This is a genomic window from Streptomyces tatrensis (genome assembly GCF_049310065.1).
In the GTDB taxonomy this organism is placed as follows: Bacteria; Actinomycetota; Actinomycetes; order Streptomycetales; family Streptomycetaceae; genus Streptomyces.
The window spans coordinates 2,696,288-2,752,642 of the sequence record NZ_JBMDLB010000011.1 but is presented as its reverse complement, the minus strand read 5'-3'; the positions used below and the strand labels follow the sequence as shown (position 1 = coordinate 2,752,642).

At 72.3% G+C, this 56,355-nt stretch carries 49 protein-coding genes and 1 riboswitch (1 of these 50 running past the window's edge); of the genes, 34 read left to right on the top strand and 15 right to left on the bottom strand.

Annotated elements, in window-relative coordinates:
- The first annotated feature begins 303 nt into the window (after nucleotides 1–303).
- Both ACODT5_RS28175 and ACODT5_RS28170 read left to right on the top strand, forming a co-directional pair.
- Nucleotides 304–624, top strand: a complete 321-nt coding sequence (locus ACODT5_RS28175) for a putative quinol monooxygenase (protein ID WP_327252332.1) — start codon at nucleotides 304–306, stop codon at nucleotides 622–624.
- Nucleotides 621–1,859, top strand: coding sequence for a helix-turn-helix domain-containing protein (locus tag ACODT5_RS28170; RefSeq protein WP_422521990.1), 1,239 nt, complete (start codon nucleotides 621–623; stop codon nucleotides 1,857–1,859). Before ACODT5_RS28175 ends, ACODT5_RS28170 begins: the two co-directional genes overlap by 4 nt.
- A 327-nt stretch (nucleotides 1,860–2,186) precedes the next feature.
- Here ACODT5_RS28170 and ACODT5_RS28165 read toward each other — a convergent pair whose 3' ends face one another.
- From ACODT5_RS28165 to thiO, 3 genes are all read right to left on the bottom strand, one after another.
- A complete protein-coding gene (locus ACODT5_RS28165) occupies nucleotides 2,187–2,999 on the bottom strand; it encodes a thiazole synthase (protein ID WP_422521989.1) in 813 nt (270 codons plus the stop codon).
- Nucleotides 3,000–3,003: 4 nt separating this feature from the next.
- A complete protein-coding gene (gene thiS / locus ACODT5_RS28160; protein WP_422521988.1) occupies nucleotides 3,004–3,204 on the bottom strand; it encodes a sulfur carrier protein ThiS in 201 nt (66 codons plus the stop codon).
- Entirely contained in the window at nucleotides 3,201–4,400 is a 1,200-nt protein-coding gene (gene thiO, locus ACODT5_RS28155; RefSeq protein WP_422521987.1) for a glycine oxidase ThiO, read from the bottom strand. Before thiO ends, thiS begins: the two co-directional genes overlap by 4 nt.
- Nucleotides 4,398–4,510: riboswitch (TPP riboswitch) on the bottom strand. It overlaps the preceding gene by 3 nt.
- Nucleotides 4,511–4,624: 114 nt before the next feature.
- Here thiO and ACODT5_RS28150 point away from each other — a divergent pair.
- The 5 genes from ACODT5_RS28150 to ACODT5_RS28130 all read left to right on the top strand — a co-directional run bounded on the left by ACODT5_RS28150 (nucleotide 4,625) and on the right by ACODT5_RS28130 (nucleotide 9,388).
- A complete protein-coding gene (locus tag ACODT5_RS28150) occupies nucleotides 4,625–5,872 on the top strand; it encodes an NAD(P)/FAD-dependent oxidoreductase (protein ID WP_422521986.1) in 1,248 nt (415 codons plus the stop codon).
- Between the two features lie 439 nt (nucleotides 5,873–6,311).
- Nucleotides 6,312–6,677, top strand: coding sequence for an Rv2175c family DNA-binding protein (locus ACODT5_RS28145; RefSeq protein WP_422521985.1), 366 nt, complete (start codon nucleotides 6,312–6,314; stop codon nucleotides 6,675–6,677).
- 88 nt (nucleotides 6,678–6,765) lie between these two features.
- Nucleotides 6,766–7,416, top strand: coding sequence for a thiamine phosphate synthase (thiE, locus tag ACODT5_RS28140; protein WP_422521984.1), 651 nt, complete (start codon nucleotides 6,766–6,768; stop codon nucleotides 7,414–7,416).
- Between the two features lie 113 nt (nucleotides 7,417–7,529).
- A complete protein-coding gene (gene metF / locus ACODT5_RS28135) occupies nucleotides 7,530–8,444 on the top strand; it encodes a methylenetetrahydrofolate reductase [NAD(P)H] (protein WP_422521983.1) in 915 nt (304 codons plus the stop codon).
- A 50-nt stretch (nucleotides 8,445–8,494) separates the two neighbouring features.
- On the top strand, nucleotides 8,495–9,388 hold the full coding sequence (locus ACODT5_RS28130; protein ID WP_422521982.1) for a hypothetical protein: 894 nt from the start codon (nucleotides 8,495–8,497) through the stop codon (nucleotides 9,386–9,388).
- Nucleotides 9,389–9,418: 30 nt separating this feature from the next.
- On the opposite strand, the gene ACODT5_RS28125 is transcribed toward ACODT5_RS28130, so the two are convergent.
- The 5 genes from ACODT5_RS28125 to ACODT5_RS28105 all read right to left on the bottom strand — a co-directional run bounded on the left by ACODT5_RS28125 (nucleotide 9,419) and on the right by ACODT5_RS28105 (nucleotide 13,651).
- Nucleotides 9,419–10,822, bottom strand: coding sequence for a phytoene desaturase family protein (locus tag ACODT5_RS28125; RefSeq protein ID WP_422521981.1), 1,404 nt, complete (start codon nucleotides 10,820–10,822; stop codon nucleotides 9,419–9,421).
- Between the two features lie 10 nt (nucleotides 10,823–10,832).
- Nucleotides 10,833–11,447: a DUF4126 domain-containing protein gene (locus tag ACODT5_RS28120; RefSeq protein WP_422521980.1), complete on the bottom strand. Its 615-nt coding sequence runs from the start codon at nucleotides 11,445–11,447 to the stop codon at nucleotides 10,833–10,835.
- Between the two features lie 162 nt (nucleotides 11,448–11,609).
- Nucleotides 11,610–12,011: a DUF3040 domain-containing protein gene (locus ACODT5_RS28115; protein ID WP_266877102.1), complete on the bottom strand. Its 402-nt coding sequence runs from the start codon at nucleotides 12,009–12,011 to the stop codon at nucleotides 11,610–11,612.
- Between the two features lie 284 nt (nucleotides 12,012–12,295).
- Nucleotides 12,296–13,054: a class I SAM-dependent methyltransferase gene (locus tag ACODT5_RS28110; protein ID WP_422521979.1), complete on the bottom strand. Its 759-nt coding sequence runs from the start codon at nucleotides 13,052–13,054 to the stop codon at nucleotides 12,296–12,298.
- A gap of 69 nt (nucleotides 13,055–13,123) precedes the next feature.
- Complete coding sequence (locus ACODT5_RS28105; RefSeq protein WP_422521978.1) at nucleotides 13,124–13,651, bottom strand: SAV_6107 family HEPN domain-containing protein; 528 nt, start codon at nucleotides 13,649–13,651, stop codon at nucleotides 13,124–13,126.
- A 236-nt stretch (nucleotides 13,652–13,887) separates the two neighbouring features.
- Between ACODT5_RS28105 and ACODT5_RS28100 the strand changes: the two genes are divergently transcribed.
- From ACODT5_RS28100 to ACODT5_RS28090, 3 genes are read left to right on the top strand one after another with little or no spacing between them, the layout of a single operon-like run.
- Complete coding sequence (locus ACODT5_RS28100; RefSeq protein ID WP_422521977.1) at nucleotides 13,888–14,913, top strand: ATP-binding cassette domain-containing protein; 1,026 nt, start codon at nucleotides 13,888–13,890, stop codon at nucleotides 14,911–14,913.
- Nucleotides 14,885–16,969, top strand: coding sequence for a YhgE/Pip family protein (locus tag ACODT5_RS28095; RefSeq protein WP_422521976.1), 2,085 nt, complete (start codon nucleotides 14,885–14,887; stop codon nucleotides 16,967–16,969). The genes ACODT5_RS28100 and ACODT5_RS28095 overlap by 29 nt, the downstream gene beginning before the upstream one ends.
- A gap of 36 nt (nucleotides 16,970–17,005) precedes the next feature.
- Nucleotides 17,006–17,638 (top strand): TetR family transcriptional regulator, encoded by a 633-nt coding sequence (locus ACODT5_RS28090; protein WP_279345230.1) that lies wholly within the window; start codon nucleotides 17,006–17,008, stop codon nucleotides 17,636–17,638.
- Nucleotides 17,639–18,398: 760 nt separating this feature from the next.
- Here the strand turns inward: ACODT5_RS28090 and ACODT5_RS28085 are convergent.
- The 4 genes from ACODT5_RS28085 to ACODT5_RS28070 all read right to left on the bottom strand — a co-directional run bounded on the left by ACODT5_RS28085 (nucleotide 18,399) and on the right by ACODT5_RS28070 (nucleotide 23,968).
- Nucleotides 18,399–20,825, bottom strand: a complete 2,427-nt coding sequence (locus ACODT5_RS28085) for a transglutaminase TgpA family protein (RefSeq protein WP_422521975.1) — start codon at nucleotides 20,823–20,825, stop codon at nucleotides 18,399–18,401.
- The gene (locus tag ACODT5_RS28080; protein ID WP_422521974.1) at nucleotides 20,822–22,240 is read right to left on the bottom strand and encodes a DUF58 domain-containing protein; all 1,419 of its coding nucleotides are present in this window, start codon (nucleotides 22,238–22,240) and stop codon (nucleotides 20,822–20,824) included. Before ACODT5_RS28080 ends, ACODT5_RS28085 begins: the two co-directional genes overlap by 4 nt.
- Nucleotides 22,240–23,250 (bottom strand): AAA family ATPase, encoded by a 1,011-nt coding sequence (locus ACODT5_RS28075; protein ID WP_385384856.1) that lies wholly within the window; start codon nucleotides 23,248–23,250, stop codon nucleotides 22,240–22,242. The genes ACODT5_RS28080 and ACODT5_RS28075 overlap by 1 nt, the downstream gene beginning before the upstream one ends.
- A gap of 166 nt (nucleotides 23,251–23,416) precedes the next feature.
- The gene (locus ACODT5_RS28070) at nucleotides 23,417–23,968 is read right to left on the bottom strand and encodes a beta-class carbonic anhydrase (RefSeq protein WP_422521973.1); all 552 of its coding nucleotides are present in this window, start codon (nucleotides 23,966–23,968) and stop codon (nucleotides 23,417–23,419) included.
- A gap of 341 nt (nucleotides 23,969–24,309) precedes the next feature.
- Between ACODT5_RS28070 and rsmH the strand changes: the two genes are divergently transcribed.
- The 16 genes from rsmH (at nucleotide 24,310) to ACODT5_RS27990 (ending at nucleotide 42,964) form a co-directional block, all read left to right on the top strand.
- The gene (gene rsmH, locus ACODT5_RS28065; RefSeq protein WP_422525060.1) at nucleotides 24,310–25,239 is read left to right on the top strand and encodes a 16S rRNA (cytosine(1402)-N(4))-methyltransferase RsmH; all 930 of its coding nucleotides are present in this window, start codon (nucleotides 24,310–24,312) and stop codon (nucleotides 25,237–25,239) included.
- Nucleotides 25,236–25,751: a cell division protein FtsL gene (gene ftsL / locus ACODT5_RS28060; protein ID WP_422521972.1), complete on the top strand. Its 516-nt coding sequence runs from the start codon at nucleotides 25,236–25,238 to the stop codon at nucleotides 25,749–25,751. Before rsmH ends, ftsL begins: the two co-directional genes overlap by 4 nt.
- Nucleotides 25,752–26,067: 316 nt before the next feature.
- Nucleotides 26,068–28,077, top strand: a complete 2,010-nt coding sequence (locus ACODT5_RS28055) for a peptidoglycan D,D-transpeptidase FtsI family protein (protein ID WP_422521971.1) — start codon at nucleotides 26,068–26,070, stop codon at nucleotides 28,075–28,077.
- A gap of 345 nt (nucleotides 28,078–28,422) precedes the next feature.
- A complete protein-coding gene (locus ACODT5_RS28050; protein WP_422521970.1) occupies nucleotides 28,423–30,123 on the top strand; it encodes a UDP-N-acetylmuramoyl-L-alanyl-D-glutamate--2,6-diaminopimelate ligase in 1,701 nt (566 codons plus the stop codon).
- Entirely contained in the window at nucleotides 30,120–31,538 is a 1,419-nt protein-coding gene (locus ACODT5_RS28045) for a UDP-N-acetylmuramoyl-tripeptide--D-alanyl-D-alanine ligase (protein ID WP_422521969.1), read from the top strand. The genes ACODT5_RS28050 and ACODT5_RS28045 overlap by 4 nt, the downstream gene beginning before the upstream one ends.
- Complete coding sequence (gene mraY, locus ACODT5_RS28040) at nucleotides 31,535–32,605, top strand: phospho-N-acetylmuramoyl-pentapeptide-transferase (RefSeq protein WP_385383900.1); 1,071 nt, start codon at nucleotides 31,535–31,537, stop codon at nucleotides 32,603–32,605. Before ACODT5_RS28045 ends, mraY begins: the two co-directional genes overlap by 4 nt.
- A complete protein-coding gene (gene murD / locus ACODT5_RS28035) occupies nucleotides 32,587–34,056 on the top strand; it encodes a UDP-N-acetylmuramoyl-L-alanine--D-glutamate ligase (protein ID WP_422521968.1) in 1,470 nt (489 codons plus the stop codon). The genes mraY and murD overlap by 19 nt, the downstream gene beginning before the upstream one ends.
- 91 nt (nucleotides 34,057–34,147) lie before the next feature.
- Nucleotides 34,148–35,569, top strand: a complete 1,422-nt coding sequence (gene ftsW / locus ACODT5_RS28030) for a putative lipid II flippase FtsW (RefSeq protein WP_422521967.1) — start codon at nucleotides 34,148–34,150, stop codon at nucleotides 35,567–35,569.
- A 6-nt stretch (nucleotides 35,570–35,575) separates the two neighbouring features.
- Complete coding sequence (gene murG, locus ACODT5_RS28025; RefSeq protein ID WP_250743753.1) at nucleotides 35,576–36,670, top strand: undecaprenyldiphospho-muramoylpentapeptide beta-N-acetylglucosaminyltransferase; 1,095 nt, start codon at nucleotides 35,576–35,578, stop codon at nucleotides 36,668–36,670.
- A 31-nt stretch (nucleotides 36,671–36,701) separates the two neighbouring features.
- Complete coding sequence (locus ACODT5_RS28020; RefSeq protein ID WP_422521966.1) at nucleotides 36,702–37,577, top strand: cell division protein FtsQ/DivIB; 876 nt, start codon at nucleotides 36,702–36,704, stop codon at nucleotides 37,575–37,577.
- A 280-nt stretch (nucleotides 37,578–37,857) separates the two neighbouring features.
- On the top strand, nucleotides 37,858–39,057 hold the full coding sequence (gene ftsZ / locus ACODT5_RS28015) for a cell division protein FtsZ (RefSeq protein WP_385383890.1): 1,200 nt from the start codon (nucleotides 37,858–37,860) through the stop codon (nucleotides 39,055–39,057).
- On the top strand, nucleotides 39,054–39,800 hold the full coding sequence (gene pgeF, locus ACODT5_RS28010; protein WP_422521965.1) for a peptidoglycan editing factor PgeF: 747 nt from the start codon (nucleotides 39,054–39,056) through the stop codon (nucleotides 39,798–39,800). The genes ftsZ and pgeF overlap by 4 nt, the downstream gene beginning before the upstream one ends.
- Before the next feature lie 3 nt (nucleotides 39,801–39,803).
- The gene (locus ACODT5_RS28005; RefSeq protein WP_422521964.1) at nucleotides 39,804–40,523 is read left to right on the top strand and encodes a YggS family pyridoxal phosphate-dependent enzyme; all 720 of its coding nucleotides are present in this window, start codon (nucleotides 39,804–39,806) and stop codon (nucleotides 40,521–40,523) included.
- A 151-nt stretch (nucleotides 40,524–40,674) separates the two neighbouring features.
- Nucleotides 40,675–41,286: a cell division protein SepF gene (locus ACODT5_RS28000; protein WP_422521963.1), complete on the top strand. Its 612-nt coding sequence runs from the start codon at nucleotides 40,675–40,677 to the stop codon at nucleotides 41,284–41,286.
- Nucleotides 41,287–41,346: 60 nt separating this feature from the next.
- Nucleotides 41,347–41,643 carry a YggT family protein gene (locus ACODT5_RS27995; RefSeq protein WP_112450285.1) on the top strand — a complete coding sequence of 99 codons (297 nt, stop codon included), beginning with the start codon at nucleotides 41,347–41,349 and terminating at the stop codon, nucleotides 41,641–41,643.
- An 82-nt stretch (nucleotides 41,644–41,725) separates the two neighbouring features.
- A complete protein-coding gene (locus ACODT5_RS27990) occupies nucleotides 41,726–42,964 on the top strand; it encodes a DivIVA domain-containing protein (protein ID WP_422521962.1) in 1,239 nt (412 codons plus the stop codon).
- 331 nt (nucleotides 42,965–43,295) lie between these two features.
- Here the strand turns inward: ACODT5_RS27990 and ileS are convergent, their stop codons facing one another.
- Complete coding sequence (gene ileS / locus ACODT5_RS27985) at nucleotides 43,296–46,442, bottom strand: isoleucine--tRNA ligase (RefSeq protein WP_422521961.1); 3,147 nt, start codon at nucleotides 46,440–46,442, stop codon at nucleotides 43,296–43,298.
- 629 nt (nucleotides 46,443–47,071) lie between these two features.
- Here ileS and ACODT5_RS27980 point away from each other — a divergent pair.
- The 6 genes from ACODT5_RS27980 (at nucleotide 47,072) to ACODT5_RS27955 (ending at nucleotide 52,852) form a co-directional block, all read left to right on the top strand.
- A complete protein-coding gene (locus ACODT5_RS27980) occupies nucleotides 47,072–47,899 on the top strand; it encodes a TraR/DksA family transcriptional regulator (RefSeq protein ID WP_422521960.1) in 828 nt (275 codons plus the stop codon).
- 238 nt (nucleotides 47,900–48,137) lie between these two features.
- Nucleotides 48,138–48,701, top strand: coding sequence for a signal peptidase II (lspA, locus tag ACODT5_RS27975; RefSeq protein ID WP_422521959.1), 564 nt, complete (start codon nucleotides 48,138–48,140; stop codon nucleotides 48,699–48,701).
- 66 nt (nucleotides 48,702–48,767) lie between these two features.
- The gene (locus ACODT5_RS27970; RefSeq protein ID WP_385371027.1) at nucleotides 48,768–49,709 is read left to right on the top strand and encodes an RluA family pseudouridine synthase; all 942 of its coding nucleotides are present in this window, start codon (nucleotides 48,768–48,770) and stop codon (nucleotides 49,707–49,709) included.
- Nucleotides 49,706–50,197 carry a GNAT family N-acetyltransferase gene (locus ACODT5_RS27965; RefSeq protein ID WP_422521958.1) on the top strand — a complete coding sequence of 164 codons (492 nt, stop codon included), beginning with the start codon at nucleotides 49,706–49,708 and terminating at the stop codon, nucleotides 50,195–50,197. The genes ACODT5_RS27970 and ACODT5_RS27965 overlap by 4 nt, the downstream gene beginning before the upstream one ends.
- Nucleotides 50,198–50,401: 204 nt before the next feature.
- On the top strand, nucleotides 50,402–51,994 hold the full coding sequence (locus ACODT5_RS27960; protein WP_422521957.1) for a Na+/H+ antiporter: 1,593 nt from the start codon (nucleotides 50,402–50,404) through the stop codon (nucleotides 51,992–51,994).
- Between the two features lie 159 nt (nucleotides 51,995–52,153).
- Nucleotides 52,154–52,852 (top strand): DUF4328 domain-containing protein, encoded by a 699-nt coding sequence (locus tag ACODT5_RS27955; RefSeq protein ID WP_422521956.1) that lies wholly within the window; start codon nucleotides 52,154–52,156, stop codon nucleotides 52,850–52,852.
- 37 nt (nucleotides 52,853–52,889) lie between these two features.
- Here ACODT5_RS27955 and ACODT5_RS27950 read toward each other — a convergent pair whose 3' ends face one another.
- A complete protein-coding gene (locus ACODT5_RS27950; protein WP_422521955.1) occupies nucleotides 52,890–53,945 on the bottom strand; it encodes an SDR family NAD(P)-dependent oxidoreductase in 1,056 nt (351 codons plus the stop codon).
- The gene (locus tag ACODT5_RS27945) at nucleotides 53,942–55,156 is read right to left on the bottom strand and encodes a UDP-N-acetylglucosamine--N-acetylmuramyl-(pentapeptide) pyrophosphoryl-undecaprenol N-acetylglucosamine transferase (protein ID WP_422521954.1); all 1,215 of its coding nucleotides are present in this window, start codon (nucleotides 55,154–55,156) and stop codon (nucleotides 53,942–53,944) included. Before ACODT5_RS27945 ends, ACODT5_RS27950 begins: the two co-directional genes overlap by 4 nt.
- A gap of 73 nt (nucleotides 55,157–55,229) precedes the next feature.
- Here ACODT5_RS27945 and ACODT5_RS27940 point away from each other — a divergent pair, with 73 nt between their 5' ends.
- Nucleotides 55,230–55,916: a response regulator transcription factor gene (locus ACODT5_RS27940; RefSeq protein ID WP_422521953.1), complete on the top strand. Its 687-nt coding sequence runs from the start codon at nucleotides 55,230–55,232 to the stop codon at nucleotides 55,914–55,916.
- A protein-coding gene (locus ACODT5_RS27935; protein ID WP_422521952.1) for a sensor histidine kinase crosses the window boundary here: on the top strand, nucleotides 55,913–56,355 show its 5' portion. Its footprint extends 982 nt past the window's final position; the window shows 443 of its 1,425 coding nt (coding positions 1–443); it begins with the start codon at nucleotides 55,913–55,915; the stop codon falls past the right edge of the window. The genes ACODT5_RS27940 and ACODT5_RS27935 overlap by 4 nt, the downstream gene beginning before the upstream one ends.

Sequence of the window (56,355 nt, the reverse complement as noted above, 5' to 3'; positions counted from 1 at the left end):
GGTGCTGAGGAAGCGCTCCCAGCCGACCAGCGCACGATCGAGTAGGTCCGTACTGGGCTCGACAGCTGCGACCACCGCGGCCGGGGGTGCGTCTGAGGTGCTCACTGTCTCGGAGGCCGAGGTGTCTATGGGGAGCTGACGCATGTGCGCGTTTCCTTTGCGTAGCAGGGGAGCGCCCCCGATCGCGCTGGGTAGCAGCTCGACTACGAAGCTACTCGCAGTAATGCTGTGAGTCAAGAAACTCTGCTACTCGCAGAAATTCTGTGCACCTGCGAGACTGGCCGCGACTCGAAGGGAGCACGTATGAGCGAGGGATTCGGCCTGGTCGTGCGCTTCTCGCTGCGCGACCAGGAAGCCGCGACGGCATTCGATGAGCTGTGTGCAACCACCCTGGAGGGCATCAAGAGCGCAGAGCCGGGCACGCTGGTCTATGTGGTGCACGTACCGGAGGGCGATCCTCTAGCGCGAGTGTTCTACGAGCTGTATGCGGATCGCGCCGCGTTCGACGTCCACGAGGCGCAGTCGCACACGAAGTACTTCCTCGCCGAACGGGAGCAGTACCTTGCCGGTGTCGAGGTCACCTTCCTCGACGTGACCGGCGGGAAGGTGACAGCGCAGCAGTGAGTTCCGAGGAGCGGCGTGCCTTTGGCGCGCGAGTGGCCGATCTGCGAAAGCAGCGGAGTATGACGCAGGGGGAACTCGCCACGGCCATCGGCCGTACGGCGAGCTGGCTGTCCCAGGTCGAGCGGGGCATCCAGCCGGTGAACCGTTTGGACGTGCTGAGGCTCCTCGCTGACGGCCTTGGCGTGCCGCTCCAGGTGCTGCAGCCCGATGCCCCAGCCCCGGCAGAGGCAGAGACTGCATCCGAACCAGACGCGAACGATCTCGATCAGGCTCGTCTGGTGCTCTCCGGGCACTCTGCGCTCGATGTCCTCCTGAACCCGCGGCAGGACTTCAGATCGGATTCCCTTACCGAACTTCGAGCATCGGTTGACAGGATCTGGGAGCTCACGCACGGCGGTCAGTTCGCCGAACTGAGTGCGGCCATAAGCTCGTCGGTTCCGGTGCTGGAGCGGGCCGTGCGAACGGCGCCGGATGAGTACCTACCCGAATTGCACGATCTGCTGGCCAGAATTTACCAAGCCCTGTCTGCGGCTTTCGTTCGCCAGAACGAGGCGGATGCTGCATGGGTTGCGGCGGATCGGGCGATCCGCGAGGCGGAGCTTTCCGGCAGTACCCTCGGCGTCTTCGCTGGGATCTACCGCCTCTGCCACGCCTTCGTTCGTCTGAAGCGCCTCGACCAGGCCGAGCACACTGCCGCCACGGCGGTCAGCGCCCTCCTGCATCATGTCGAGAGCAACGAGCCCACACCTCAACACCTCTCCGTGCTGGGATCGCTGCACCTGATGCTGGCACTCGTGCACGCCCGCTCGGGCGAGAGGGCGTCGACACGGCGGCAGATCGACGCCGCCCGAAGCGTCGCCAGTCTGCTGGGCGAGAACCGTAACGACTTCAATCTTGAATTCGGTCCCACGAATGTGGAGATCCAGGCTGTCTCGACCGCAGTCGAGCTCGGCGATGCCGGCGAGGCGCTCGACATTGCGAATGGACTCCGCATGGACGGTCTGTCCTCCGAGCGGCAGGCGCGTCTGCTGATGGACCTCGGCCGAGCCCACGCGCAACGTCGCCAGTATGCCGACTCGCTCGACTGCCTGCTGCGCGCCGAGGAGCTGGCACCCGAGGTGATCCACACTCATGCGGCGGCCCGGGCAGTTGTGCGTGACCTCGTACTCGTCGCGGGCCGGACCGCGCCAGACGGCCTCCGTGCACTGGCGGAGCGTACGGACAGCCTTGCATGAGTGCCACGACGCGGCGGAAGTCAACCTCCTCACCATGCGGTGAGGGCGTGGTTCCAGACGTCAGCCCCGGACGGGCCGGAGTCTGCCCCTACCCGCAACCCCAAACCCTTTCCGGTTCCGGCCGGCGTGGATCCCGCTTCTCCGCGGTTCCGCCGCGCTGGGCGGTCCGGTCCCGCCCCGGCCCCGAGGGGGGCGGGTGGGCAGCCACCGGGCCGGGGTGGAACGCGAGGGGGCGAGGGCCCCGCACACGCGGGAACCCCACCGCCCCGGAACCCGTACCGCCCGACGTCACGGACCCCGTACCGCGCGGGAACCCGTACCGCTCCCTCAGAACGCCGGGCGTTCCGGGTCGAGGGCGGCGCGGCCCTCCACCGGGGAGGAGGCTTCCGCGAAGCGGCGCTGGGGGATGCGGCCCGCGCGGTGGGCCAGGCGGCCCGCCGACACCGCGTCCCGCATGGCCGCGGCCATCAGGACGGGGAGCTGCGCCCGGGTCACCGCCGAGGCGAGCATGACCGCCGCGCAGCCCAGTTCCATGGCCAGGGCCACGTCCGAGGCCGTTCCGGCCCCCGCGTCCAGGATGACCGGGACCCCGGCCCGCTCGGTGATCAGCTCGAAGTTGTGCGGGTTGCGGATGCCCATGCCGGAGCCGATGGGGGAGCCGAGCGGCATGATCGCCGCGCAGCCCACGTCCTCCAGTTTGCGGGCGAGGACCGGGTCGTCGTTCGTGTACGGGAGGACCGTGAAGCCCTCGTCGACCAGGACCTCCGCGGCGTCGAGCAGCTCGACCCCGTCCGGGAGGAGGGTGCGTTCGTCCGCGACGACCTCCAGCTTGATCCAGTCCGTGCCCAGGGCCTCCCGGGCCAGCCGGGCCGTCAGCACGGCCTCGCCGGCCGTGAAGCAGCCCGCGGTGTTCGGCAGGACCGAGATGCCGAGGCGGGTCAGGACGGACAGGACCGAGCCCTGGACCGTCGGGTCGAGGCGCCGCATCGCGACCGTGGTGAGTTCGGTGCCGGACGCGACCAGCGCCCGTTCCAGGATGTCCAGGCTCGGCGCCCCGCCGGTGCCCATGATCAGGCGCGAGGAGAAGGTCCGGCCGGCGAGGGTGAAGGCGTCGTTGGAGATGTCGCACGTGTCCGCCATCTGTTCAGCCTCCCTGGACCGCGGTGAGGACCTCGACGCGGTCGCCGTCGGTCACGGAGGTGTAGGGCCACTGGCCGCGCGGCACCACGGTCTCGTTGAGGGCGGCCGCGACCCCCTTGGTGGCTGCGGTCAGGGTGGCGACCACCGTGGCCAGCATGGTCCCGTCCGCGATCTCGCGCGGCTCGCCGTTGACGGAAATGGTCATGCGAACGACTCCTGTCGCGTGAGGGTGGACGCGAGGGCGAAACGGCGCGGGGTGAAGGGGCGGGCGATCTCCGGCAGTTCGCCGGTGGTCAGCAGGTCCGCCATCACGTCCCCGGTCAGCGGGGTCAGCAGGACCCCGTTGCGGTAGTGCCCGGTGGCCAGGTGCAGCCCGGGGAGTTCGGTCGGGCCGAGCAGGGGGGCGTTGTCCGGCGATCCGGGCCGCAGTCCGGCCCGGGTTTCCACCAGGGGGAGTTCGGTGATCCCGGGCACCAGCTCGTGGGCGTCGCGCAGGAGTTCGTAGACCCCGCCCGCGGTGACGGTGGTGTCCCAGCCGAGTTCCTCGCTGGTGGCGCCGAGGACGAGCTCGCCGTTCTCGCGCGGCACCAGGTAGACGTGGCTGCCGCGCACGACGGCCCGTACGGTCCGCGACAGGAACGGGGCGTAGGACTGTGGCACCGCGAGGCGCAGCACCTGCCCCTTCACCGGCCGTACGGGGGCCACGGCCTCGGGCGGTACGCCGTCCAGCCGGCCGCTGAGCGAGCCCGCGGCCAGCACCACCTGGTCGGCGCGCAGCTCCGTGGCGTGCGTGTCGTCGAGGACCGCGCCGCAGGCCCGGTCGGCGGTGGTGAGCAGTCGCGCCGCCCCGGCGCGGTGCAGGTCGACCCCGGCCCGTTCGCAGGCGGCCAGCAGGGCGGCTGCGAGGCGGCGGGGATCGACCTGGTGGTCGCCGTCCACGCGCAGGCCGCCGCGGACGCCCGGAGCCAGCATCGGTTCCAGGCGGCGGCACTCGCGGCCGGTCAGCCACTCGGACTCCAGGCCGCAGCGGCGCTGGAGGGCGTGCAGCTCGCGCAGGTGCAGCCGGTCGTCGGCGTCGAGGGCGACGGCCAGGGTGCCGCAGGCGCGGTAGCCGATGTCCATGCCGCCGCTGGCTTCGGCGAGCTCGGCGGCGAACTCGGGGTAGCGGGCGGCGGAGGCGAGGTTGAGCCCGAGCAGGGTCTCCTCGCCGTAGTGCAGCTCGGTGACGGCGGCGAGCATGCCGGCCGCGACCTGGGCGGCGCCGCCGCCGGGGGCCGGATCGGCCAGCGCGGTGCGCAGCCCGCGCCGGGCCGCCCGCCAGGCGGTGACCAGGCCGATGATGCCGCCCCCGATGACGAGCACGTCGTAGCCGGGACTCCGGCCGTTTCGAAATGAATGCATGGGCGTCCAGCCCCTCCCTTCGCCGGCATGACCCGGATCAGGTTCGTACGGTCGGAGGCCGGCCAGCCTCCCTCTCAGCCCGGTGCGCCCGGACTCCCGCGATAGGTTCGGTGCCAGAGTAACGCCGAGGCCGACGGCCGGTAAGGCTGCCTCCCCGGTGCCGGTTCCCGGCGGGTTTGAGACGCCTGTTCCTGACGGACCGTCAGTTGATTAGGCTGGGCCGCGTGAGCGAGCAGACGCAACAGCAGACGCGGCAGGCGGAAGACACCCGGCACGGCGTGGTGATCGTCGGCGCCGGCATGGCCGGGGTCCAGACCGCGGTCGCCCTCCGGGAACAGGGCTGGGCCGGCCCCGTCACCCTCCTGGGAGCCGAACCCCACCAGCCCTACGACCGGCCCCCGCTGTCCAAGGCGGTGCTCCTCGGCAAGGCCGAGGACTCGGCCTTCGACGTCGACTTCGAGGAGCTCGGCATCGAGCTCCGGCTGGGGGTCGAGGTCACCGGGCTGCGGGCCACCGACCGGGAGGTGGACACCGAGGCGGGCCCGGTCCCGTACGAGTTCCTCGTGCTGGCCACCGGGGCCCTCCCGCTGACCCTGCCCGGCGCGGCGGGCGTCCCGGGGGTGCACCTGCTGCGCACCCTGGACGACGCGGCCCGGCTGCGGCCCGTACTGGCGGCCTCCTCGGCGGTGGTCGTGGTCGGGGCCGGATGGATCGGCGCGGAGTTCGCCACCGCCGCCCGCGAGGCGGGCTGCGCGGTGACCGTGGTCGAGGCGGCGGACCGGGTCCTGGCGGGCGCGTTGCCGGCGGAGGTCGCCGAGCCGATGGGGCGCTGGTACGCCCAGGCGGGCGCCGAGCTGCTGACCGGCGCGCGGGTGGCTTCCGTGGAGCCGGGCCGGGTCCTGCTGGCCGACGGGCGGGAGCTGCCCGCGGAGGCGGTGGTGGTGGGCATCGGCGCGCGGCCGGCCACCGGATGGCTGGCCGGATCCGGCGTGGAGCTCGGGCCGGACGGAGCGGTCACCGCCGACGCGTGGCTGCGCACCTCCGTGCCCGGGGTGTACGCCGTGGGGGACTGCGCCTCCTTCCCGTCGGCGCGCTACGGGTCCCGGCTGCTGGTGCACCACTGGGACAACGCGCTCCAGGGCCCGCGGGTGGTGGCGGCGGACATCCTGGCCGGGGGGTCGGGGGAGCAGGTCTACGACCCGGTCCCGTACTTCTGGTCGGAGCAGTTCGGCCGCTTCGTGCAGTACGCGGGCCACCACGGCGACGCGGAGCCCCCGCTGTGGCGCGGTGACCCGGAGGCCGACACCTGGTCGGTGTGCTGGCTGCGGGAGGGCCGGCTGGTCGCGGTCCTCGCGGTGGGGCGCCCGCGCGACCTGGCCCAGGGGCGCCGCCTCATCGAGTCGGGCGCCCTCGTGGACCCGGCGAAGGTCGCCGACCCGGCGGTCGCCCTGAAGTCGACGCTACTCGGCTGACCCGACGCCGTCCCGGCCGGGGCGCGAGCCGGGGACCGGGGGCTGGGGGCCGGCGGCCCCGGTGGCCCCGCCAGGTCCGGCCGGGCCCGGCTCCCGGCCCGGCTCCCGCGGGGGAAGTCCCCTACCCGCCCTTCGCCCGTTCCCCGGGCTGCGCCCGGACCCGCCCCGGGGGCTGTGCCCCGGACCTCGTGCGGGCTGCGCCCGGACCCTCCCCGGACTCCGCTCAGGGTTCCCCGGGCTGCGCCCGGACCCGTTCCCGGCTCGTCCTCGGGCGGGCATCCGGTCGGGTTCCGGGATCGATCAGGCCCGTACCCGTCCGGTTCCCGGCCCGCCCGGGCCCGCGCCCGGCCCTGTCTCCGGCCCCGGATACGGGGCCCCCGCGCCCCGGACGGGGCCGCTCGGGTACCGGCAGTCAGTCCGAGATGGCAGGCTTGTGCTCGTGACCGAGATTGACGCAAAGATCGATGCCCTTGTTCCCGCCTGGCTGTACCTCCCCGACATCGCGGAGATGCTCGACATCGAAGTGACCAAGGTTCGCCAGCTGGTCAAGGAAGGTCAGCTGCTCGCGGTGCGCCGCGGCGAGAACCGCTCCCTCCAGGTCCCCGCGGCCTTCATCGACGGAGACAAGATCGTCAAGGGGTTGGTCGGCCTGCTGACCGTGCTCCGCGACGACCGCTTCACCGACGTGGAGATCCTGGAGTGGCTCTTCACCGCCGACGAGACCCTGCCCGGCACCCCCGTGCAGGCGCTGAGCGAGAATCGCGGCACGGAGGTGAAGCGCCGCGCTCAGGCGCTCGCCCTCTGACCTGATTCCGCCTCAAGCGCGGTGTGCGGGCCCCGGCCGGGGCCCGCACACCGCGTACGTACGTACGACACACCACCCGGGGGTACCCATGTCCGCCATCGCCGCCCAGCTGTCCGATGCCCGGCTCTACCTGTGCACGGACGCCCGCAAGCGGCAGGGCGACCTCCCTCAGTTCCTGGACGCCGTCCTCGCCGGCGGGGTGGACATCGTCCAGCTCCGCGACAAGGGCATGGAGGCGGGCGAGGAGCTGGAGCACCTCCAGGTCTTCGCCGAAGCGGCCCGCCGCCACGGCAAGCTGCTCGCCGTCAACGACCGGGCCGACGTCGCGCACGCCATCGGCTCGGACGTGCTGCACCTCGGCCAGGGCGACATCCCGGTGCCCGCCGCCCGCGCCATCCTGGGCCGGGAGGTCCTCATCGGACGCTCCTGCCACTCGGAGGCGGAGGTGGACGCGGCCGTCGCCGAGCCCGGCGTGGACTACTTCTGCACCGGCCCCTGCTGGCCCACCCCCACCAAGCCCGGCCGGTTCGCCCCCGGACTCGGCCTCGTCCGGCACGCGGCCTCCCTCGCCCAGGACCGGCCGTGGTTCGCCATCGGCGGGATCGACGCGGGGAATCTGGACGAAGTACTGGACGCCGGAGCCTCCCGCGTCGTGGTCGTACGGGCCCTCACCGAGGCCTCCGACCCCGGCGCCGCCGCCGCTGACCTCGCCAAGCGGGTCCGCGCCCGGCTCGGCTAGCGGGTCCCGGGCGGCCCCGGCCGCCCGCACCGCTCCACCCCCGGCGTCTCATTTCCGCGTCCAATCCGTGGACAACGCTTCGATGGACACCGGACCGCGTCTAACCTCCCCGTATGGCCCTTGGTACCTCTTCCACCTGGTCGGACCGTGCACACACGGTCCGCGACCTCATCGCGTCCGGGCGCTCGTACTCCTTCGAGTTCTGGGCCCCCAAGACGGAGAAGGGCGAGCGCAACCTCTGGAACGCGCTGCGCCGGGTCGAGGCAGTGGCCCCGAGCTTCGTCTCCGTCACGTACGGGGCCGGCGGTTCCACCCGTGGCGGCACCGTCCGCGCCACCGAGCAGATCGCCGCGGACACCACCCTGACCCCGGTCGCCCACCTCACCGCCGTCGACCACTCGATCGCCGAGCTGCGCAACGTCATCGGGCAGTTCGCCGACGCGGGCATCCGCAACATGCTGGTCGTGCGCGGAGACCCGCCCGGCAACCCCATGGGCGAGTGGGTGGCGCACCCCGAGGGCGTGCACTACGCGGCCGACCTGGTCCGGCTGGTCAAGGAGTCCGGCGACTTCTGCGTCGGCGTCGCGGCCTTCCCCGAGATGCACCCGCGCTCCTCGGACTGGGACACGGACATCCGGCACTTCGTGGACAAGTGCCGCGCGGGCGCCGACTATGCGATCACACAGATGTTCTTCCATCCGGAGCACTACCTCCGGATGCGCGACAGCGTCGAGAAGGCGGGCTGCGAGACCCCGATCATCCCCGAGGTCATGCCTGTTGTGAACATCAAGCAGTTCGACCGGCTCCCGCAACTCACCAACGCAATCTTCCCTGCGGCCGTGAAAGAGCGCATGCTCGCGGTCAAGGACGACGCGGCCGCTGTACGCTCCATTGGCATCGAGTTCGCCACGGAGTTCTGCGCGCGGCTGCTGTCCGAGGGTGTCCCGGGGCTGCACTTCATCACGCTGAACAATTCCACGGCGACGCTCGAGATCTACGAGAACTTGGGCCTGCACCAGCGGGCCTGACCGGCCGGCCCCGTTCCCCGCGCGGGCGGCCGTACCGAGAGGGGCCCCGCATGGGAATGACGGTCCTCTACATCGCGTTCGGTTTCGTCGCGCTGTGGCTGCTTGCCGAGGTCCTGATGCAGTACAAGGCCCGGCTGCGCTGGCGCCTGCTCGCCTTCGCCGGGTTCGTCGGCGTGGTCGCCGGCGTCGTGCTGCCTTCGGTCCTCGTCATCGGGGCCGGAGCCGTCGCCTTCGCGGTGGGCCAGACGCTGGTGACCCTCTCCTTCCGCAAGGGCTTCGTGTCCGGCTGGGCGCTGCGCCGCGGCAAGGCCCCCGAGCCCGAGGTCCCGCAGGGCCGGCGCCGCCGGGCCGGCGGCGCACCGCGCCCGGAGCCGGCCCTGGAGGTGACGGCCCTGGAGTATGGGCCCGACCAGGTCGAGGACGAGGACTCCGGCGAGGAGTCCGGCGCGTTCACCGCGGGGCCGGTGCGCGAGCAGGTCCAGGAGTACTACGCCGAGCAGCCGGCCGCCTCGTACGGGATGCCCGGCGAGACGAGCGCCTTCGTCTCCCCGTTCGTCCCGGAGCAGGACGCCCACCAGTACGCGGCGTACTACGACCCGCAGACCCAGGGCGGCTACGACTACACCACCGGCTATCCGGCCCCCGGCGAGCAGCAGGTCTACGCCGCCTACTCGGACCCGTACATCGGCACCGGCGGAGCCGTCGCCCCGCAGCAGCCGTACGGCTACGCGCCCCCCTACGGCGGCTACGCCCCGGACCCCTACGCCCCGGACCCGTACGCGACCGGGCAGCAGGAGCAGTACTCCATGGACACCCCGCCCGGCGGCGTCTGGGTCCCGCAGCAGCGCGACGCGAACCAGCCCTACCCGGCGGAGGAGCCGCAGCAGCAGCCGTACCCGTATCCGTACCAGGGCACGGGCGAGTACGAGCAGTACCGCTACTGAGGACCTGATCCGCCGGCGGACCGATCCGGTCTACCGCGAGCCGCGGAAGTCCGCGCCCTCCACGATCAGCCCGGCCACCAGGGCCCCCGTCATTCCGGCGTGCGCGAGCCCGCCGCCCGGGTGCGCCCAGCCGCCGGCCAGGTACAGCCCGGGCACGGCGGTGGCGTTCGCGGGGTGCAGCAGCCGGCCCCCGGCCCCGGCCAGCGCGGGCGCGGGCACCCGGCCGTCCACCGAACCCGTGGCCGCCTCGACGTCGGCCGGGGTGCGCAGCTCGTGCCACAGCAGCCGCTCCCGCAGCCCCGGGACGGCCCGCGCGGCGGCCGTCAGCAGCTCCTCGGCGGACGGAGCGGGCGCCGACGCCCCGGTCAGCACGGCGTGCACGGTGACCGCCTCGTGCTCCGCGTCCGGCCGGGTCGCCGGGTCGTCGGGGCGCAGTACGGTCACCGGGCCCAGCAGCGTGCGGTGCGCGGCGCCGGCCTCCCGGGACCCGCGCAGCGCGGCGAAAAGGGTGTACCAGCGGGCGGGTTCCGCCGTACGGGCGGACGCGGAGTCCGGTGCGAGCGGGATCCTCAGCCGTCCGGGGTCGACCGCGCAGACCACGTGGTCGGCCGTGACCTCGGTGCCGTCGGCCGTCACCAGCCCGGCCGCCCGGCCGTCGCGCACGAGGACCTCCCGCACGTCGGCGCCGAACTCGAAGGCGACCTTCCGCTCCAGGCACCGCTCGTACACGGCGGTGGCCAGCTCCCGCGTCCCGCCGCGCACGTACCAGCTGCCGAAGGTCTGCTCCATGTAGGGCAGCACCGCCGCCGAGGCGGGCGCGGTCGCCGGATCGACCCCGTACGCCCGTACGCGCGAGGTGAGCAGCTCGTCGAAGCCGTCGCCGCCGAGCTCGCGGGCGGCGACCTCGGCCAGGGTCGGCGGCCGGCGGCGCAGCAGTCCGCTCCCGCGCAGCGCGGGGTACGGGTCGCGGCCCAGCGTGGAGCGGTCCGCGTGCAGCGGCTCCTCCAGGAGCGGCCGGCGGGTGGCGTCCCAGGCGTCCCGGGCGCGGCCCAGGACCGCGCTCCAGCGGTCCCCGGAGCCGGGCCCGAAGGCCGCGTCGACGGCGGCGGCGGCGCCGCCGTGCGAGCCGCCGGGGAAGGTGAGCGTACGGCCGTCCGGGAGGAGGTAGCGGACGGCGGGGTCGATCTGGACCAGCTCCGCGCACTCCTCCAGCGGTCGCTTGCCGGTCTTGACGAACAGATCGCGGTAGACGGCGGGCAGGTGCACCAGCCCGGGGCCGGTGTCGAAGACGAAGCCGTCGCGGGCGTAGCGGCCGACGGCTCCGCCGTAGGTCGTCCCGCGCTCGTACACCGTCACCTGATGTCCGGCCACGGCCAGCCGTGCCGCCGTCGCCATCGCGCCCATCCCGGCGCCGATCACCGCAATTCGTGCCATGCCGCTGAGCCTATCGAGCGACCCGGGCGACCTCGTCGGCGAGTCTCTTCTCCTCGCGGCGCTGGGCGCGGCGGCGCAGGAAGCGGCGGATCCTGGCCCAGAGGTAGATCAGCAGGGCGAGTCCGATGATCAGCAGGACGGCGCAGATGATCGCGGCGGCCTCCGGATTGAACATCGCGAAGGTGACGATCCCGCCCACCCCGAGGTCCTCGGCGGTGCTCATCGCGACGTTGCTGAAGGGTTCGGGCGAGGTGTTGATCGCCATGCGCGTGCCGGCTTTGACGAAATGGCTGGCCAGGGCGGTGGAACCGCCGACCGCGCCGGCGGTGATGTCGGAGAGCGAGCCGCTCTGCCCGGCCAGCAGCGCGCCGACCACCGCTCCGGACACCGGGCGGATCACGGTGTGGACGGTGTCCCACAGGGAGTCCACGTACGGGATCTTGTCGGCGACCGCCTCGCAGAGGAAGAGGGCTCCCGCCACGATCAGCACGTCGGTGCGCTGCAGGGACGCGGGGACCTCGTCGGTCAGGCCGGTCCTGCCGAAGATGCCGAGCAGCAGGACCACGGCGTATGCGTTGATCCCACTGGCCCAGCCACTGGTGAAGACCAGGGGGAGCACACTCATCTGATCATCATGTCCCAGAAGCCGTGATCCGGCGCGGAATCGGCGAGTCGGCACAGAGCCGAGTCGGCACAGAGCCGAGTCGGGACAGCGCCGAGTCGGGACAGCAGTGAAGGGACGGCCGCCTTCCGGCGGCCGTCCCTTCACCCGAGTCTGTCGGTGGGGCTATTGCCCCTGTTCGTCACGGCGGCGCTGCCACCGTTCCTCGATACGGCCCATCATCGACCGACGCTGCCGGTTCTGCCCTTGGGGCGAACCGCCTGCACTACCGGAGGCGGGCTGCTCACCAGGCTTGGGTGCCTTGCGCCAACCGGTGACCACGAGCACCGTACATCCCAGCATGACGAGGAATCCCACCACGCTGATCCACAGTACGTTCGGCACGATCACACCGGTCATGAGGAGCGCGATACCCACCACAATGCCTGCGACTGCCTGGTAGACCCGTCGCCGGGTGTACGTGCGCAGTCCGCTTCCCTCAAGCGCTGTAGCGAATTTGGGATCTTCGGCGTACAGCGCTCGCTCCATCTGCTCGAGCATTCGCTGCTCGTGCTCCGAGAGCGGCACGGGAGTCCTCCTCATCCGTCGGTCGCGGGGGGGAGCGACCAGGGGTCCCCTTCAGGATAGGCGGGGAATCGCCCCCGTGATACCCGCCCTCTACGCCACGTTCTAAAAAACACTGCCCGTAAAAAGTACCGCTTGGGGAATGCTCAGCGCCGTCTTGAACGGCCCACTGAGGGCGTTATTCCCCAGAGGTCCGCTCGGCATGCCGGGCGCTGACCCCGATCATACGGGTCACGACGCCGGTTCGGAGGGTGAGTGGCGCACCGCGTTCCCCTCTGCTCCGCAGATCAGGCGGGCTTCTCGCCGAGAACGTGCAGCTGCGTGGCGACCGCGTGGAACGCGGGAAGCTCGGCGGCGGCCTCTTCCAGGCGCAGCAGGGCCTCGACGGCGCCGGGCTCGGTGTCGACCAGAACGCCCGGAACGAGGTCGGCGAAGATCCGGACCCCGTGCACCGCGCCCACGGCCAGACCCGCCTCGGAGACCAGGGCGGAAAGCTGCTCGGCGGTGAAGCGGCGCGGTACCGGATCGCCCGAGCCCCAGCGGCCGGCCGGGTCGGTCAGGGCCGTACGGGCCTCCGTGAAGTGCCCGGCCAGGGCGCGGGCCAGCACGGCCCCGCCGAGTCCGGCGCCGAGCAGGCTGAGGATGCCGCCGGGGCGCAGGGCGGCCACCGCGTTGGCCACGCCCTCGGCCGGGTCGTCCACGTACTCCAGCACGCCGTGGCAGATCACCACGTCGTAGGAATCGCGCTCGACGACATCGAGCAGGCCCTGCGCGTCGCCCTGCACCCCGCGGACCAGATCGGCCACGCCGGCTTCGGCGACCCGGCGCTCCAGTCCGAACAGCGCGTTGGGGCTCGGGTCGACCACGGTGACCCGGTGGCCGAGGTGGGCCACCGGGACGGCGAACTTGCCGGTACCGCCACCCGTGTCGAGCACGTCCAGCACGTCCCGCCCGGTCGCCTTCACCCGGCGGTCGAGCGCCTCCTTGAGGACCTCCCACACCACGGCGGTGCGGAGGGAGGCGCGGGGGCGGGAAGTGTCCGACACGGCTGATGGCTCCTCGGCACGTTGGTGAGCGGTCGTTGCCCACCCTATTGCCTCCGACTGCCGGGCAGGTCATCCCGCGTCCGGACGCTCCGTCCGCGGCAGTGGCAGGCCCTGGGCCGGGCCGGCCGCCGCCGGCGGGCGGAGCACGAGCATCCGCTCCACCAGGCGCAGGAACATCGCGACGGCACGCACCAGATCGTCCGCGTCCCGGCCGGTGGCCGCGCTCGCTATGCCGGCCTCCGCCCGCGCCCGGCGGGCCGCCCCGGAGGCGAAGAGCGCGCTCCACTCGGTCAGTTCGGGCGCTATCTCCGGGAGCACCTCCCACGCGCTGCGGATCCGCGGCCTGCGCCGCGGGTGCACCGGCTCCGGCCGCCCGCGCGCGGCGAGCACGGCCGCGGCGGCGCGCAGCGCGGCGAGATGGGCGGTGGCGTACCGCTCGTGGGGCCGGGTCAGCCGGGCGGCTTCGGCCAGGCCCTCGTGGGCCTTGGCGAGCAGGTCGAGGGCGGCAGTGGGGTCTCCCCGCGGCGGAGCCGTAGGGGACGGTGCCGCCGACTTCCGGGGGACGGGGTGGACAGGGGACGGGGACGGTGTGGCCATGACGAACCTCCTGTCGTTGCGTGCGCTTCGCGCTGCCTGGTGTAGCTCCTACGGGTTGAGCCGTTCTTGAGTGACCTGTCCCCATCGTGACGGCCCCCACTGACAATCGCGCTGACCTGCGGTTTCGTCCCCCGGTCCGGGCTCGCGGCCGGGCAACTGCCGCCCCCTGCGCAGCGGGTGCGGCCGGGGATGCTAGTTTTTGAACTGACTGGTCAGTTCAAAAGAAGGGGGAGGGCGTGGACAGCCCGCACGGCGCGGCCGTCAGAGCCGAGGACTTCGGAGTCAAGGGCCCGCGCGGCTGGGTGTTCCGGGGCGTCGGGATCGACGCGGCACCCGGCTCGCTCATCGCGGTCGAAGGCCCCTCCGGCAGCGGGCGGACCTGCCTGCTCCTCGCCCTCACCGGCCGCATGAAGCCCACCGAGGGCCACGCCGAGATCGGCCGCCACCGGCTGCCGAAGAAGATGGCCGCGGTCCGCCGCATCGCCGCCCTCGGCCCGGTACCCGGGGTCAACGACCTCGACCAGGCCCTCACCGTCGCCGAGCAACTGCGCGAGGGAGCCCTCCTCCAGCGCCGCTACGACGGCCCCGTCCGCGCCCTGCTCCGCCCGCGCGAGGAGCGCCGCACCTCCACCGCGGCCCGGATCGACGCCGCGCTGGCCGCCGCCGGACTGGACGTCGCCGCCCTGCCGAAGGGGCCGCGCACCTCCGTACGTGACCTGGAACGGCTGGAATCCGTACGGCTGTCGGTGGCCATCGCGCTGCTCGGCTCGCCGCGCCTGCTGGCCGTGGACGACCTGGACCTCAAGCTCTCGGACGCCGAGCGCGCCGAGGCCTGGGACCTGTTGCGCTCCCTCGCCGCCGGCGGGACCACCGTCCTCGCGGTGTGCAGCGAGGCCCCGTCCGACGTGACGGTCCTGCGCACCGGCCCGGCGGCGGAACCCGCCACGGGCCCGGCCGAGGACTCCACCGCCGGCCCGGCCGCGGCGCCGGCCGCGGGATCCGTCGTGGTGCCCCGGCCCACGGACTCCAAGGTCACCTGGGGCATCCAGGCCACCGGCCCGCAGGAGTCCGGCTCGGACTCCGGCTCGGACTCGGACTCGGACTCCGACTCCGGCTCCGGCTCCGACGCGGCCGAGGCCACCGCCGCCGAGGCCACCGCCGACGCCGCCCTCACGGACGCCGCCCACGACGCGGGCACCGCCCACGCCACGCCCGACACGAAGGGGGACGACGATGCGCTCGCCGAAGCTGGCCGCGCTTGAGCTGAAGCGGTTCGGGCGGGGGAAGCTGCCCCGGGCCGCCCTCGTCTCGCTGCTCCTGCTGCCGCTGCTCTACGGAGCCCTGTACCTCTGGTCCTTCTGGGACCCGTACAGCCGTCTCGACAAGGTGCCGGTCGCCCTCGTCAACTCCGACCGGGGCGCGACCGTCGACGGGAAGCAGATCGACGCCGGCGGCGAGATCACCCGCAAGCTGCACGACAGCAAGACCTTCGACTGGCGCGAGGTGAGCGCCGAGGAGGCGGCCGAGGGGCTGGAGAACGGCACCTACTACCTCTCCCTCACCATGCCCGCCGACTTCAGCGCGAAGATCGCCTCCAGCTCCGGCGAGGACCCCGCCACCGGAGCACTCCAGGTCCGCACCAACGACGCGAACAACTACATCGTCGGCTCGATCTCGCGCACGGTCTTCTCCGAGGTCCGCTCGGCGGCGTCCACGAACGCCTCCCGCGGCTTCCTCGACAAGATCTTCGTGAACTTCTCCGACCTGCACGGCAAGACCGCCGAGGCCGCCGACGGCGCCGACAAGCTCACGGACGGGGCGGGCAGGGCGCAGAAGGGTGCCAAGGACCTCGCCGACGGCCTGGACACGGCGAAGGAGAAGAACGGCCAGCTCACCGGCGGACTGAAGAAGCTGAACGTGGCCGCCGGACAGCTGGAAACGGGTACGAAGGACGTCGCGGCCGGCACCCAGAAGCTCGCGGACAAGGTCGGCGGCGCCGCCGACAAGGCCCGCCCCTTCCTCAAGGACCCCAAGAGCCTCGCGGACAGCGCCGAACTCGTCGCCGACACCGCCCGGGTCGTCGACAACCACCTCGAAGCCTTCGCCAAGGCGGCCCCGGCCGCCGCGACCGTCACCCAGCGCGTCTCCACCGGCGCCGCCGACGTCTACGCGAAGACCTGCACGACCGGTGCGGTGCCGGTCCCCGACACCTGCCCGCAGCTGAAGAAGCTCAAGGACGACGCCGCCGAAGCCGCCGAACTCGCCGGTGACGTCGACACCCTGCTGGGGAACTCGAAGGGCGACCTCGCCACCCTCCACAAGCAGCTCGCCGACCTGGAGCGCGAAGCCCGCCTCCTCGTCACGAGGGCCCCCGGCCTCTCCGCGGACCTCGAAGCGGCGGTCACCCAGGTGAACGCCCTCAACGACGGCGCCCACAAGGTCTCCGACGGCATGGCCAAACTCCACACCGGCATCGGCTCCGCCACCAGGGGCTCGGGCGAACTCGGCACGGGCGTCGGCAAGCTCGGCGCCGGCGCGCACGACCTCGACGGCGGCCTGGTCAAGCTCGTCGACGGCAACGGCGAACTCGCCGGCGGCCTGCACGACGGCGCGGGCAAGATCCCCGCCTACGACCAGCAGCAGCGCGAAGCCCGCACCGAGGTCATGGCCGACCCGGTACGGCTCGCCAACCAGTCCCTGCACAAGGCGCCCAACTACGGCACCGGCTTCGCCCCGTACTTCATCCCGCTCTCCCTCTGGGTCGGCGCGATGGTCGCCTACATGCTGATCGCCCCCCTGAACCGGCGGGCCCTCGCCGCCGGAGCCTCGCCCTGGCGGATCGCCTTCGCGGGCTGGCTGCCCGTGGCCGGGATCGGCGCCGCGCAGGTGGGCGCACTGATGTCCGTACTCCACTGGGGACTCGGCCTGCAGATGGCCCGGCCGGCGCTCACCATCGCCTTCCTGATGCTGGTCACCGCCTGCTTCGCCGCGATCGTCCAGTGGCTCAACGCCAAGTTCGGCGCGGCCGGCCGGATCCTGGTCCTGGCCGTCCTGATGCTCCAGCTGACCTCGGCGGGCGGCACCTACCCCGTCCAGACCAGCCCCGGCTTCTTCAACGCCATCCACCCCTACCTGCCGATGTCCTACGTGGTCGAGAGCCTGCGCCGGCTCATCACCGGCGGCGACCTCGCCCCGGTCTGGCAGGGCTTCGCGGTCCTCACCGCCTTCACGGCCGGCGCCCTCGCCCTCACCGCCCTCGCCGCCCGCGGCAAGCAGGTGTGGACGATGGACCGGCTGCGCCCCGAACTGAGCCTGTAGCCCGAAGGGACGGGTTGACCTGTGAGAATCAGCGCCATGGAAAGCAGCAGCACCGGTACGGCCGGGGGCGGCGGCCGCCGCCAGGCCACACGGCAGAAGCTCTACGAAGCGGCCGTCACCCTCATAGCGGAGCAGGGCTTCTCCGCGACGACGGTCGACGAGATCGCCGAGCGGGCGGGCGTGGCGAAGGGCACCGTCTACTACAACTTCGCCAGCAAGAACGACCTCTTCGAGGAGCTGCTGCGGCACGGCGTCGGACTCCTGACCGAGTCCCTGCGGACGGCGGCGGAATCGACCGAGGCCAGGGGCGGGACCCGGGTCGAGGCGCTCGACGAGATGATCCGGGCCGGACTGGTCTTCATCGACCGGTACCCCGCCTTCACCCAGCTCTACGTCGCCGAGCTGTGGCGCACCAACCGGACCTGGCAGTCCACGCTGATGGTCGTCCGGCGCGAGGCCGTCGCCGTCGTCGAGACGGTGCTCCGCGAAGGCGTGGAGCGGGGCGAGCTCAGTGCGGAGATCGACGTGCCGCTGACCGCCGCGGCGATGGTGGGGATGGTGCTGGTGGCGGCGCTGGACTGGCAGTCCTTCCAGAGCGAGCGGTCGCTGGACGACGTGCACTCGGCGCTGTCGCTGCTGCTGCGGGGCCGGGTGAGCGGGAACCGCTGACGGCGATTCCTGTTGGGCGGTGCCCCCCGATCGGCGGTGCCGCGGGGGCGGTGGGGCCGCGTAGAACTGGTGGGGCGGGTGAGTATCCGTACCTAGGCGCGGAAATGAGTATCTGCGCGGATGGGGTGCGGCTGCTCTGCACGCCAGACTGGGGGCTACGGACAGGGACCCGGTGTGCACCGCCGACACGGGGCGGCAGGTGCGGACCGGGTCTCTCTGGCCGACGGGGTGGGAACACGGCCGAGGCCGGGGCTCGGGGGGATCGAGCCCCGGCCCCGGCCCTTTCCACGTTCCGCGCACGAAGCCCGGCCCCGGCCCCGGCCGCGAGTGTGCCGCCGCGCGAGGCGAAGTCCCCGCAGCAACCCTTGCCGCCGCGCGGGGCGAAGTCCCCGCTGCGACCCTTACCGCTGCGCGAGGCAAAGTCCCCGCAGCGACCCTTGCTGCTGCGCGGGCTGAAGTCCCCGCAGTGACCCTCGCCGCTGCGCGGGGCGAGTCCCCTACCCGCCCTTCCACCGTTCCCCGGGCTGCGCCCGGACCCCCTGGGGCTCCGCCCCAGACCCCGCGCCTCAAACGCCGGCGGGGCTGGATTTGGCCGACGTCGCCCCCGAAGCGCGACCTTGCGCCCTGGCCGGGGCTGGATTGCCCGGAGGGCAATTCCAGCCCCGCCGGCGTTTGAGGCGCGGGTCCGGGCAGCGCCCGGGGAACGGGGGAAGGGCGGGTAGGGGACCCAGCCCCGCAGGGCCGACCACCCGCCCCGCCGTCAGCCGCGGCCGCGCAAGGGGAGCCGGGTGCGCAGGCGGGAGGTGGCCGAGGCTGCGCGGTCGGTCAACGCCGACCACCGGGCCGATGCGGCCCAGCGCACGCGGACCGCCGAGCGCGGCAAGAACAGCGCCCGCAGCCGGGCCGGACGGGAGACCCCGGCGAGGAGCCCCGCCCGGGCCAGACCCACGTCCCGCCCCAGCTCCCCGTAGGGGGGCTCCGCACCCGGCGGAGCGTAGAGCGCCCGCTCCACCGCCCCCGCGACCCGCCGCACGGCATCCGCCGCCTCCGCGTCCAGCCGGCCCAGGGACACCACCCGGTCCGCCGCCCCCCGGGGGGACAGCGCCTCGTCCGGGGTGATCCCGACGTCCCACGCCGCGTCGCCCAGCTCCCGCCAGGCGGCCAGGACCTGGCCCGAGCCGAGCCGCCGCGCCCGCAGCCGTCCGCGCCACAGGACCGGGAGGAGCGGCAGGGCGAGGAGCAGGACGCCGGCGGCCGTCCAGGCCAGGACGGTGCCCACCGAGGAGCCGCCGTCTCCCGCGCCCGTGTTCCGCTGCGCCGCGAGCGGACCGCACTCGCCCAGCTTCTTCTGGTCCGCGGGGCAGTCGTCCGCCGTCGAGGGCCCGGCCGAAGGCTGCGCCGCACTCGCGGACGGGGCCGCCGTCGGCGTGTTCGGCAGGGTGTCCTGCGTGGCGGGCCGGCTGTAGTCCGGCACCGTGATGCCCGACCGGGGCGTCGGCTCGAAGCGGGTCCAGCCCACGCCCTCGAAGTACAGCTCCGGCCAGGCGTGCGCGTCCCGCATCGAGACGTTGACGACGCCGTCGGACTGCTTCACCCCGGGCGTGAACCCGACCGCGACCCGCGCCGGGATCCCGAGCGTGCGCGCCATCGAGGCCATCGAGAAGGCGAAGTGGACGCAGAAGCCCTCCTTGTCCTCGAGGAACTTGGCGATGGCCTGCGAACCCGTACCCGAGGACACCTTCGTGTCGTAGCGGAACCCGCCGCTCACCGCGAAGTAGTCCTGGAGTTTGACCGCCGCCGAGTAGTCGTCCTTCGTGCCGCGCGTCACCTCGCGGGCCCTCTGGACGACGACCGCCGGCAGGTTGTCCGGCACCTTCGTGTACTCGGTCGCGATCTCGGCGTTCGCCGCGGGCGCGCTGCGCAGCTGCTCCGCCGTCGGGTTCAGCAGCAGGCTGCGCACCGAGTACTGCACGCCCTGGGCGTTCTGGAACTTGTCCTTGCCCAGCTGGTCCCCGACGAGCGTCCGCCCGGCGGGCTCGAACCGCCACTTCCCGGCGATGTCCACCCCCGTCGCCGGATACGGCATCGGCAGGTAGCGCTGTGCGTACGTCTGCGCCGAGGAGATGAAGGTCTGCACCTCGGTCGCGCCGTTCAGCACGCTCTCGCTCACCCCCGGCGGGTTCGGCATCCGCTTCGGGACGTCCGTCAGGGCCCGCCCCGAGGCCTCCCACTTGACGCCGTTGAACTCGTCCAGCGCCAGGATCCGCAGGTACTGCTCGCTGAGCTGCGGGCTGTCCGTGCGGTACCGCAGCACCACCCGGTTGTCCTGGGTGTTCAGGCTGCTCTGCAGGGAGACCAGCGGGTTGACCGCCTGGATCGACGGGCCGAGGCCGTTGCCCTCGCCCTCGCCCGCGCCGCCGCCCGGGCCCAGTACTCCGGTGCCCATCGAGGGCAGCACCACCGGCACCGCCAGCGCCAGGCCCAGCGCGACCGCGCCGATCCGCCGCCCGGTGCGCACCGGGGCGAGCGCCTGTCCGCCGCCGGAGTAGCCGGCCGCCACCTTTCCGCGAGGAGCCGCGCCGAAGACCCGGCCCCACTGCGCGAGCCGGTCGCGGCCCTCGGACAGCAGGAGGAGGAGGTAGCCGGCACCGGCCAGCAGGAAGGAGATCCAGGAGGCGCCGCCGGAGCCGCTGGCCGCGCCCGAAAGGCCCGCCGCCACCGAGTACAGCGCGAGCAGCGGCAGCCCGGCCGCGGCGGCCGTCCGTACGGTCACCGCCAGCAGGTCCACCAGCAGCCCGATCAGCAGCACGCCGGACACCAGCAGCAGCCGGATCCCGTCCGTCAGCGGCGCCGGCATCGAGAACTCGTTCACGTCCCGCACGCCCTGGCCGAACAGCGATCCGAAGTCCGTCACGAGGTAGTCCAGCAGCCCGTCGCCCGCGGCGGACTGCGCCTTCCCGCCGAACAGCAGCATCAGCGCCAGCAGGGACACCAGGACCTGCGCCGCCACGGTCAGCGTCCGGGCCAGCGGCACCCGCCGCGCCCCCGCGCCCACCGCGCTCTGCAGCGCCAGCAGCAGCGCCGCCTGCGGCAGCCAGCCGCCCGATTCCACCAGCGGGTTCAGCGACCAGGCGGTGAACAGCGTCGCCAGAGCCGCGAAGACCGTCAGTCTCGCCCGCCCGCTCATCCCCAGCCCCCCGCCGAACCCGAACCGCCCGCCGTGCCGATCGGCGCGTTGCCCGCCTGTCGCCACAGCTCACCGAAGGCCACCCCGGGCGGGGCGGCCAGCGCCGTCCAGCCCGCGTCGCGCAGCCCGGCCAGGCGCTCCGCCAGCGGAGGCAGGCCCTGCGCCATCACCGAAGCCGGCCCCTGGGGCCGCCCGGACCAGTCCGCGGAATCCAGTACGAAGGCCACGGCGCCTCCGCCGCGGCGGCACATCTTGGCCGCCAGTCCCGTCTGTACGTCGTCCAGGTCTCCGAAGAAGGCGATGAGGAGCCCGTCCCCGCCCGCTCCGCCCAGGCCGCTGCCGGCGCCGTTGCTCCGTACCGCGTCGCAGGCCCGCGAGAGGCCCGCGCCGTCGGAGTGGCCGACCACCGCGAGGGTGTCCATCATCAGCCCCGCCGCCTCCGCGGACTCCTGTCCGCCGGAGGTGAAGCCGCCGCCCTCGCGGGGCACGCAGTCCCCGGTGTCGGTCAGCAGCCGCACCGAGAAGCCCTGCTCCAGCAGGTGCGCCAGGACCGACGCGGCGGCGGAGACGGCCCACTCGAAGGCCGAGTCGGGGCCGGCGCCCTCGTAGGCGAGGCGCCGGGTGTCCAGTACGACGGTGGCCCGGCTGCGCTGCGGCTGCTCCTCGCGGCGCACCATCAGTTCGCCGTAGCGGGCGGTGGAGCGCCAGTGCACGCGGCGCAGGTCGTCGCCGCGCCGGTAGCCGCGCGGGATCACGTCGTCCTCGCCCGCCAGGGCCAGCGAGCGGCGGCTGCCGTCCCCGTAGCCGGAGGACTCGCCGGTGAAGCGGACCGGGGGCAGCGCCTCGGTGCGCGGGATGACGGTGAGGGTGTCGTAGGCGGAGAAGGAGCGGGTCAGCTCGACCAGCCCGAAGGGGTCGGTGAGGCGCAGCTGGAGCGGGCCCAGCGGGTAGCGGCCGCGCAGGTCGGAGCGGACCCGGTAGGACACCTCGCGGCGGCCGCCCGGCTCCACCCGGTCCAGGACGAAGCGCGGCCGGGGCCCCAGCACGTACGGCACCCGGTCCTGGAGCATCAGCAGCCCGGTCGGCATCCGGGAGGTGTTGTCGAGCCGCAGCTGCACCCGGGCCTCGGAGCCGGCGGGCACCCGCATCGGGGTCAGCCTGCGGGTGCCGGAGACCCGGTGGCGGGTGCGGTGCAGGGCCAGGACGCAGAGCAGCGGCAGTACGGCGAGCAGCAGTCCGACCCGGAGCAGCTCGGACTGCCCGAGGACGTACGCGCACAGCCCGGCGGCGATCCCGGCAGCCAGGAAGGACCGGCCGCGGGTGGTCAGCCCGGACAGCGACGCGCGCAGCCCGGCCGCGCTCCCGGCGGACTGCGGACCCCGGCCGCCCGCGCCGTGCGGGGCGCCGGCGCTCATCAGAAGCCCCGGATGCCCGCGCCGGGCGGGATCTCGCCGCGCGAGGGCGCGGCCGGTACGGGGGTGCGCTGGAGGATGTCGGCGACGACCTGCTCGGCGGTGCGCCGGCTCAGCTGGGCCTGCGCGGTGGGCAGCAGCCGGTGCGCGAGCACCGGTCCGGCCAGGGCCTGGACGTCGTCGGGCAGGACGTAGTCCCGCCCGGCCAGGGCGGCGGAGGCCTTCACGGCCCGCAGCAGGTGCAGGGTGGCGCGGGGCGAGGCGCCCAGGCGCAGGTCCGGGTGGCTGCGGGTGGCGGAGACCAGGTCGACGACGTAGCGCCGGACGGGCGCGGCCACGTACACCTCGCGGACGGCTTCGATGAGCTTGCCGATGTCGTGGGCGTGCGCGACGGCCGTCAGATCGTCGAGCGGGGAGAGCCCGCCGTGCACGTCGAGCATCCGGAGCTCGGCCTCGGGGCTGGGATAGCCCACCGAGACCCGGGCCATGAAGCGGTCGCGCTGGGCCTCGGGGAGGGGGTAGGTGCCCTCCATCTCCACCGGGTTCTGGGTGGCGACCACCATGAAGGGGCTCGGCAGCACGTAGGTGGTGCCGTCGATGGTGACCTGGCGCTCCTCCATCGACTCCAGCAGCGCGGACTGGGTCTTGGGGGAGGCGCGGTTGATCTCGTCGCCGATGACGATCTGCGCGAAGATCGCACCGGGCTTGAACTCGAACTCCCGGCGCTGCTGGTCGTAGATGCTGACGCCCGTGATGTCGGAGGGCAGCAGGTCCGGAGTGAACTGGATCCGCTGGACCGAGCAGTCGATGGACTTGGCGAGCGCCTTGGCCAGCATCGTCTTGCCGACGCCGGGAACGTCCTCGATCAGCAAGTGGCCTTCGGCGAGCAGGACGGTCAGCGCGAGGCGGACCACTTCCGGCTTGCCCTCGATCACGCTTTCGATCGACTCCCGCACCTGCTGCGCCGTGCTGGTCAGATCCGCGAGGCTCGCTCGGTCGTCATACGTGGTCACCTGGTTCTCCTCGACCCTTTCCCAGGGCCGGCGCCCCATGGCGCATGACCGGCCCACCCCGAAACACCTCAGAAACCGCGAGCAATCAACAACGCGGACACCGGCCCGGAAGTGTTTCCGGGTGACGTCTCCCCGCATTCTTGACGGCGCTTGGCCCTGGTGTCACTCAAGAGGTGGGATCGATCTCCCGCAGGAGCCCGGTGTGCACGTCGAAGACGAAGCCTCGCACATCGTCCTTGTGGGGCAGGAAGGGGTTCGTACGGACCCGCTGCATGGACTGGCGGACGTCCTGGTCCACGTCGCGGAAGGCCTCGACGGCCCAGGCGGGGCGCTGGCCGACCTCGTCCTCCAGCTCGTGCCGGAAGTCCTCGGTCAGGCTTTCGAGACCGCATCCGGTGTGGTGGATGAGTATCACCGTGCGGGTGCCGAGCGCCCGCTGGCTGATGGTGAGGGAGCGGATGGTGTCGTCGGTGACGACCCCGCCGGCGTTGCGGATCGTGTGACAGTCGCCCAGCTCCAGGCCGAGGGCGGCGTGCAGGTCGAGGCGGGCGTCCATACAGGCCACGACGGCGACCTGGAGGACCGGGCGGGCGTCCATGCCGGGGTCGGCGAACTTCGCGGCGTAGGCGCGGTTCGAGTCGACCAGGCGGTCGGTGACGGAGTGCTCCTCGGCAGCCTTGGGTGCGGAGGCGGCGGGCAGGGGTACGGAAGTCGTCATGGATACGACGTTAGTGGTCACAGGGCGTATGAGCATGGAGTGAGGGTGGACAAAGAAGGTCACCCGGTCCTGTTGTGAGCTAACCCACAGGGGTGAGGGGCACGCGGCCGTCCGGGTGATTCGCGGCATTTGCCGCTTCGGTCACAGCGGGGCGCACGGCGCGCGGGGCGGTTCGTTGACCGCGGCGACCGTTGCACTAAAGTGACGCGAACCGGCCGGAGCCCGGCCCTGACCGGCCGCCCGGCCCTTTGGTAAGACTCCGCGTGCGCGGCGCGGCGTATGCCTGCCGCGCCGTTATCTGAGAGGGCGCTTTGACTAGCGAGTCCCGACACGTCCCGGTGATGCTCCAGCGGTGCCTGGACCTGTTGGCCCCGGCACTGGAGAGGCCCGGGGCCGTCGTCGTCGACTGCACCCTCGGCCTCGGCGGCCACAGCGAGGCCCTGCTCACCCGGTTCCCCGAGGCCCACCTGATCGGCCTGGACCGCGACAAGGAAGCCCTGCGCCTCTCCGGGGAGCGCCTGGCGCCCTTCGGCGACCGGGTCACCCTCGTCCACGCCATCTACGCCGACCTGGCCGAGGTACTGGACGGTCTGCGCATCCCCGCCGTGCAGGGCATCCTCTTCGACCTCGGCGTCTCCTCCATGCAGCTGGACGAGGCCGACCGCGGCTTCGCCTACGCGCAGGACGCCCCGCTCGACATGCGGATGGACCAGACGACGGGCATCAGCGCGGCCGAGGTCCTCAACACCTACGCCCCCGGCGAGCTGGTCCGGATCCTGCGCCAGTACGGCGAGGAGAAGCAGGCCAAGCGGATCGTCTCCGCGGTGGTGCGCGAACGGGACAAGGATCCCTTCACCAACAGCGCCCGCCTCGTCGAGCTGATCCGCGACTCCCTGCCGCAGGCGGCGAAGCGGACCGGCGGCAACCCGGCCAAGCGCACCTTCCAGGCCCTGCGCATCGAGGTCAACGGGGAGCTGTCCGGGCTGGAGCAGGCCATCCCCGCGGCCGTGGACCGGATCGCCGTCGGCGGCCGGATCGTGGTGCTCTCGTACCAGTCGCTGGAGGACCGCCTCGTCAAGCAGGTCTTCGCCGCCGGTGCGACCTCGACGGCCCCGCCCGGGCTGCCGGTCGTACCGGAGAAGTACCAGCCGAAGCTGAAGCTCCTGACGCGCGGCGCCGAGCTGCCGACGGAGGAGGAGATCGCGGAGAACCGGCGTGCGGCGCCGGCCCGCTGCCGCGGGGTGGAGCGCATCCGGGAGGCGCGGCTGTGAAACGCCTGGGGCGGGTGCTGGGGGGACCGGTCGCCGGACAGGCGGCCCGGACCCCGTTCGTCCTGCTGGTCGTCGCGCTGCTCGGCGGCGGGCTGATCAGCCTGCTGCTGCTGAATTCGGCGCTGAACGAGGGCTCCTTCCAGCTGAGCAAGCTGAAGAAGGAGACCACCGCGCTCACGGACGAGGAACAGGCGCTGCAGCGGGACGTGGACGGCTACTCGGCGCCCGACGCGTTGCAGCGGCGGGCGCACGAGCTGGGTCTGGTGCCCGGTGGCAGCCCGGTCTTCATCGGGCCCGACGGCAAGGTCGCCGGGACCGCGTCGCCGGCCGCCGAGCCGCCGCCCCCGTCGCCGCCGGCCCCCGCCCCGCCCCTCTCGGCGCCCCCGGCCGCAGCCGTACCGAGCCCGGCTGGCTCCCCGGCTCCGGCCCCCTCGGGCGCGGCCGCCGGTCCGGCCGCCTCCACCGCGCCGTCGGGCGGCGCCCCCCAGCCCTCCCAGACCCCTGGACGGTGACGTCGTGACGCGTACCCCTGCGGGGCATGTCCCCTACCCGCCCTTCCACCATCCCCCGGACTCCGTCCGGGGGGGGCCCCCAGCCGGGCCTGCCCGGACCCGTGGCCGAGTGCGGCGCCGTTCCCGGGGACCAGCCCCCGGACCCCCGCTCCTCAAACGCCGGAGGGGCTGAAATTGCCCTACGGGCAATCCCGGTCCGCCAAGGGACTGCATCAGCCGAAATCCAGCCCCTCCGGCGTTTGAGGAGCGGGGTCTGGGGCGGAGCCCCAGGGGCCCCGGCGCAGGCCGGCTTCGCGCACGCCCACGGGATCGCCGCATGAGCCCGCAGGAGCCGCCGCGCCGGCGGGTGCCCGGGCCCGGGCGGCCCCGGCCCGGCGGGGACCGGGCGCGGGCTTCGGCGCGGCCGGCCGCCAGGCCCGCCACCCGCAGGCCCGCCCCGGCACGGAAACCGCACACGATCCGGCTCGGCGCCGCCAAGCCCCGTCTGCGGCTGGTCAGCGTCGGGCTGACGCTGGTGATGCTGGCGTTCGTCGTGCGGCTGCTCCAGGTGCAGGCCGTCGACGCGTCCGCGTACTCCGCCAAGGCCTCCGAGAACCGCTTCGCCAGCTACACCCTGGCCGCCGAGCGCGGGGAGATCACCGACCGCAAGGGCGTGGCGCTGGCCACCAGCGTGGACGCGTACGACATCACCGCCGACCCGCACATGTTCACCGTGCAGGAGAGCAAGGCCCCCGACGCCCCCGAGCAGGCGGCAGCCCTCCTCGCGCCGATCCTCGGCAAGGACGCCAAGGAGATCGCCCAGCGGCTGAAGACGAAGAACACCCGCTACGTGATCCTCGCGCGCCGCCAGACCCCCCAGGTCTGGAACCAGATCAAGGGCCTGAAGAAGGTCTTCGCCGAGAAGGCCTCCGCCGACAAGGACAACGACGGCCCCGGCGCCAACGTCCTGGCCGGCGTGTTCAACGAGAACAGCAGCAAGCGCGTGTACCCGAACGGCGACCTCGCCGCCGGGATACTGGGTTACGTCAACGCCGAGGGCAAGGGCGGCGGCGGCCTGGAGTCCTCCCTCGACAAGAAGCTGTCCGGCAAGGACGGCACGCTCACGTACGCCCAGTCGGGCGGCCGCCGCGTGCCGACCGCCGGGTCCAGCGAGAAGCCCGCCGTGCCCGGCGAGGACATCGAGCTGACCATCGACCGCGACATCCAGTGGGCCGCACAGAGCGCCATCACCGAGCAGGTCGCCAAGTCGGGGGCCGACCGCGGGTACGTCATCGTCCAGGACACCCGCACCGGCGAGGTCCTCGCCATGGCCAACGCCCCCGGCTTCGACCCCAACGACCTGTCCAAGGCCAGCTCCGCCGCCATGGGCAACGCCGCGCTCCAGGACGTGTACGAGCCCGGCTCCACCGCCAAGGTGATGTCCATGGCGGCCGTCCTGGAGGAGAAGAAGGCCAGGCCCGACACCCACGTCGAGGTCCCCAACCGGCTGCACCGCGGCGACCGGCTCTTCAAGGACGACATCGACCACCCGACCTGGTACCTGACCCTCAACGGGGTCCTGGCCAAGTCCTCCAACATCGGCACCATCCTGGCCACCGGCCAGCTCGGTCCGACGCAGCCCGAGGCGAACAAGGTCCTGTTCTCGTACCTGGACAAGTTCGGCATCGGCCGGCCCACCGGCCTGAACTACCCCGGTGAGTCCCGCGGCATCCTCGCCCCGGCGGAGAAGTGGTCCACTTCCCAGCAGTACACGATCCCCTTCGGCCAGGGCCTGTCCCTCAACGCCATGCAGGCGGCCTCCGTGTACTCGACGATCGCCAACGGCGGGGTCCGCATCGAGCCGACGCTCGTCCGCGGCACCAGGGGTCCCGACGGCCGCTTCACCCCGGCCCCGGCACCCGCGAAGAACCAGGTGGTCAGCAAGGAGACCGCCAAGACCCTCGCGGAAATGCTGGAGTCGGTGGTCGACGACCAGGAGGGCACCGGCACCAAGGCCCGGATCCCCGGCTACCGGGTCGGCGGCAAGACCGGCACCTCCAACCGGGTGGATCCGGCCACCGGCCGCTACAAGGGCTACACCGCCTCCTTCGCGGGCTTCGCACCTGCGGACAACCCCCGCATCACCGTGTACTGCGCCATCCAGAACCCCACCAAGGGCAGTTACTTCGGCGGCCAGATCTGCGGGCCCATCTACAAGAAGGTCATGGAGTTCGCCCTCAAAACCCTCCAGGTCGCTCCCACCGGAACCGCCCCCGCCGGACTCCCGGTCACCTACGAACCCGGCGCGCAGCCCGGGCAGCAGCCCAGCCCGCAGCCGAGCCAGTGACCGGCGGCCCGGTTCAGAAATGCGTGAGGCACCATCATTGAATCCTCCCCCCGCTGAAGCCGAGGGATTCCTGGCTCACGCTGCTCGGTCGCTCAGCGAGCGACCCAGTCTTCCGCGATCAACACCAGCCGGGTTGAAACCAGCCCGGGTTTATGAAGTTGTGGAGGCTGCCGTGCCGGCTTGGTTCTCGCTCGGCACGTTGTGCGCGCTTGGTTCTCGCAACGCACGACACGCACGCTACCCGGCAGTGATTCGTCTTCGGGGCGAAACGCTGATTCCCGCCCGACTCCGCAGAAGTCCGGCTCCCCCCTGGCTGGAAGGCCGGGACATCCTCGGAGGTTTCCGGTGACAACGATCACTCCCGAACCCGGGAACCAGACGGCCGCCAGCTTCCAGGCCGGGCCCTCGCTTCGCGAGCGGCCCGCCGGGCCCGGTACGCTCACCGCCGTGCCCCACGCTGATCAGCCCAGAACCGCCCAGAACGACGCACCGGCAGCGCCGCCGGGAGCGCCACGCCCCCTGTCCGTCCGCCCGACCCCCCTGGGCGAGCTGGCGGAGCTGCTGGGAGTGGACGTCCCCGGCGCGCAGACGCGGATCACCGGCATCACGCACGATTCCCGTGCCGTGCGCCCCGGAGACCTCTACGCGGCCCTGCCGGGAGCCAAGCTGCACGGCGCGGACTTCGCCGCGCAGGCGGCCGCCCTCGGCGCCGCCGCCGTGCTGACCGACCCGGCCGGCGCGGAGCGCGCCGCGGCCACCGGGCTCCCGGTCCTCGCCGTCGCCGACCCGCGCGGCCGGATGGGAGAACTGGCCGCCGCGGTCTACGGAAGGCCGGGCGGGGACCTCCTCCAGATCGGCATCACCGGTACCTCCGGCAAGACCACCACGGCGTACCTCGTCGAGGGCGGACTGCGCGGCGCCGGACGCAGGACGGGGCTCATCGGCACCGTCGAGATGCGCGTCGGCGACGAGCGCATCAAGTCCGAGCGCACCACCCCCGAGGCCACCGACCTGCAGGCGCTCTTCGCGGTCATGCGCGAACGCGGCGTCGAGGCGGTCGCCATGGAGGTCTCCAGCCACGCCCTGGTGCTCGGCCGGGTCGACGGCTGCGTCTTCGACGTGGCCGTCTTCAACAACCTGAGCCCGGAACACATGGAGTTCCACTCCGACATGGAGGACTACTTCCAGGCCAAGGCGCAGCTCTTCACCGAGCGCCGCGCCCGCCTCGGCGTGGTCAACATCGACGACGAGTACGGCCGCCGCCTCGCCAAGGAGTCGCCGATCCCGGTCGTGACCTTCTCCGCCGCGGGCGACCCGGCCGCCGACTGGCGGGCCGAGGACGTGGTCTCGCGCCACATGGACTCGACCCTGACCCTGGTGGGTCCGGCGGGTGAGCGGGTCCGGGCCACCGCCCCGCTGCCCGGCCCGTTCAACGTGGCCAACACCGTCGCCGCCGTCGTCACGCTCGCCGCCGCCGGCCTCGACCCGCAGACCGCCGCCGACGGCGTCGCCGCGGTCCCCGGCGTGCCCGGCAGGCTGGAGCGCGTCGACGCGGGACAGCCGTACCTGGCCGTCGTGGACTACGCGCACAAGACGGACGCCGTCGAATCGGTCCTGCGGGCCCTGCGCGAGGTCACCACCGGCAAGCTGCACGTGGTCCTCGGCTGCGGCGGCGACCGCGACACCACCAAGCGGGCCCCGATGGGCGCCGCGGCCGCCCGGTTCGCCGACACCGCCGTGCTGACCTCCGACAACCCGCGCTCCGAGGACCCCCTCGCGATCCTCGCCGCGATGTTCCGCGGCGCGGTGTCCGTGCCGCCCGCCGAGCGGGGCTCCGTCCTCGTCGACGCCGACCGGGCGGCGGCCATCGCCGCCGTCGTGGCGCGGGCCGAGGCGGGAGACACCGTGCTGGTGGCCGGCAAGGGCCACGAGCAGGGCCAGGACATCGCGGGCGTCGTACGCCCCTTCGACGACCGTGCGGTCCTGCGCGCGGCCATCGAGAACCAAGCGCGCCAGCGTCCCCGACAGGCCGAGGTGAACCAGTGATCGCCCTTTCCCTCGCCGAGATCGCAGAGATCACCGGCGGGCAGCCCCACGACATACCGGATCCGTCCGTCATGGTCACCGGTCCCGTGGTCTACGACTCCCGAGAGGTCGAGGCCGGCAGCCTGTTCGCCGCCTTCGTCGGGGAGCGGGTGGACGGCCACGACTACGCCGAACGCGCCCTGGCCGCCGGAGCGGTGGCCGTCCTCGCGACCCGGCCCGTGGGTGTCCCCGCCATCGTCGTCCCCGATGTGGTGGCCGCCCTCGGCGCGCTCGCCCGAGCCGTCGTCGAACGGCTCGGCACCGACGTCGTGGCCCTCACCGGCTCCGCCGGCAAGACGTCCACCAAGGACCTGATCGCCCAGGTCCTGCAGCACCACGCGCCGACCGTGTGGACCCCCGGGAACCTCAACAACGAGATCGGCCTGCCGATCACGACGCTGCGGGTCACCGAGGACACGCAGCACCTGGTCCTGGAGATGGGCGCCCGCGGCATCGGCCACATCGCCTACCTCGCCGGACTGACGCCCCCGCGCATCGGCGTGGTCCTCAACGTCGGCACCGCGCACATCGGGGAGTTCGGCGGCCGGGAGCAGATCGCGCAGGCCAAGGGCGAGCTCGTCGAGGCCCTGCCGTCCGAGGCCGAGGGCGGCATCGCCGTCCTCAACGCCGATGACCTGCTGGTACGTGCCATGGCCGGGCGCACGAAGGCCCGTACGGTGCTGTTCGGCGAGGCCGAGGACGCCGACATCAGGGCCACCGAAGTCCGGATGACGGACAGAGGACAGGCTTCCTTCACATTGCGAACACCGACCGGGTGCAGCGACGTGACCTTGCGGCTGTACGGTGAGCACCACGTGTCGAACGCGCTCGCCGCGGCCGCCGTCGCCCACGTACTGGGCATGTCCGCACAGGAGATCGCCACGGCGCTCTCCGGAGCGGGCAGCCTGTCCCGGTGGCGGATGGAGGTCACCGAGCGGGCGGACGGCGTGACGATCGTCAACGACGCCTACAACGCAAACCCCGAGTCCATGCGGGCCGCACTGCGCGCACTCGCCGCGATGGGCGGTGCCGGCAAGGCGAACGGGGGCCGCACGTGGGCGGTGCTCGGCCCGATGGCCGAGCTCGGAGACGACGCGCTCGCCGAGCACGACGCGGTCGGACGGCTTGTCGTCCGGCTCAACGTGAGCAAGCTGGTCGCGGTCGGGGGCAGGGAAGCCTCCTGGCTGCAACTGGGCGCATATAACGAGGGTTCGTGGGGTGAGGAGTCGGTGCTCGTGTCCGACGCGCAGGCGGCGGTCGACCTGTTGCGCAGTGAACTGCGCACGGGAGACGTCGTGCTGGTGAAGGCTTCCAGGTCAGCCGGTCTGGAGCGGGTGGCCGAGGCCCTGCTCGACGGCGAGGTCGCGGGTCGATGAGGCAGATCCTGTTCTCCGGAGTCATCGGACTCTTCCTCACCCTCATCGGCACCCCGCTGCTGATCAAGGGTCTGGCCCGCAAGGGATACGGCCAGTTCATCCGCGACGACGGGCCGCGCGGTCACGCCGGGAAGAAGGGCACGCCCACCATGGGCGGCATCTCCTTCATCCTGGCCACGCTGATCGCGTACGCCCTCACCAAGGTGATCACCGGAAGCCAGCCGACCTTCTCGGGCGTGCTCGTGCTCATGCTGATGGCGGGCATGGGCGTGGTCGGGTTCCTCGACGACTACATCAAGATCGTCAAGCAGCGTTCGCTCGGTCTGCGGGCCAAGGCCAAGATGGCCGGCCAGCTGATCGTCGGCATCGCCTTCGCGGTGCTCTCCCTGCAGTTCAAGGACGCGCGCGACCTCGCCCCGGCCTCCACCAAGCTGTCGTTCGTCACGGACTTCGGCTGGTCGATCGGCCCGGTGCTGTTCGTGGTCTGGGCGCTGTTCATGATCCTGGCGATGTCCAACGGCGTGAACCTGACCGACGGTCTCGACGGCCTGGCCACCGGCGCGGCCGTGATGGTCTTCGGCGCGTACACCTTCATCGGCGTCTGGCAGTACCAGGAGTCCTGCGCCAACGCGCAGACCCTGACCAACCCGGCGGCCTGTTTCGAGGTGCGAGATCCACTGGACCTCGCGGTCGTCGCCGCCGCACTGATGGGCGCCTGCTTCGGCTTCCTGTGGTGGAACACCTCGCCCGCCAAGATCTTCATGGGCGACACCGGTTCGCTGGCCCTCGGCGGCGCGCTCGCCGGCCTCGCGATCTGCTCCCGCACGGAGTTCCTGATGGCGCTCCTCGGCGGCCTCTTCGTCCTGATCACCATGTCGGTCGTCATCCAGGTCGGCTCCTTCAAGCTGACCGGCAAGCGCGTCTTCCGGATGGCGCCGCTGCAGCACCACTTCGAACTCAAGGGGTGGTCCGAAGTCCTGGTCGTCGTCCGGTTCTGGATCATCCAGGGCATGTGCGTGATCGTGGGCCTCGGAGTCTTCTACGCGGGATGGGCAGCCGACAAGTGACCGCCTGGCACGGCAAGAACATCACCGTCGCCGGCCTCGGCGTGAGCGGCATCAGCGCCGCCCGTGCCCTGGCCGGGCTCGGTGCGGTCGTCACCGTCGTGGACGGCGGCGACAGCGAGGGCCACCGCGCGCGGGCCGCGGAGCTGGAGGCGGCGGGCATCTCCGTACGCCTCGCGGACGCGCAGACCCTGCCCGAGGGGACCGGCCTGGTCGTCACCTCGCCCGGCTGGAAGCCCGACAGCCCGCTGTTCGCGGCAGCCGCCGCGGCCGGCGTCGACGTCGTGGGCGACGTCGAGATCGCCTGGCTGCTGCGCGAGGTCGCCGAGGACCGGCGCACCGCCCGGACCGGCGAGCCCCGCAGGGAACCGGCCCCCTGGCTGGCGATCACCGGCACCAACGGCAAGACCACCACCACCCAGATGCTCGCCTCGATCCTGAAGGCCGCCGGCCTCAGGACCGCGGCCGTCGGCAACATCGGCACCCCGATCATCGACGTGGTCCTCGGCGAGGAGCAGTACGACGTGCTCGCCGTCGAGCTCTCCAGCTACCAGCTGCACTGGGCGCCCTCGGTGCGCCCCCACTCCGCGGCCGTCCTGAACCTGGCCCCGGACCACCTCGACTGGCACGGCTCCATGGAGGCGTACGCCGCCGACAAGGGCCGGATCTACGAGGGCAACACGGTGGCCTGCGTCTACAACGCGGCGGACAAGGCCACCGAGGACCTGGTCGCCGAGGCCGACGTGGAAGAGGGCTGCCGGGCCATCGGCTTCACCCTCGGCGCCCCCGGCCCCTCCATGTTCGGCGTCGTCGACGGCATCCTCGTCGACCGGGCCTTCGTGGAGAACCGGCAGAAGAACGCCCAGGAACTCGCCGAGGTCGCGGACGTCAACCCGCCGGCCCCGCACAACATCGCCAACGCCCTCGCCGCGGCGGCCCTGGCCCGCGCCTTCGGCGTGGAGCCGCGCGCCGTCCGCGACGGACTGCGCGACTTCCGCCCGGACGCCCACCGGGTCAGCCACGTGGACGAGGTGGGCGGGGTCACGTACGTGGACGACTCCAAGGCCACCAACACCCACGCCGCGGAAGCCTCCCTGGCGGCCTTCGAGCCGGTCGTCTGGATCGCCGGCGGCCTCGCCAAGGGCGCGACCTTCGACGAGCTCGTACAGAAGGCCGCGAAGCGGCTGCGGGGCGTCGTCCTGATGGGCGCAGACCGGGCCCTGATCGCCGAGGCACTGGCGCGACACGCCCCGGAGGTCCCGGTCGTGGACCTCGCACGGACCGACACTGGGGCGATGCTCGCGGCGGTCCGGGAAGCGGCCCGGCTCGCGGAGCCCGGCGACACGGTTCTGCTGGCACCTGCCTGTGCCTCGATGGACATGTTCGCGAACTACAGCAAGCGTGGGGACGCGTTCGCCGACGCGGTGCGTGAACTGGCCGCCGAGCGGGCCTAGGAACGACCCCCGGGGTCCGGCTCGATCCAGGGCAGGTTCCCTCCGGCCGACCCGCTGCTCGCCTCGTACGAGTTGGAGGGGAAGATCACAGATGCCGGCCAAGCAAGTACTGCCGGGGCGGCGGCCGTCCGCCGACAGCACCGCCAAGGGCGTCAAGGGTGCCAGACCCGGCACCCCCAGGGCGCCCAGGTCCGGCCGGATGCTGGGCCGGGGGAGCCCCGCGGGGCGTCCCCGGCGGCCCGCCGGGGGCGGACCGCTGACCCGGCTGCGGCGCACGCAGCGGCAGTTGCGCCAGGCCTGGGACCGGCCCCTCACGGCGTATTATCTGATCTTCGGCAGCTCGCTGCTCATCACCGTGCTCGGCCTGGTGATGGTCTACTCGGCCTCCATGATCACGGCGCTCCAGCTCGGTCTGGGCGACGCGTACTTCTTCAAGAAGCAGTTCCTGGCGGCCGCGATCGGCACCGGGCTGCTGCTGCTCGCCTCCCGGATGCCCGTGAAACTCCACCGGGCCCTGTCCTATCCGGTCCTCACCGGCACGCTCTTCCTGATGGTCCTGGTCCAGGTGCCCGGGATAGGAGTGTCGATCAAGGGCAACCAGAATTGGATCTCCCTTGGGGGTCCGTTCATGCTCCAGCCAAGCGAGTTCGGCAAGCTGGCCCTCATCGTCTGGGGCGCCGACCTGCTGGCGCGCAAGGGTGAAAGGGACCTGCTGAGCCAGTGGAAGCACCTGCTGGTGCCGCTGGTCCCGGTCACCTTCCTGCTGCTCGGGCTCATCATGCTGGGCGGTGACATGGGCACCGCGATGATCCTCGGAGCCATCCTGTTCGGCCTGTTGTGGCTGGCCGGGGCGCCGACGCGGATGTTCGCCGCGGTCCTGGCCTTCGTGGGCGTGCTCGTCGCCCTGCTCATCAAGACCGCACCGCACCGCATGCAACGGCTCCAGTGCATCGGCGTGACCGAGATGCCCGCGGACGGCGGCTGCTGGCAGGCGGTCCACGGAATCTACGCCCTCGCATCGGGCGGATGGTTCGGTTCCGGGCTGGGTGCCAGTGTGGAAAAATGGGGGCAACTGCCCGAGGCCCACACCGACTTCATCTTCGCCATCACCGGCGAGGAACTGGGTCTGGCGGGCACGCTGTCGGTGCTCGCCCTGTTCGCGGCCCTAGGCTATGCGGGTATCCGCGTGGCCGGACGCACGGAGGACCCCTTCGTACGGTTTGCCGCGGGAGGCGTGACCACCTGGATCATGGCGCAAACCGTGATCAACATCGGTGCGGTGCTCGGTCTGCTGCCGATCGCCGGGGTCCCGCTCCCGCTGTTCTCCTACGGTGGGTCCGCCTTGCTGCCGACCATGTTCGCGGTCGGACTGCTCATCGCCTTCGCGCGTGAGGAGCCGGCGGCACGGGCGGCGCTCGCGATGCGGAGGCCCAAGAACGGCCGGCCGCGGACCGGGCAGAGATGGAAGTCGATGAGACGGCGCGTCAAGAAGCGTCCGTCCGGAGAGCGGTGAATTTCGGTGCATGTCGTACTCGCCGGTGGGGGGACCGCCGGCCACATCGAGCCGGCGCTGGCCCTCGCGGACGCCCTGCGCAGGCAGGACCCTTCCGTGGGCATCACCGCCCTCGGCACCGAACGCGGACTCGAAACCCGCCTGGTGCCCGAGCGCGGCTACGAGCTGGGACTGATCCCGGCCGTTCCGTTGCCCCGTAGGCCCACACCCGAGCTGATCACCGTCCCAGGACGGCTGCGCGGCACCATCAAGGCCGCGGAGGAGATCCTGATCCGCACCAAGGCCGACTGCGTCGTCGGCTTCGGCGGCTACGTGGCCCTGCCCGGCTACCTCGCGGCCAAGCGCCTCGGAGTGCCGATCATCGTCCACGAGGCCAACGCCCGGCCCGGACTGGCCAACAAGATCGGCTCCCGGTACGCGTTCGCCGTCGCGGTCTCCACCCCCGACAGCAAGCTGCGCGGCGCCCGCTACGTGGGCATCCCGCTGCGCCGCTCCATCTCCACCCTCGACCGGGCACTGGTCCGGCCGGAGGCGCGCGCCGCCTTCGGCCTGGACCCGAACCTGCCGACGCTGCTGGTCTCCGGCGGCTCGCAGGGCGCCCGCCGCCTCAACGAGGTGATCGAGCAGGTCGCACCGACCCTCCAGCGCTCCGGGGTCCAGATCCTGCACGCGGTCGGCCCGAAGAACGAACTGCCGCGTGTCGACAACATGCCCGGGATGCCGCCGTATGTGCCGGTACCGTACGTGGACCGGATGGATCTCGCGTACGCCGCCGCCGACATGATGCTCTGCCGCGCGGGCGCGATGACCGTCGCCGAACTGTCCGCCGTCGGGCTGCCCGCCGCCTACGTCCCGCTGCCGATCGGCAACGGCGAACAGCGGCTCAACGCCCAGCCGGTGGTCAAGGCCGGTGGCGGCCTGCTCGTGGACGACGCGGAACTGACGCCCCAGTGGGTGCTCAGCCAGGTCCTCCCGGTCCTCGCCGACCCGCACCGCCTGTACGAGATGTCCCGCGCCGCCGCCGAGTTCGGCCGGCGGGACGCCGACGAGCTGCTCGTCGGCATGGTGTACGAGGCGATTGCAGCCAACAGAGCCCGCTGACGCGGGAAGCACCGACGCAGGAGGCACAGGAGTGGCCGGAGCGAGCACCGCGCAGCGTGGCGGTCCGGGAGCCGCCGGGAAGGGCTCCGGCCCGCACGGGCGGCCGGGGGCCCCGAAGCCTCCCAAGTCGCCGAAGCCGCCCAAGGGATCCGGCCCCGGGGGACCCCGCGGGCCGCGTCCCGGCGGGCGGCTCCCGGGAGGGCTGCGCCGGGGACCCCTCGTGGTCGCCGGCCTGGCCCTCGCGCTGCTCCTGGCCGCCGGCTGCACGTGGGTCCTCTACGGGTCCTCCTGGCTCCGGGTCGAGAAGGTCACCGCCGCCGGCACCGAGGTCCTGACCCGGGAGCAGGTGCTGGCGGCGGCGGCCGTTCCCGTCGGGGCACCCCTGGTGTCCGTGGACACCGACGAGATCGAAGCCCGGATCCGCGGCCGCCTGCCGCGCATCGATTCGGTCGATGTGGTGCGGGCCTGGCCGCACGGAATCGGGTTGAAGGTGACGGAACGCAAGCCCGTTCTGCTCATCAAGAAGAACGCGCAGTTCGTGGAAGTGGACTCTTCCGGTGTGCGATTCGACACGGTCGGACAAGCGCCGAAGGGCGTTCCGCTCCTCGAACTGAGCGCCCGGCAGTCTCCGAGCGGCCGCCGGTTCGACGAGGAACGGCTGCTGCACGAGGCCGTCGGCATCGCAGGCGTCCTCCCGGAAGCGATCCGCAAGGAGACCGTGCAGGTCAAGGTCCGGTCCTACGACTCGGTGGTACTTGAGTTGACCGGCGGCCGGACGGTGGTCTGGGGGAGCGGCGAACAGGGCGCGGCGAAGGGCCGCGCGCTGACGGCACTCCTGAAGGCCTCGCCCAAGGCTGACCGATTCGACGTGAGCGTCCCCACCGCCCCGGCGGTGTCCGGTAGTTGACGTCCGGTCGAACAGCGTCGCACCCTGGTTGGCCACCGATACGGGTGATCACATAGGGTGAAAAGAAAAACGGGAGGTTCGGCGTGTTCGTTGAACACGCGCTACTTGTCGACTTAGTGTCCTGTTCGGAAGAGTCCAAGGAACAGACACACTCATAACCCTAAACTTCAGGGTTAGGGTTCGGGTCGGCGTGTACGGACCGTCCCAATTTCGGCATCAGTCGTCGCACCGCAGGCCCGCGAGGCGAACGACACGTAACTCGAGGCGAGAGGCCTTCGACGTGGCAGCACCGCAGAACTACCTCGCAGTCATCAAGGTCATCGGTGTCGGCGGCGGTGGTGTCAATGCCATCAACCGAATGATCGAGGTCGGTCTCAAGGGCGTCGAGTTCATCGCCATCAACACAGACGCCCAGGCGCTGTTGATGAGCGACGCCGACGTCAAGCTCGACGTCGGCCGCGAACTCACCCGGGGCCTTGGCGCAGGCGCCAACCCCGATGTCGGCCGCAAGGCCGCGGAGGACCACCGCGAGGAGATCGAGGAGGTCCTCAAGGGGGCCGACATGGTCTTCGTCACCGCCGGTGAAGGCGGCGGCACCGGAACGGGCGGCGCACCCGTCGTCGCCAACATCGCGCGCTCGCTGGGCGCCCTGACGATCGGTGTGGTCACCCGGCCGTTCACCTTCGAGGGCCGGCGCCGCGCGAACCAGGCCGAGGACGGCATCGCCCAGCTCCGCGAGCAGGTCGACACCCTCATCGTCATCCCCAACGACCGCCTGCTGTCCATCTCGGACCGCCAGGTCAGCGTGCTGGACGCCTTCAAGTCGGCGGACCAGGTCCTGCTGTCCGGCGTCCAGGGCATCACCGACCTGATCACCACCCCGGGTCTGATCAACCTCGACTTCGCGGACGTCAAGTCCGTGATGTCCGAGGCGGGCTCGGCCCTGATGGGCATCGGCTCGGCCCGCGGCGACGACCGCGCGGTGGCCGCTGCCGAGATGGCGATCTCCTCGCCGCTGCTCGAGGCGTCCATCGACGGCGCCCGCGGCGTGCTGCTCTCCATCTCCGGTGGCTCGGACCTCGGTCTCTTCGAGATCAACGAGGCCGCGCAGCTGGTGAGCGAGGCCGCGCACCCCGAGGCGAACATCATCTTCGGAGCCGTCATCGACGACGCGCTCGGCGACGAGGTACGGGTCACCGTCATCGCGGCCGGGTTCGACGGCGGACAGCCCCCGGCCCGCCGCGACAACGTCATCGGCGCGGCTTCCACCAAGCGCGAGGAGCCGGCCCCGGCTCCGGTCCGTGCCGCCGAGCCGGTCCGCCCGGCCTTCGGCGGACTGGGCTCGGTCACCCCGCGCGAGGAGCCGGTCCGCAGCGAGCCGGTCCCGGTCGCCGAGGCTCCGGCCCCGCAGGTCCCCACGGCCCGGCCGTACCAGGACAGCCCGGCCGAAGAACTGGACGTCCCGGACTTCTTGAAGTGACCCTGGAGCAGTACAGCGAGAGCGGCGCCCACTTCGCCTTCACCGACCGGTGGGGCGGGGTGAGCGCCGTTCCGTACGAGGAGCTCAATCTCGGCGGCGCGGTCGGAGACGACCCGGCCGCCGTTCGCGCGAACCGGGCCGCCGCGGCGAAGGCGCTGGGCATCGCGCCGGACCTGGTGGTCTGGATGAACCAGGTGCACGGCCGTGACGTGATGGTGGTCGACGGTCCGTGGGGCCCGGATCGGGCCGATGGGATCGGGCGCAGTCCGGCGGTGGACGCGGTGGTGACCGCCCGCCGGGGGCTCCCCCTCGCGGTCCTCACCGCCGACTGCACGCCCGTCCTGCTCGCCGACCCCGTCGCGGGCATCGCGGGGGCCGCCCACGCCGGGCGGCCCGGGCTGGTCGCCGGAGTCGTGGGCGCCGCCGTCGAGGCGATGGTCTCGCTCGGGGCCGACCCCGCGCGCATGGTGGCCCGTACCGGACCGGCGGTGTGCGGGCGCTGCTACGAGGTTCCCGCCGAGATGCGGGCGGCGGTCGCCGAGGTGGTGCCGGCCGCGTACGCCGAGACGAGCTGGGGGACACCGTCCGTCGACGTGGTCGCCGGGGTGCACGCGCAGCTCGTGGAGGCGGGGGTGGCCGACATCGGCCGGTCCCCGGTCTGCACACTGGAGTCGCGGGACCACTTCTCGTACCGCCGCGACCGGATGACCGGGCGGCTTGCCGGATATGTCTGGTTGGACTGAAGAATGACGGATCGTAAGTCCGAGCTCGCCGAGAACCTTGCGCGGGTGGAGGAGCGGATCGGCGCCGCCTGCGCGGCCGCCGGGCGCAAGAGGGAAGAGGTGACCCTCATCGTGGTCACCAAGACCTACCCGGCGAGCGACGTACGACTGCTGGCGGACCTGGGTGTCCGTCACGTGGCGGAAAACCGGGACCAGGATGCGGCCCCCAAGGCCGAGGCCTGCGCGGATCTGCCGCTCACCTGGCACTTCGTCGGCCAGTTGCAGACGAACAAAGTCCGTTCCGTGGCGGGATACGCGCACCTCGTGCAGTCCGTCGACCGTCCCAAGCTCGTCACGGCCCTCTCGGCGGCCGCGGAAGGCGCCGGACGGGAACTGGGCTGCCTGGTGCAGATCGCCCTCGACGCCGAGTCGGGCGAACGGGGGGCCCGCGGTGGCGCGGCGCCCGAGCAGCTGGCCGAGTTGGCGGACCTCGTGGCGGCGGCCCCGGGGCTGCGCATGGACGGCCTCATGACGGTCGCTCCGCTGGCCGGGCACTACGCGGGACGCGAACAAGCGGCCTTCGAGCGGCTGATGGAATTGTCATCCCGCCTGCGCGCGGACCATCCTGCTGCCACGATGGTGTCCGCCGGGATGAGCGCAGACCTTGAACAGGCCGTTGCGGCCGGTGCGACACATGTACGCGTCGGCACTGCGGTACTCGGCGCGAGACCCCGGCTCGGGTAACGTCGCGAAGAAAGTCGGACCACAGCAGAAAATATGGTCATTTCCGCTGATGAGCGGACAGGCCACGTGGATCGCGGGCAGTTGGTGACATTCGTGACACGGCGAGACACCTGCGACAGGGCGATCCACCACAGAGCGGAGGACTCAGAGAATGGCCGGCGCGATGCGCAAGATGGCGGTCTACCTCGGCCTCGTGGAGGACGACCGGTACGACAACCCGGGGTACGACCCCGACGACGAGTTCGAGCCCGAGCCGGAACCGGAACGGGAGCGTCGGCGACAGCAGCCCGTTTCGCACCAAACGCCCGTATCGGACGAACCGGTACGAGTTGCCCAGCCCCCGGCACCAAGAGAACCCCTCCCAATGCCGGTTGAAAACGGACGTCCTGCGCGAATCGCCCCCGTGGCGTCCATCACACCCGACCGCTCGAATCTGGAGAAGAACGCCCCCGTGATCATGCCCAAGGTCGTCTCCGAGCGGGAGCCGTACCGCATCACGACGCTGCACCCCCGGACCTACAACGAGGCCCGTACCATCGGGGAACACTTCCGTGAGGGCACTCCGGTGATCATGAATCTCACGGAGATGGACGACACGGACGCGAAGCGTCTGGTCGACTTCGCCGCAGGCCTCGTCTTCGGTTTGCACGGCAGCATTGAACGCGTGACACAGAAGGTGTTCCTGCTGTCTCCTGCTAACGTCGATGTCACGGCGGAGGACAAGGCCCGCATCGCGGAGGGCGGGTTCTTCAACCAAAGCTAGACCGATCCGTCAGATACGGGACCGGGTACAGGGCGGAAGCAGGGGAGAGGGAAGCGCGGGATGGGCGTAGCACTGCAAGTGGTTTACATCGCGCTGATGTGCTTCCTCATCGTGCTGATCTTCCGACTGGTCATGGACTACGTGTTCCAGTTCGCACGTTCATGGACACCCGGCAAGGCGATGGTGGTCGTTCTGGAGGCCACCTACACTGTCACCGATCCACCGCTCAAGCTCCTTCGGCGGCTCATCCCGCCGTTGCGTCTCGGGGGCGTGGCACTCGACCTGTCCTTCTTCGTTCTGATGATCATCGTTTACATCCTCATCAGTTTCGTGAGCACCGCTGCGAGAAGCGTGTGAACGATGAGCTTCCCCGCAGGCGCGGGGACAGTCCCGATACGGTCCTGCCGACTGCCGACGACTACGTAGAGGTGAAGAAGACATGCCGCTGACTCCCGAGGACGTGCGGAACAAGCAGTTCACGACCGTCCGCCTGCGAGAGGGCTATGACGAGGACGAGGTCGACGCCTTCCTCGACGAGGTCGAGTCCGAGCTGACGCGCCTGCTGCGCGAGAACGAGGACCTGCGCGCCAAGCTGGCGGCCGCCACGCGTGCCGCCGCGCAGAACCAGCAGCAGGGCATGCGCAAGCCCGAGCCCCAGGACCAGCGTGGCCCCGGCGCCCCCGTGCCCGCGGCCATATCCGGCCCCCCGCAGCAGCAGCCCCAGATGGGACAGCCGCAGCTTCCGGGTGGACCGCCCCAGCTTCCGGCCGGCCCCGGTGGGCACGGTCAGCAGGGCCCCGGCCCGATGGGCAACCCCATGCAGCAGCACACCATGGGTGGGCAGCAGCAGATGGGCCAGCAGGGCATGGGTCAGCAGGGCATGGGCCAGCAGGGTCCCGGCCCGATGGGCAACCCCATGCAGCAGCAGTCCATGGGTGGCCAGAACCCGCTCGGCCAGCAGATGGGCCAGCAGATGGGCCAGCAGATGCAGCCCATGGGGCAGCAGATGCAGCCGATGGGCCAGCAGATGCACCAGCAGCCGCAGCAGCTTCCGCAGCAGGGTCCCGGTGGCGACAGCGCCGCCCGCGTCCTGTCGCTCGCGCAGCAGACCGCCGACCAGGCGATCGCGGAGGCCCGCTCCGAGGCCAACAAGATCGTCGGCGAAGCCCGGTCGCGCGCCGAGGGCCTGGAGCGGGACGCCCGCGCCAAGGCCGACGCGCTGGAGCGGGACGCGCAGGAGAAGCACCGCGTCGCGATGGGCTCCCTGGAGTCCGCCCGCGCCACGCTGGAGCGCAAGGTCGAGGACCTGCGGGGCTTCGAGCGCGAGTACCGCACCCGTCTGAAGTCCTACCTGGAATCGCAGCTGCGCCAGCTGGAGACCCAGGCCGACGACTCGCTGGCTCCGCCGCGGAACCCCGCCGGTCCCGCGCTGCCGCCGTCGCCGACCCCGTCGATGGCTCCGGCCGGTGCGATGCACTCCATGGGCGGTCCGTCCATGGGTGGCCCGTCGCCGATGGGCGGTCCGTCCCCGATGGCCCCCTCCTACGGTGGCGGCCAGCAGCAGATGTCCCCGGCGATGACGCAGCCGATGGCTCCGGTGCGGCCGGCTGGTCCGCAGCCGATGCAGCAGGCGCCGTCTCCCATGCGGGGCTTCCTGATCGACGAGGACGACAACTAAGCGGTAGCCGTCGGCAGACGGTTCGGGCCGGGCCCGGTTCCCCTTCGGGGGCACCGGGCCCGGCCCGTTTCCGTACCCGGGCCCGGGTGGGCGGGTGCGGGTGCCGCTGCGCGGGGCGAGGTCCCCTACCCGCCCTTCGCCCGTTCCCTGGGGCTCCGCCCCAGACCCCGCGCCTCACACGCCGGCGGGGCTGGATTTGGCCGGCGTCGGCCTGCACGTGATCGCCGCGGGCCCGGGCGGAGCCCGGGGAACGGTGGAAGGGCGGGTAGGGGACAGGAAACAGCTGTGGCCCGGCCCCCTCAGGAGGGGGCCGGGCCACAGGCAGAGGGGGCTACGCCTTGCGGAGGCGGAAGGTCAGGCCCAGGGGCTCGTCCTCGAAGGGGTCGCCGTACGTGGCGTCCGCCTCGCCGGAAGCGTAGTCCGTGGCCAGGACCTCGTCCGCGATCAGCGCAGCGTGGTCCGTCAGGGCCGTCACCAGCTCCGGGTCCGACGTGGACCAGCGCAGGGCGATGCGGTCCGCGACGTCGAGGCCGGAGTTCTTCCGGGCCTCCTGGATCAGCCGGATCGCGTCACGCGCCAGGCCTGCCAGACGGAGCTCCGGGGTGATCTCCAGGTCCAGGGCGACCGTCGCGCCGGAGTCGGACGCCACCGACCAGCCCTCGCGCGGGGTCTCCGTGATGATGACCTCCTCCGGGGTGAGGGTGACGGGCGAGCCGTCCACCTCGATCTCGGCGGAGCCGGACCGCAGGGCCAGGGACAGCGCCGCCGCGTCGGCCGCGGCCACCGCCTTCGCCACGTCCTGCACGCCCTTGCCGAAGCGCTTGCCGAGCGCGCGGAAGTTCGCCTTGGCCGTGGTGTCGACCAGGGAGCCGCCGACCTCCGAGAGGGAGGCCAGCGAGGAGACGTTCAGCTCCTCCGTGATCTGGGAGTGAAGCTCGGGGGAGAGGGTCTCGAAGCCCGATACGGCGACCAGCGCGCGGGACAGCGGCTGACGGGTCTTCACGCCCGACTCGGCCCGCGTCGCGCGGCCCAGCTCCACGAGGCGGCGTACCAGCTGCATCTGCCGGGACAGCTCCGGGTCGATCGCCGAGGCGTCCGGGACCGGCCACGTGGTCAGGTGCACCGACTCCGGGGCGTCCGGGGTGACCGGGACGACCATGTCCTGCCAGACCCGCTCCGTGATGAAGGGAGTGAGGGGGGCGAGGAGGCGGGTGACCGTCTCCACGACCTCGTGCAGCGTGCGCAGCGCGGCCGCGTCGCCCTGCCAGAAGCGGCGCCGCGAGCGGCGGACGTACCAGTTGGAGAGGTCGTCCACGAAGGACGAGAGGAGCTTGCCGGCGCGCTGGGTGTCGTAGGACTCCATCGCCTCCGTGACCTCGGTGGTGAGGGTGTGGAGCTCCGAGAGCAGCCAGCGGTCGAGGACCGTGCGGTCCGCCGGCGCCGGGTCGGAGGCCGACGGGGCCCAGTTCGAGGTGCGGGCGTACAGGGCCTGGAAGGCGACCGTGTTCCAGTAGGTGAGGAGCGTCTTGCGGACGACCTCCTGGATCGTGCCGTGGCCGACGCGGCGCGCCGCCCACGGGGAGCCGCCGGCCGCCATGAACCAGCGCACGGCGTCCGCACCGTGAGTGTCCATCAGCTGGATCGGCTCGAGGGTGTTGCCCAGGTGCTTGGACATCTTGCGGCCGTCCTCGGCGAGGATGTGGCCTAGGCAGACCACGTTCTCGTAGGAGGACTTGTCGAAGACGAGGGTGCCGACCGCCATCAGGGTGTAGAACCACCCGCGGGTCTGGTCGATGGCCTCCGAGATGAACTGCGCCGGGTAGCGCTTCTCGAAGATCTCCTTGTTCTTGTGCGGGTAGCCCCACTGCGCGAACGGCATCGAACCCGAGTCGTACCAGGCGTCGATGACCTCCGGCACGCGCACCGAGGTGAGCTCGCAGCCCTCGGCCGTGCAGGGGAAGGTGACCTCGTCGATGTACGGGCGGTGCGGGTCCAGGTTCGACTGGTCCGTGCCCGTCAGGTCGCTCAGCTCCGCGAGGGAGCCGACGCAGGTGAGGTGGTTCTCCTCGCAGCGCCAGATGGGCAGCGGGGTGCCCCAGTAGCGGTTGCGGGACAGCGCCCAGTCGATGTTGTTGTTCAGCCAGTCGCCGAAGCGGCCCTGCTTGACGGAGTCCGGGAACCAGTTGGTCTTCTCGTTCTCCCGCAGCATCGCGTCCTTGACGGCGGTGGTGCGGACGTACCAGGACGGCTGCGCGTAGTAGAGCAGGGCGGTGTGGCAGCGCCAGCAGTGCGGGTAGCTGTGCTCGTAGGCGATGTGCTTGAAGAGCAGGCCGCGCGCGTCGAGGTCGGCGGTCAGCTTCTCGTCGGCCTTCTTGAAGAAGACCCCGCCGACCAGCGGGACCTCCTCCTCGAAGGTGCCGTCGGGGCGGACCGGGTTCACGACGGGCAGGCCGTACGCGCGGCAGACCGCGAGGTCGTCGGCGCCGAAGGCGGGGGACTGGTGGACCAGACCGGTGCCGTCCTCGGTCGTGACGTACTCGGCGTTCACGATGTAGTGGGCGGGGGCGGGGAACTCGACCAGGTCGAAGGGGCGCTGGTAGGTCCAGCGCTCCATCTCCTTGCCCGTGAAGGACTCGCCGGTGGCCTCCCAGCCCTCGCCGAGGGACTTCTCCAGCAGCGGCTGGGCGACGACCAGCTTCTCTTCGCCGTTCGTCGCCACGACGTAGGTGACGTCCGGGTGCGCGGCCACCGCGGTGTTGGAGACCAGGGTCCAGGGGGTGGTCGTCCAGACGACCAGCGCCGCCTCGCCCGCGAGGGGGCCGGAGGTCAGCGGGAAGCGGACGTAGACCGAGGGGTCGACGACCGTCTCGTAGCCCTGGGCCAGCTCGTGGTCCGAGAGGCCGGTGCCGCAGCGGGGACACCAGGGGGCGACGCGGTGGTCCTGGGTGAGCAGGCCCTTGTTGAAGATCTCCTTCAGCGACCACCACACGGACTCGACGTACTCGGGGTCCATGGTGCGGTAGGCGTCGTCCAGGTCGACCCAGTAGCCCATGCGGTTCGTGAGGTCGGTGAAGGCGTCGGTGTGGCGGGTCACCGACTCGCGGCACTTGGCGTTGAACTCGGCGATGCCGTACGCCTCGATGTCCTTCTTGCCGTTGAAGCCCAGTTCCTTCTCGACGGCGAGCTCGACGGGCAGGCCGTGGCAGTCCCAGCCGGCCTTGCGGGCCACGTGGTAGCCGCGCATGGTGCGGAAGCGGGGGAAGACGTCCTTGAAGACGCGGGCCTCGATGTGGTGCGCGCCGGGCATGCCGTTCGCGGTGGGCGGGCCCTCGTAGAAGACCCACTCGGGGCGTCCCTCGGACTGCTCCAGGGTCTTGGCGAAGGTCTTGCTCTCGCGCCAGAAGTCGAGGACCGCGTGCTCGAGGGCAGGCAGGTCGACCTGGGCGGGTACCGGGCGGTACTGCGGCGGTGTGGTCATGAGGCTGAACTCTTCCTCCGGCGGGGTGTCACTTCCGTCCGGAGGGACGAGAGCCATGCCCTGAAGATCAGGGACTGCTCCCGCGGTACCACCCTCCTTGGCCTGCGGACCTGTGGTCCGCGGGCCCCCTCATTGGGGTGCGAAGCCGGTTCTACTCGCCCTACGGGAGTCCCGTGGGGCTTTCTTCCGGCGGCTCCGGGGTGATCCTTCGCATCGCGCTCGCCCCCGGGCTCTCACCGTCCCCGGGTCGCTCCTGGCTGCGTCCGACGCTACTCGTCCCCATCCATGCTTCTCGCTGGGCCCAGTGTACGGGCCGGGGGGCGGGTCGGCAGACCGGTTTACGGGGCGTGGCGCGGGGGTCCGGGCGGGGCTCGGACCGGGGTTCGGACCCGGGCTCGGGCCGGCGCTCGGACCGGGCTCGGGCCGGGCTCGGATTGACCCGAATGGGCCGACGGGCCGCTCCGGGGTGCGGTGGGGCGGGTGGGGCGGATTACCGGGCTCCCCGCTGGGCACAACGGATGCAGGTTGACCTCGATGGACGCGTGCCCCGTTGCCGCGGGGCCGGAGTCGATTTATCGTTCCGGCACGATTCGCGAGCAATGATCACAGTATGTGAAGGGGCCGCGGCCATGGTGGCGAAGAAGACCGCCGGGAGTACTGCCAAGAAGGCTGTCGGGAAGGCTGCGGAGAAGCCGGCGCAGGAGTCGGTGACGGAGGTGGCGGCCCCGGATCCGGAGGCCGGATCGGTGGAAGGCGCCGCCGCCGGCAAGAAGGCGGCGGCCACGAAGAAGGCGGCCACGAAGAAGGCGGCAGCCGGGGAGGCGCCCGCCGAGGAGACGGCCGCCGTCGAGAAGGCTGCGGTCAAGAAGGCTGCGGTCAAGAAGACCGCCGCGAAGAAGGCCACGGCCAAGACGGCCGGGGCCGAGGGGGCGGCGCAGGCCGCGCACGAGACGGGAGCCCGGAAAGTGGTTGCCAAGAAGAGCACCGGCACGGCCAGGAAGACGGCCACGGCCGCGACCAGCGGGCTGCCCAAGGCGCGGGGCACGGCGGGCCTGGCGCCCGGCGAGCTCGCCGTACGGCCCGGCGAGGACCCCTGGACCCCGGCGGAGGTCGCCGAGGCGCGGGCCGAGCTGGAGAGCGAGGTGCTGCGGCTGCGCGCCGAGCTCCAGGCCTCCGACGCGGCCATTTCCGGGCTGATGCGGGATTCCGGCGACGGCGCGGGCGACGACCAGGCCGACACCGGGACCAAGAACATCACCCGGGAGTCCGAGCTGGCCCTCGCCGCGAACGCCAACTCGATGCTGGAGCAGACCGAGCGCGCGCTGGAACGGCTGGAGGCGGGCACGTACGGCCTCTGCGAGAACTGCGGCCAGCCCATCGGCAAGGCGCGGATGCAGGCCTTCCCGCGGGCCACGCTGTGCGTGGACTGCAAGCAGAAGCAGGAGCGGCGGCACTGAGCGGGGGCTGAGCCGGGGCCTGGCGGGCCCCCGAGGGCGTCGGAGGGCCCCTGAGGGCGCCTGGTAGGCGCCGGAGGGCCCCGGGCCGGCGCCGGCGGGCTCCGTTCGAGGTCCGGCCGGGGCGGCGGCCGGAGGGTGCCCTGACGTACTCTCGTGTCCGTCAGGGTCCAGGAACCTGGCGGGTCGGCCGGCGCGGTGCCGTCCAACAACCTGGTTCGAGCTAGTTCGAGGGACTCACGTGGCAGAGGCGGAGCGCATCATCGGTACGCCGGAGGTCGGGGAAGACGGCGCCCAGCCCGAACCCGCGGCGCCCAAGGGGCAGCGGCGGATCGTCGCGCTGCTCGTCGTGGCGCTGATCGCCTACCTCGTCGATCTGGGCAGCAAGATGCTGGTCGTCGCGAAGCTGGAGCACCAGCCGTCGATCCAGGTCATCGGAGACCTGCTGAAGTTCGACGCGATCCGCAACCCGGGCGCCGCCTTCGGCTTCGGCGAGGCCTTCACGATCATCTTCACCTGCATCGCCGCCACCGTCATCGTGGTGATCGTGCGGCTCGCGCGGAAGCTGTACAGCCTCCCCTGGGCGATCGCGCTGGGCCTGCTGCTGGGCGGGGCGCTGGGCAACCTGACCGACCGCATCTTCCGCTCGCCGGGCGTCTTCCGCGGGGCGGTCGTCGACTTCATCGCACCCGCCCACTTCGCCGTCTTCAACCTCGCGGACTCGGCGATCGTGTGCGGCGGGATCCTGATCGTCCTGCTGTCCTTCAAGGGCCTGGACCCGGACGGCACCGTCCACAAGGACTGAGCCGGCAAAGGGGTCCGAGGGCTGATCGCGGGAATGGTCTTCTGTCGAGTCCTGCATACTCGACAGGTGAGTACGATTCCCGAGATCCGCACCCTGCCCGTACCCGATGGCCTCGAGGGCGAGCGCGTCGACGCCGCTATCGCCCGTATGTTCGGTTTTTCCCGGACGAAGGCGGCCGAACTCGCGGCCGCGGGAAAGGTGCTGGTCGACGGCAGTGTCGTCGGGAAGTCCGAGCGTGTGCACGGTGGCGCCTGGCTCGAAGTCGAGATGCCCGAGCCGCCCCGGAAGGTCGAGCTCGTGGCCGAGCCCGTCCCCGGCATGGAGATCGTCCATGACGACGACGACATCGTCGTCATCATGAAGCCGGTCGGCGTCGCCGCCCACCCCAGCCCCGGCTGGACCGGAACCACCGTGATCGGCGGCCTCGCCGCCGCCGGCTACCGCATCTCCACCTCCGGCGCCTCCGAGCGCCAGGGCATCGTGCACCGGCTCGACGTCGGCACGTCCGGCCTGATGGCCGTCGCGAAGTCGGAGCGCGCGTACACCTCGCTGAAGAACCAGTTCCGCGAGCGGGTCGTCGACAAGCGCTACCACGCGCTGGTGCAGGGCCACCCGGACCCGATGAGCGGCACGATCGACGCGCCGATCGGCCGGCACCCCAGCGCCGACTACAAGTGGGCCGTGACCCAGGAGGGCAAGCCCTCCGTCACGCACTACGACCTGATCGAGGCCTTCCGCGCCGCCTCGCTGCTGGACATCAAGCTGGAGACCGGGCGCACGCACCAGATCCGCGTGCACATGGCCGCCCACAAGCACCCCTGCGTCGGCGACCTGACCTACGGCGCCGACCCGACCGTCGCGAAGCGCCTCGGGCTCACCCGGCAGTGGCTGCACGCGGTGCGGCTCGGGTTCGAGCACCCGTCGGACGGGCAGTGGGTCGAGTTCGCGAGCACGTACCCGGCGGACCTGCAGAACGCGCTGGACGTGATCCGCAAGGAGAGCGAGTGACCGCCGTCGGTGGCGGTGGCGTCGGCGGCGGTGTCGCCGTGCGGGTCGCCGCCACCGAGGCGGATCTGAAGGCCTGCTTCGCGGTGCGGACCGAGGTCTTCGTGGTCGAGCAGTCGGTGCCCGAGTCGATCGAGTACGACGCGTACGACGAGATCGCGGTGCACGTGCTGGCCGAGGGGCCGGACGGGGTGCCGCTGGGCACCGGCCGGCTGCTGTACGGGCCGCGGGCCCTGGGCAAGACGGGCTCCCCGGAGGTCGGCTCGCTCGGGCGGCTGGCCGTCTCCAAGTCCGCGCGCGGGCTTGGGGTGGGGGTCCTGTTGGTCCGGGCCATCGAGGCCCAGGCGGGCCGGCTGGGGCTGTCGTACGTCGACCTCGGGGCGCAGACGCATGCGCTGGGGTTCTACGAGCGGCTCGGTTACGTGGCCTACGGGCCGGAGTTCGAGGACGCGGGGATTCCGCACCGGGCGATGCGGCGCGCTCTGCCGTAGCCCGGCCGGGGGTGTGGGGCCCTGCGGAGCCGTCCCCTACCCGCCCTTCCACCGTTCCCCGGGGCTCCGCCCCGGACCCCCTGGGGCTGCGCCCCAGACCCCGCGCCTCAAACGCCGGCGAGGCTGGATTTCGCTGGATCCGGCAGAGCCCGACACGCGCCCCGGTCCGCGTCGGCAAGCGCGGCGGGCTGGCAGTGTGTGGGAGTGGATCAGCTCCTGCTGTTGTTCGTGCTGTTGCTCGGGGCCGTGGTGACGGTGCCGCTCGGGGACCGGTTGGGGTTGCCCTCGCCGGTGTTGATGACGCTCGGCGGGGTGGTGCTCGCCCTGGTGCCCGTGGTGCCCAATGTCGACATCCCGCCCGAGTACATCCTGCCGCTGGTGCTGCCCCCGCTGCTCTACGCCTCCGTGCAGCGGACCTCCTGGCGGCAGTTCGCCGCCAATGTGCGGCCCATCCTGCTGCTGGCCGTCGCCCTCGTCTTCGTCACCACCGCGGCCGTCGCCTTCACCGCGCACGCCCTGGTTCCGGGGCTCTCGATCGCCGCGGCCGTCGCGCTCGGCGCGCTCGTCGCCCCGCCCGACCCCGTCGCCGCCACCGCCGTGGCCGGATCGCTCGGGCTGCCCCGGCGCATGGTGTCGATCCTGGAGGGCGAGGGGCTCTTCAACGACGTCACCGCCATCGTGCTCTACCACGTGGCCATCGCCGCCGCCGTCAGCGGCACCTTCTCGTGGCCGGAGGCGCTGGGCGAGTTCGTGCTGTCGGCCGTCGTGGCCGTCGCGGTGGGGCTCGGGCTCGGCTGGGCCGCCAACCGGCTCATGGGGCGGCTCGGCGATGCCACGCTCCAGATCGGGCTGACGCTGCTCGTGCCGTTCGTGGCGTACGTGCTGGCAGAGGAGTTCCGGGGCTCCGGGGTGCTGGCCGTGCTGACCACGGCGCTGTTCCTCGCCGAGTACGCGACCGACGCCGACGACGTGCTGGGCCGGCTCGCCGGGCACACGTTCTGGGAGGTCGTCGACATGCTGGTCACCGGTGTCGCCTTCGGGCTGATCGGGCTGGAGCTGCACCACGTGTTCGGGGCGGCCAGCGGCCGGGCCTGGGAGATGGCCGGGTGGGCGGCGGTCGTGGTCGCGGTGGTGGTCGGGGTACGGCTGGTGTGGCTGTTGCCGGCCGGCTGGCTCGCGAAACGGCTCCACTCGCGGCGCGACTACGACGAGGAGATCCCGCTGAGCTGGCGGGAGTCCGTGGTCATGTGGTGGGCGGGCATGCGGGGCGTGGCCTCCGTTGCGCTGGCACTCGCCATTCCCTTCGAGACGGACGCGGGGGAGCCCTTCCCGGCCCGGCAGGAGATCGTCTTCATCGCCTTCGCCGTGATCATGACCACCCTCGTGCTCCAGGGGCTGACCCTGCCGTGGCTGGTCCGCCGGCTCGGCGTGGAGGCCGACTCGGACGCGGAGGCGGAGGTCGCCCGCGCGCTGGCGATCCGCGCCGCCAAGGCGGCGAAGCGGCGGCTGAAGGAGATCGAGGAGGTGGAGGACCTGCCCGAGGACCTGGTGGAGATCCTCTACCGCAGGGCGTACGACGTCGGCGCCAGGATCAGCCCCGACATGGTCGACGAGGAGCGGCGCGAGGCGTACGCGAAGCGGGTGGAGCGGATCCGCGACGTGCAGCGCATCCAGCGGGAGATGATGTCCGCCGCCCGGCACGAGGTGCTGGCCGCGCGCAGCGAGCCGGGCGCCGATCCGGAGATCGTCGACCGGGTGCTGCGGCATCTGGACGTCCGCAGTCTGCGCAGTCCGTAGCCCGGGGAGGGCGGTGGGCGGCGCCGGCGTTCACTGGTTCGCCCGCGCAACCGAGTGATGTAGACGGTGGGCATGGGCATGGCATATCTTCGGTCGGCTCGGGGCGCCCGTCCGGTGGCCCGTTTCCGCGCCGTACGTTCCCGTGGGGGGTCCTTCGTCATGTCCCAGTTGTCCGCGACACCCTTGCCGCAGCCTGTCGGGGAGCTCCGTTCCCCGCAGAGCCTGGCGACGGCGCTGACCGTGCTGCTGTCCCTCGCAGCCGCGCTCGCTCTCTTCTCCGGGACGGTCGACTACCACGCCCGTCAGCTGATGACGGAGGTGATCGCCGATCCCGCGAGCCTGGAGCGGGGCGACCTCGACCTGGTCGACTCTCTCCAGGGCCTGATCATTTCCGGGCAGAAGCTCCTCGGCCTGGCCCTGCTGGTGGTCTTCCTCATCTGGTTCCACCGGGTCCGCCTCAACGGCCAAGTGTTCCGCCCCGACGGCTTCAGCCAGTCCGCCGGCTGGGCCATCGGCGGATGGTTCGTCCCGATCGCGAATTTCGTGGTCCCGTACCGGGTGGCGCGGGAGACCTGGGAAGCCAGCGCCCAGAACGCACCCGACGGCTCCTTCCGCCCGGCCTCGGGCGCCCCGGTGACCGCCTGGTGGGTGGTGTTCGCCTTCAGCTGGGTTCTCAAGTTCTTCGTCGCGTTCCGGCACCCGGCCGGGACGGACGAGGAGTTGCTCGATGCCTTCGCCCTCCGCGCGGTCTCGGATCTGACCACTGCCGCGGCCGCCGTCATGGCCATCCTCTTCGTGCGCAAGCTGACCGCGCTGCAGGGGGTCAGGGCCGTCCAGGGGTCGAACGCCGCCGCCTGACCCCGGTGGCCGCGGGTCCCGGCTACCGGGACCCGCCTCAGACCTGGTAGCGGTCGGGGGCGAAGAGGTGGAGGTGGGCGGCTATCCACTCCGAGGTGCGGGTCAGGCCCTCCTGGAGGGAGACCTCGGGCTTCCAGCCGGCCCAGTCGCGGGCCCGGGCGTTGTCCGACAGCAGGCGCTGGACCTCGCTGCCCGAGGGGCGCAGCCGTGCCGGGTCGACGACCACCTCCGCGTCCCGTCCCGAGGCCGTGATCAGGGCCGTGGCCAGGTCGCCGATGGAGATCTCCTCTCCGGTGCCGAGGTTGACCACCTGGCCCAGGGCCCGGTCGCACTCCGCGACCGCGAGGAAGCCGGCCGCGGTGTCGGTCACGTAGGTGAAGTCCCGGGTCGGGGTCAGGGAGCCCAGGCGGACCTCCCGGGCGCCCGAGTGGAGCTGGGCGAGGATGGTGGGGATGACCGCGCGGGCCGACTGGCGCGGGCCGTAGGTGTTGAACGGCCGGACCACCGTCACCGGCAGTTCGAACGCGTGGTGGAAGGACAACGCCATCATGTCGGCGCCGATCTTCGAAGCGGAGTACGGGGACTGCGGCTGGAGCGGGTGGCTCTCGGAGATCGGGGCCGTCAGGGCCGTCCCGTAGACCTCGCTGGTGGAGGTGTGGACGAGGCGGCGCACGCCGTGGCGGCGGCAGGCCTCGGCCATGTTCTCCGTACCGGTGACGTTGGTCTGGACGTACGCGCCGGGCGAGGCGTAGCTGTACGGGATCCCGATCAGCGCCGCCAGGTGGAAGACCGTGTCGCAGCCGGCCACCGCGTCGCTGACCCGGCCCGCGTCGCGGACGTCGCCGGCCCACATCTCCACCGGACCGCCCGGGTCGGCCAGGTAGCGGGCCAGGTGGCCCTTCTCCGCGTACGGCTTGTAGTGCACGAAGGCGCGCACCTTCGCGCCCCGCGCGACCAGCAGGTCGACGAGGGTGGAGCCGATGAAGCCCTCTGCGCCCGTGACGAGGACGGTCCGGCCGGTCCAGTCGGTCCTGTCGGCGTGAGTGAGCGCAGGGGCGGGGGCGGGCGCAGGGGTGGGGGCGGGCGTGGTCATACGAGCTCCAGGGGAGTGGGGGAGAAGGAGGGGAAGCCGGCGACCCGCAGGACCTGCGAGGCCAGCAGTTCGGCGGCCCGTGCGTGCGGGCCCGGGTCGGCCGCGCCGGCCATCGCCGCGAGCCGCGCCGGGTCGGCCAGCAGCGGGGCGAGCAGCTCCGCGAGGCGGCCGGCCGTCGCCTCGGCGTCCGCCAGCAGCAGGCCGGCGCCCGCGTCGGACAGCACCCGGGCGTTGTGGGTCTGGTGGTCGCCCGGGGCGTACGGGTAGGGGACCAGCACCGCGGGGACCCCGGTGGCCGCGAGCTCCGCCACCGTGGCCGAGCCCGCCCGGCACACCACCAGGTCGGCGGCGGCGTAGACCAGGTCCATCCGGTCCAGGTAGGGCACGGCCCGTGCGATCCGCCTCCCGCCCGAGGCGGACAGCCCGGCCACGGTGTCCGCGAGCGCCGCCGGACCCGTCTTGATCAGCAGCTGTACGTCCTCGTGCGCCTGCCAGGCGGCGGCCAGCCCGGCCGCGGCCGAGGTCAGGCGTACGGCGCCCAGGCTGCCGCCGTTGAACACCACCAGCCGCCGACCGTCCGGCACCCCGAGCTCCCGCCGGGCCTCGGCGCGCAAGGCCGCCCGCTCGGGGCGGGACAGTTCGGCGAGTCCCGACAGCGCCGCGGAGATGGGCATTCCGGTGGTCAGCGCCCGCGCACCGCCGGCCAGGTGTTCCCGGCTGCGGTCGAAGGCCACCGCCATGTGCGGGGTGAGGCGGGCCGCGAACTGGTTGGCCCGGCCCGGTACCGCGTTGGACTCGTGGATGACCGCCGGCAGCCCGGCCAGCCGGGCCCCGAGCACGGCGGGCGCGCTCGGATAGCCGCCCATGCCGACGGCCACCTGCGCGCCCTGCGCCCGGATCACGGCCCGCGCCTGCCCGGCCGAGCGCAGCAGAGCCGCCGGAAGGAGGTAGCGCTTGGCACCCAGCGCCGGGTCGAAGGGGATCATGTCCACGGTGTGCAGGCGGTAGCCGGCGGCCGGGATCAGCTCGGTCTCCAGGCCGCGTTCGGTGCCGATGAAGGAGACCACGGCGTCGGGGACGGCGGCGCGCAGCGCCTCCGCCAGGGCGAGGCCGGGATAGATGTGGCCGCCGGTGCCGCCCGCGCCGATCACGACGGACAGCGGCCGGTACGAGGACCGGGGCGAGGCGGAGCGTGAGGGTGAGGAGGTCATGGACGCAAGCCTTCCGGTGCGCCCTAAGAAGGTTCTAAGAGGTTCTCCCGGAGCATTTGGGAGGCTTTGCCACATGCAGCGGATTCTGGTGGTGGACGACGAGCCCGAGGTGCGGGCCGCCGTCGAGGACGGCCTCGCCGTCGAGGGGTACGAGGTGCGCGGAGCGGCGGACGGGCTGGGCGCGCTGTCCGAGGTGGCGCTCTGGCAGCCGGACGCGGTGGTCCTCGACGTGATGATGCCGGTGCTGGACGGGCTCGCCGTGTGCCGGCAGCTGCGCGCGGTGGGCGACCGTACGCCCGTCCTCGTCCTCACGGCCCTGGACGCGGTGAGCGACCGGGTCGACGGGCTGGAGGCGGGCGCCGACGACTACCTGGTCAAACCGTTCGCGCTCGACGAGCTCGTGGCCCGGGTACGCGCCCTCCTGCGGCGGGCCGCCCCCGACGATCCGGCCGGGGGAGCGCCCGTGCTCGCGTACGGGGACCTCGTCCTGGACCCCGCCACCCGCAGCGGCCGGCGCGGCGAGCGGCCGCTGGAGTTCAGCCGCACCGAGTCGGCGCTGCTCGAACTGCTCCTGCGCCACCCCGGGCAGGTGCTGCCGCGCGAGCTCGTCCTGGAGCTGGTGTGGGGCCGCGACTTCGGGCCGGACTCGAACTCCCTGGCCGTCTACGTCGGTTACCTGCGGCGGAAGCTGGAGGCCGGGGGCGAGCCCCGGCTGGTGCACACCGTGCACGGGGTCGGCTACCGGCTGGACGCCGCGTGAGCCGGCGGGGGCTCGGGGCGCGGTGGCGGCGCAGGCGGCCGCTGCGGACCCGGCTGGCGCTGGCCGTCACGGCGGCGGTGGCCTTCGTGGCCCTCGGCGTGTGCACCGCCGCGTTCCTGGAGGGGCGGGCCGCGCTCTACCAGCAGCTCGACCTGAGCCTCACCCAGGCCGCCCGGCTCGCCGCGAAGCAGTACGGCGACTCCCCGCCCGGGACCGCCGCCTGGGACTGCCGGTACCTGGCCGCGCCCGCCTGCGTCCAGATCGTCCCGCCCGACCCGCGGAAGGACCCGGGGGGCGGGGAGGGCGCGTACCGGATGCCCGTGGCCCCGGCCACCCGGCTCGTGGCCCTGCGGGAGCGGGCCCCCTTCTACACGGACATCGTCGTCGAGGGGCATCCCGCGCGGATGCTCACCACCGACTTCCTCAAGGACCGGGCCCT

Excerpts from the sequence above, each read along its gene's own strand:
- ACODT5_RS28095 (WP_422521976.1), top strand. The coding sequence starts at position 14,885 with ATGCGCTCGCCGAAGCTGGCCGCGCTTGAGCTGAAGCGGTTCGGGCGG.
- ACODT5_RS27955 (WP_422521956.1), top strand. The coding sequence starts at position 52,154 with ATGTCCCAGTTGTCCGCGACACCCTTGCCGCAGCCTGTCGGGGAGCTC.
- thiE (WP_422521984.1), top strand. The coding sequence starts at position 6,766 with ATGTCCGCCATCGCCGCCCAGCTGTCCGATGCCCGGCTCTACCTGTGC.
- ACODT5_RS28105 (WP_422521978.1), bottom strand. The coding sequence starts at position 13,651 with ATGGCCACACCGTCCCCGTCCCCTGTCCACCCCGTCCCCCGGAAGTCG.
- ACODT5_RS28120 (WP_422521980.1), bottom strand. The coding sequence starts at position 11,447 with ATGAGTGTGCTCCCCCTGGTCTTCACCAGTGGCTGGGCCAGTGGGATC.
- thiO (WP_422521987.1), bottom strand. The coding sequence starts at position 4,400 with ATGCATTCATTTCGAAACGGCCGGAGTCCCGGCTACGACGTGCTCGTC.
- murD (WP_422521968.1), top strand. The coding sequence starts at position 32,587 with ATGGGCAGCCGACAAGTGACCGCCTGGCACGGCAAGAACATCACCGTC.
- ACODT5_RS28070 (WP_422521973.1), bottom strand. The coding sequence starts at position 23,968 with ATGACGACTTCCGTACCCCTGCCCGCCGCCTCCGCACCCAAGGCTGCC.
- metF (WP_422521983.1), top strand. The coding sequence starts at position 7,530 with ATGGCCCTTGGTACCTCTTCCACCTGGTCGGACCGTGCACACACGGTC.
- ftsW (WP_422521967.1), top strand. The coding sequence starts at position 34,148 with ATGCCGGCCAAGCAAGTACTGCCGGGGCGGCGGCCGTCCGCCGACAGC.
- ACODT5_RS28085 (WP_422521975.1), bottom strand. The coding sequence starts at position 20,825 with ATGAGCGGGCGGGCGAGACTGACGGTCTTCGCGGCTCTGGCGACGCTG.
- ACODT5_RS28055 (WP_422521971.1), top strand. The coding sequence starts at position 26,068 with ATGAGCCCGCAGGAGCCGCCGCGCCGGCGGGTGCCCGGGCCCGGGCGG.
- ileS (WP_422521961.1), bottom strand. The coding sequence starts at position 46,442 with ATGACCACACCGCCGCAGTACCGCCCGGTACCCGCCCAGGTCGACCTG.
- thiS (WP_422521988.1), bottom strand. The coding sequence starts at position 3,204 with ATGACCATTTCCGTCAACGGCGAGCCGCGCGAGATCGCGGACGGGACC.
- ACODT5_RS28000 (WP_422521963.1), top strand. The coding sequence starts at position 40,675 with ATGGCCGGCGCGATGCGCAAGATGGCGGTCTACCTCGGCCTCGTGGAG.
- ACODT5_RS28080 (WP_422521974.1), bottom strand. The coding sequence starts at position 22,240 with ATGAGCGCCGGCGCCCCGCACGGCGCGGGCGGCCGGGGTCCGCAGTCC.
- ACODT5_RS27995 (WP_112450285.1), top strand. The coding sequence starts at position 41,347 with ATGGGCGTAGCACTGCAAGTGGTTTACATCGCGCTGATGTGCTTCCTC.
- ACODT5_RS27980 (WP_422521960.1), top strand. The coding sequence starts at position 47,072 with ATGGTGGCGAAGAAGACCGCCGGGAGTACTGCCAAGAAGGCTGTCGGG.
- ACODT5_RS27950 (WP_422521955.1), bottom strand. The coding sequence starts at position 53,945 with ATGACCACGCCCGCCCCCACCCCTGCGCCCGCCCCCGCCCCTGCGCTC.
- ACODT5_RS27945 (WP_422521954.1), bottom strand. The coding sequence starts at position 55,156 with ATGACCTCCTCACCCTCACGCTCCGCCTCGCCCCGGTCCTCGTACCGG.
- ACODT5_RS28165 (WP_422521989.1), bottom strand. The coding sequence starts at position 2,999 with ATGGCGGACACGTGCGACATCTCCAACGACGCCTTCACCCTCGCCGGC.
- ACODT5_RS28090 (WP_279345230.1), top strand. The coding sequence starts at position 17,006 with ATGGAAAGCAGCAGCACCGGTACGGCCGGGGGCGGCGGCCGCCGCCAG.
- ACODT5_RS28175 (WP_327252332.1), top strand. The coding sequence starts at position 304 with ATGAGCGAGGGATTCGGCCTGGTCGTGCGCTTCTCGCTGCGCGACCAG.
- ACODT5_RS27990 (WP_422521962.1), top strand. The coding sequence starts at position 41,726 with ATGCCGCTGACTCCCGAGGACGTGCGGAACAAGCAGTTCACGACCGTC.
- rsmH (WP_422525060.1), top strand. The coding sequence starts at position 24,310 with ATGCTCCAGCGGTGCCTGGACCTGTTGGCCCCGGCACTGGAGAGGCCC.
- mraY (WP_385383900.1), top strand. The coding sequence starts at position 31,535 with ATGAGGCAGATCCTGTTCTCCGGAGTCATCGGACTCTTCCTCACCCTC.
- ACODT5_RS28125 (WP_422521981.1), bottom strand. The coding sequence starts at position 10,822 with ATGGCACGAATTGCGGTGATCGGCGCCGGGATGGGCGCGATGGCGACG.
- ACODT5_RS28130 (WP_422521982.1), top strand. The coding sequence starts at position 8,495 with ATGGGAATGACGGTCCTCTACATCGCGTTCGGTTTCGTCGCGCTGTGG.
- ACODT5_RS28005 (WP_422521964.1), top strand. The coding sequence starts at position 39,804 with ATGACGGATCGTAAGTCCGAGCTCGCCGAGAACCTTGCGCGGGTGGAG.
- ACODT5_RS27940 (WP_422521953.1), top strand. The coding sequence starts at position 55,230 with ATGCAGCGGATTCTGGTGGTGGACGACGAGCCCGAGGTGCGGGCCGCC.